This window comes from Micromonospora sp. NPDC005215, from assembly GCF_040607915.1.
In the GTDB taxonomy this organism is placed as follows: domain Bacteria; phylum Actinomycetota; class Actinomycetes; order Mycobacteriales; family Micromonosporaceae; genus Micromonospora.
In genome coordinates this window covers 1-56,204 of record NZ_JBEXHQ010000002.1, presented here as the reverse complement: position 1 = coordinate 56,204, position 56,204 = coordinate 1, and the positions used below count along the sequence as shown (strand labels likewise).

The window sequence follows — 56,204 nt, the reverse complement described above, 5'->3', positions numbered from 1 at the left end:
GAGCTGGCCAGCGTGCTGCCGCCGTACTCGGCCGCTGTGGTGCGCCGGTCGCTGGCCGCCTGGGCGAGCGCTGTCGACCGGGCCGGCCACGGGGACCCGGCCGAACCAGCGCCCGCCGAGCTGAGCCGGGCCCTGCGTGGCCAGGGTGACCTCTGGCGGGACGTGCTCACCGGCGGCCTGCACCCACGCGACCTGCTCGACGAGGAGGACTACGCGGTGATCGCCCGGAACCTGATCATCCGGGACCGGCGGTTGGTGGCGCAGGCGGCGCGGGGCATCTTCTGGCCTGTGCTCGTACCCCTGCTGCTTGTGCTCTTCGCGGTGGTCGGCGTGAGCGCCGCCGCGGCCGCCGGCTCACCGACCACCCGGGCCACCGTCGCCCTGGTGGGTCTCGGCGCCGGGCTGGCCGCGATCTGGCGGTCGGTCTCCGGGCCGGCACTGGCGGTCGCCGGCGAGGTCAACCGGCCCCTGCTGGACAGCGAACTCACCGCGCGAATGGCCCTACGGCTGAACCGGCCGCTGACCGCCGCCCGGCGCACGGCGGTCGTCGCACCCCGGACCCGCCGTCCGCGCCGCCCGGAGGAGCCGGGCGGCCGATCGAAATACGTTGCCCGTCTCTCCCGCCCCGACCTACCGTGATCGCGCAAGGTCAACCACCGCCGCGGGAGCAGAGCATGACGACGTCGCACGTCAGCACCGTGCCGTCGACGCTGCCCGGCGACGGCTGCCGAGCGGAAGGTCCCCGGGCGGGTCGGCCCGACTGACGCGTACCCCGTACGCGCTCAGCCGCCCCGTCCACCAGCCGGACCGGGCGGCTTTTCGCTGCCCGTCACCATCACGAAAGGAGCCCCGGTGGACGCCGTCCTCGTCATCAACGCCGACCTCGGCCCGCTGCACCGGGTCACCGTTCAACATGCCGTCCGGATGCTCTGCCGCCGGGTCGCCGAGATCCACGAGGCCGAGCCGGACCAGGTGATCGGCGTCTTCCCGATGCCCCGTGTGGTACGGCTGGTCCGCTACGTGGTCACCCGGTGGAGGTTCAGCGCCGGGCCGGCCTGGTCCCGCGCCGGGGTGCTGCGCCGCGACGACCGCTGCTGCGCGTACTGCGGTGGGCCGGCCTCCACCATCGACCACATCCTGCCCCGCTCGCGCGGCGGCCGGAACACCTGGCGGAACACCACCGCAGCCTGCTACGGCTGCAACCAGCGCAAGGGTGACCGGACGCCGGCGGAGGCGGGCATGCCGCTGCGCCGGGAACCGGTGAACCCGGGCTGGGGTGCGCTCGCCGGGCGGTGACGGACCGGCCGACGGGAACGGGGGGCCGCGTCCCGGGCGCGGCACCCGTCGGCCCCCGGTCAGGCGGCGCGTTCCTTCACCTTCGGGTTCGGGCGGCCGTTGGGGCAGTTCACGCGGATCTCGCTGCGGTACTCGGAGGAGACCAGCTCGACCCGGATCTGCTTCGCCGGGCCACGGTCGTACGCCTCCGCCCGGAACCCGGGACCAAGCGTCACTGCGAGCACCTCGGTCGACTTCCCCACGCAGCGGACGGTGACCGTCCCTCCGCGCGCCCGAACGGGTACGCCCGCGGAGAGGGTGGGCGTCGGCGCGGGCGCGGTCGGCGTCGGGCCGGGGGCGGTGGCGGTCGGGCTCGGGGCCACCGTCGGGCCCGGGCCGGTCGGGGGGCCGGTCCGGGCAGCGGGCGCGGTTCGCCGGGCCGGTGGGGCGTCGGACACTCCGATGTCGACCTCGTCGGCCGGCTCCTCGGTGCGCGGCATCCCCACCGCGGTGGTGCCCGGGCCCCTGTCGGTCGACGGGGCAGCCAGCCCCGGTCGACGATTGTGGAAGTCGCCGAGCGACCCGGCAATCGTGATCGCGGCAAGCACCACTCCGCCGACCACCAGGATGGCCCGACGCCGACGCCACGGACTGCGCCCGGTGACCGCGCTGCCTCCCGCCGGAGCGACGGTCCCGCTGTCGGTGGGTTCGGCGACGACAGCCACGTCGGACGTGGCTCCACTCATGGCGGCGAGCAGGATGCGGGCCGCCTCGACGGCCGGTGGCCGGTCGGCGGGGTCGCGGGCCAGGCACCAGCGGTAGAGCCGGTGAATCTCGGGCGGCACGTCGTCGATCTCCGGTAGCGGGTCCGGCTCGACGTGCGTCTGCCCGCGGAGCATTCCGGTCTGCGCCTCGGCCGGCCACGGCAGCCGGCCGGTGAGCACCCGGTGCAGCAGCAGGCCCAGGGCGTACACGTCGCAGGCCGGCAGCACCTCGCCGGCCTCCAGTCGCTCCGGGGCGAGATAGGCCGGCGTGCCCAGCAGTCGTCCCTCGAAGTCGATCTCCGGCGCGCCGGCGACAGCCGCGATACCGAAGTCGAGCACCTTGGCGCCGGTTGGCGTGAGCATCACGTTGCTCGGCTTGATGTCGCGGTGCACCAAACCCTGAGCGTGCGCGGCCGTGAGAGCAGCAGCCACCTCGGCGCAGACCCGTAAGCCAGCGCGCGGCGGCAACGGCCCGGCCGCCAACCGTTGTTCGAGGGTGACGCCGCCGAGCAACTCCATCACCACGAACGGGACCGGGGAACCGTCCACCGGCGACTCCCCGTAGTCGTACACGCCTGTGACGTGCGGGTGCGACAGCCGGGCAGCCGCCTTGGCCTCGGCCCGGATCCGCTGCCGGGCGTTGGTGTCCGAGGCGACAAGCACTTTTACCGCGACGTCCCGTTCGAGCACCTCGTCGTACGCCCGGTGCACTGCCGACATACCGCCACTGCCGAGGCGCTCCAGGAGCCGGTAGCGGCCCGCAAGCAACTGATCACGCTGCACGACGGACAGCCTGCCGTACGGACCCGGCAACCGGCCACCCGGGATCGAGCTGTCGCGATGGGTGTTACGACGACCTCGGCCGTCCTCTCCACCCGTACCGACTGAAACGGGGTCAGTCGACCGGCGGCTGCCAGGCGAAGCGGGGCGTACGCCGCTCGGTCATCGCCGCGACCCGCTCCCGGGCCTCGCCGGTGGTCGACACCCTCCGGTGCCACCAGGCGATCCGGGCCGGCCCGGCCCGGTCATCGATGATCTCCTTCGCGGCGGCGACACTCAGCGCCGACCGTTTGGCGATCGTCGCCGTCAGCTCGTCCACCCGCGCGGCGAGCCGGTCGGCCGGCAGCACCTCGTCGACCAGGCCGACCCGCAGGGCCCGCTCGGCGTCGATCAGCTCTGCGGTGAACAGCAGATGCTTGGCGGCGGACGGGCCGACCAGCCGCGCCAGCCGCCGGGTCGTCGGTGCCGGATAGACCAGACCGAGCCGGGCCGGCGGTACGCCGAACCGGGCGTCGTGCGCGGCGATCCGCAGGTCACAGGCGACCGCGAGCTGAGCACCGCCGCCGACACAGGCGCCCCGGATGGCAGCGACGGTCGGCTTGGCGAAGCGGGCGAGCCGCTCCTCGGCGGCCACCGCGATGCTGGCGTCACCCGCGTCCAGCAGCTCGGCCAGATCACCCAGGTCCGCACCGGCGCAGAAGGCGTCGCCCACGCCGGTGAGCACCAACGCCCGCACCTCGGGGTCGGGTTCCAGCCGGTCCAGCAGTTCGGGGAGCTGACGCCACATGGCGACGGTCATCGCGTTACGCCGGGCCGGGTTGTGGATCACCACGGTCGCAACCGGTCCGGTCACCTCGACTGTCAACTCCGCATTCGACACGTCCGCCCCTTCCGCGCCCCCGTGTGCGCCGCCGCCCACCTGGTCCCCGACGACCCGCGCCGGCCCGGCACCGCCGAGCTTGCCCAACGCACCCCGGCCTCGCGCCCGACGCCGGCACCACCCACCTGGCCGCGACGACCCACCAGGCGGTCCCGGCACCGCCGACCTGGCCGCGACGACCCGCGCCCGTCCGCGACCCTAACCGTGCCGGCCCGAGACCGAGCGGCCAGGCCCGCCGCACGCGAAGTGCTGGGGCAATCTTGGACACTTTCCGTTAGCGCGTAACGGAAAGTGTCCAAGATTGCCAGACGTGTCTCCGGTTCGTTGGTTGTTGTGCCGCGCCAGGGAACCCGCGGTTGGGGCTCTGCGTCCGACGGACATGAGACCCGCCCCGACGACGGCCGTCACTGTCGTGCTCCTGGCCGCCCTCCTGAGCGCCTGCACCAGTGTCGACCGAGCCGTCGCCCCGACCGGGTCCCCGGTCACCACCGCTCCCCGTCCCGCCGACCCGGCCACCGGCACCCCGCTGCCGACCACCACCAGCCCCGGAGCCGCCGGAGCGGCGCCCCGGGTGGTGCTCCGCACCTCCGGCGGCTTCGCCGGCCGTGGTGACGCCGTGACCGTCGAGCCGGACGGTCAGTGGACCGCTGTGGACCGGGCCGGCAGCCCGCGTAGCGGCCAGCTCAACCCCGCCGACCTCGGCCGCCTGACGGGACTGGCCGCCGACCCCCGGCTGGCCGCCGAGGCGGGGCGACCGACCATCTCGACCCTCTGCTCGGACGCGTTCAGCTACCAGCTCACAGTGGGCACCATCTCGACCGGCTACGTCGCCTGCTCGGCCGACGAGGCCCCGCCGCCGGCCACCCAGGCCCTGGTCAAGCTGCTGCTGCGGGCCACCGGCACTCAGACCAGGTAGTCCGGGGGCAGGCCAGTGCCCCGCAACTCCGGCGGCAGGTGGGCCACGTCGTTGACGGCGATCAGATTCGGCGGACCGGCCGGGCCGTACCGGATCACGGTCAGGCCCGCGTTGTGCAGGTTCAAGCCCAGCCAACGCCGCTCCGGCGCGTCGAGGGCATGCCGCACCAGCCAGGCGATCAGGAAGCTGTGCGTCACGACCAACTCGCGAACCGGCTCGTCACCGGTCGGCCCGTCGCTGACCGGGCCGGTGAACCGCCGTACCGCCGCCGCCGTCACCAGTGGCCCATCGACCCGTTCGGCCGCCGAGAACTGCTCCAGGAATTTCGCGTACGCCGGGGGCAGCCCAGCCGGATCCGTGTCGTGTGGAAGGTGGTCACCGGCCAACTCCGTCGCGTACACCGGCACCTCGGGCAGCGACGCGGCGACCAGCTCGGCGGTCTGCGCGGCCCGGCGCAGCGGCCCGTGCTGGACGGCGGCAAACCGCCGGCCGCGCAGGCGTTCGCCGAGCAGCGTGGCCTGTCGTCGGCCACGCTCCGACAGGCCGGTGTCCGGTTCCCCGGCATCCGACTCCCGCAGCTCGGTCAGGTCCTGCTCGGCGTGTCGGGTCAGGTACAGCAGCCGGGTCACCATGCCGCCCACCACACCACACCGGAACCGGCGGTACGACCCCGCGTCCCGTCCCTAGCTTCGCGGGAACATCTGGCCGATGCGGATCCGGTTGCCGAACGGGTCCCGGATGCCGAAGTCGATCCCGTACGGACGCTCGGTCGGCTCGTCGGTGATCTCGACGCCCTTCGCCACGAGTTCCTCGTGCGTCTTGTGGGCGTCGTCGGTGGTCATGAAGAGGTACCCACCCAGGGCGCCCTTGGTGAGCAACTCGCGGACCTGCTCAGCGGTGGCCGGGTCCAGCGCCGGCGCGCCCGGCTTCTCCAGCAGGATCTCCCGCTCCGGGTCGCCGGGCAGGTTGACCGTCAGCCACCGCATGAAACCGAGATCCTGGTCGGTGTTGACCTCCATGCCGAGCTTGTTCACGTAGAAATCGAGCGCCTCGTCCTGGTCGAGGACGTAGATCTGGGAGCGGCTGATCGCGTTCATCGTCATGCCGACAACGGTAGAGGTCGGCCGTGACCTGCTGCTTATCCAAAACTGCTGGGTCGGGTCCAGGCTTTGGTGAAACACGACGGCACGTTGACCGGCGCGACGCGGTGACGCCGGAAATCCGATGGCGACTCGCCGACGATCTGGCGGAACGTCCGGCTGAACGTGCCGAGGCTGCTGAAGCCGACGGCGTAGCAGATGTCGGTGACGTCCCGGCCGGTTTCCACGAGCAACGTCATCGCCCGCTCCACCCGGCGGCGTTGCAGGTAACGGTGCGGGGTCTCACCGAACGTGGCCCGGAAGGTACGGATGAAGTGCGCCTCGGAGACGTACGCGATCCGGGCCAGTGCGGGGATGTCCAACGGCTCGGCGTACGCCCGGTCCATCGCGTCCCGAGCACGCAGCATCGCCCGGTTCGACTCCTCCACCGCGCGACTCATCGGCCACCGTCCCGCTCCGCTCGCTGCCAGGCCCCAGGCTACCGCCAGGCGATCCGCCGTCCGGGCGGCCCGCGCGACCACGATGCCCAATGCGAAGTCGAGGGGTGAAAATGGAGCCCCCGGCCACGTTCGCAACCTCGGACGGTTTGTCCTCGGCTGCCGGCGGACCCTCTCGTCGGGCGCGGTTGCTGTCGCCGTTGCTGTCAACAGCCACCGTCGCCTCGTCGCCGGACACAGCTGACTGACGACAGTCAGCCCCGCCGGTCCTCACCTCGGGCCGGCGAGCGGTGCTGGGCTCAGCCCGACGGGCACCTCGTCCAGCCCGCTCGCCTCGTTTCGCATGCGTGTTGGCGAGGCATTGACCCAGCCCGCGGAACCTCGCCATCCCGTCGCCGTCGACCCGCCCTTGTGGGAGCGGGCCGCCGTCGGGGCTGCCACGTCAAGACGGCCTTGACGTACGGACGGACGCTGGCGGTCCCGGCGGCGGCACGCCGACGTCAAGATCACGCTCAGGTCTACGCTCACGCCAACCTCGACGCCATGCGTCAGGCGCTCGGCAAGCTCTCGCGAGTCCCGTTGCTGTCAACCGGTCAACTCACGGCGGTGCCCGTCGGGAAAAGCCTTGTGGAATTGGAGCCCCCGGCCGGGATCGAACCGGCGACATCTCGCTTACAAGGCGAGTGCTCTGGCCAGCTGAGCTACAGGGGCGCGTGCGTCGAGGTCAGCATAGCGAGTGACGTCCGGATATCCCGCTCGCGAGGCCTCCCGAGCATTGGAAACGTCAACAACCCGACGCGTGCGGGTTTGCTGCGGCGTCGATTGATGTCTGAGCGTGCCCGAGTGCCCGGAATGCGTAGGCCGTGGGCCGGGTTGGGCGCAGTCCCGCCTTGGCAGCAAGGGGAAACCCGTTTACGGTTCACTGACACGGACGACAGCCCGGTGCCCCCGCGCCCGAGCCGCCGTCCGCTGACCGGCACGGATACGTGCCGGTCGCTCCTTCACTCGGATCGTCCGGCACGTTCCTGCCGGTGAAAGGAAGCGCTTCACCATGGCTACGGTCACCTATTCCAAGGCTTCCCGGGTCTACCCGGGCCAAGAGCGTCCCGCCGTCAACGAGTTGAACCTCGAGATCGGCGACGGCGAGTTCCTCGTCCTGGTCGGTCCCTCCGGTTGCGGCAAGTCCACCAGCCTGCGGATGCTCGCCGGCCTGGAGGACGTGGACGCCGGCTCGATCTACATCGACCAGCGTGACGTCACCCACCTTCCCCCGAAGGCCCGCGACATCGCGATGGTCTTCCAGAACTACGCCCTCTACCCGCACATGACGGTGTACGAGAACATGGCGTTCGCCCTCAAGCTGCGTAAGACCTCCAAGTCGGAGATCGACCGGCGGGTCAAGGAGGCAGCCGCGCTGCTCCAGCTGGAGGAATACCTCAGCCGCAAGCCGAAGGCGCTCTCCGGTGGTCAGCGTCAGCGTGTCGCGATGGGCCGGGCGATCGTCCGCGAGCCGCAGGTCTTCCTCATGGACGAGCCGCTGTCGAACCTCGACGCCAAGCTGCGGGTGCAGACCCGTACCCAGATCGCGTCCCTGCAGGCCAAGCTGGGCGTCACCACGGTCTACGTCACGCACGACCAGGTCGAGGCCATGACCATGGGTCACCGGGTCGCGGTGCTGCTCGACGGTGTCCTCCAGCAGGTGGACACCCCCCGCGCGCTCTACGACACCCCGTCGAACGTGTTCGTCGCCGGTTTCATGGGCTCCCCGGCCATGAACATCAAGACCGTTCCGCTGAACGAGCAGGGCGCCGAGTTCGCCGAGCTGCACATCCCGCTGACCCGGGAGCAGGTCGCGGCGGCCCGCGCCGAGGGTGGCAACGGCAAGGTGACAGTGGGCTTCCGTCCGGAGGACTGCGACCTGGTCAGCCCGACCGAGGGCGGCATGCCGGTCGTCGTCGAGCTCGTCGAGGACCTCGGCTCGGACGCCAACGTCTACGGCCACGCCGCCCTGGGTGGCAGCTCGGAGCGCTTCGTCGTCCGCACCGACCGGCGCACCATGCCGAACATGGGTGACACCGTGTTCGTCAAGCCGCGTACCGGTCGCAACCACGTCTTCCACGCCGCCACCGGCAGCCGGATCTGACGTAACGCCCACCCGGCAGGGGCGGTCCGCTTCGGCGGGCCGCCCCTGTCGTCGTACCGGTGGCGGCTTTTCACCCTGCGGAGCCAGCGCGGATGTGGCTCTCTGGGGTGACTCGGCAGGGCGGGCCGCGCCCATAGCGTCGCGGCACGCCCAACCCGAGGAGACGCCGTGTCCGCCACCGCTCACCCGATCAACCGTTCCCGGCCGTACTGGCTGGTCCGCCTGGCCGGCCGCAGCCTCGCCTACTGCGCGACGCTGGTGCCGGTCGCCCTGCTCACACTGGTGACCACCCCGTGGGGTGGGGCCGACGCCGCCGTGGCGCGGTGGCGGACGCTGCGTACCGGACTGCTCGGAGCGCCCCCGACGCCCGCGCCCGGCCGGCGACCCGGCCCGGTCGCGGTGCTCGGCCACGCGCTGTTCAGTCTGCTCCTCGGCGTGGTGGCCCTGCTGCCGCTCGGCGTCGAACTGCTGATGGTGCTGCGCGGCGTGCTGTACGGCATCGTCGACCCTGGCCCGTACGACAACTCCTGGGGCGGTCCGAGCCGGGCCGGCGCGTGGCTGGCGCACTTCCTCGTCGGCCTACCGATGGCCGCCGCCGGGCTGGCCGCGCTGATCGGTATCGCCGCCGTGCACCAGCGGCTGACCCGACGTCTCGACGGGGAGCGGAGCCCCCTCTGGTTGATCCCGACCACAGTGCTGATGGCGCTGGCCGGTGCGCTGTTCTTCGTCGCCTGGACCCACCAGATCTGACGACGAGGCCCCCTCCCGCAGCGGGCGGGAGGGGGCCTCGTCTCACGTCGTTACAGCTCGACCGAGCGGCGGCGGGCGACCTCGGCCAGGGTGACCGCGGCGGCCACACTGGCGTTGAGCGACTCCACCTCGGAGATCATCGGGATGCTGACGGTCAGGTCGCAGGTCTCCCCGACCAGCCGGGACAGCCCACGCCCCTCGGAACCGACAACGACCACCAGCGGGCCGACAGCGGCCTCCAGGTCGTACAGGTCGGTGTCGCCGTCGGCGTCCAGGCCGACCACCATGAAGCCGGCGTCCCGGCACGCCTTCAGCGACCGGGTCAGGTTGGTAACCTGCGCCACGGGCACCCGCGCGGCCGCGCCGGCGCTGGTCCGCCAGGCGGTCGCGGTGATCCCGGCAGCCCGCCGCTCGGGTACGAAGACACCCTGCGCGCCGAACGCGGCAGCCGACCGGATCACGGCACCCAGGTTGCGCGGGTCGGTGACACCGTCCAGCGCGACCAGGAGCGGAGCCTGCTGCTCCAGGGCGGCGGCGACCAGGTCCTCGAACGGCTGGTACGCGAAGGGCGGCACCTGCAACCCGACGCCCTGGTGCAGCACCCCGCCGGTCATCCGGTCCAGTTCGGCCCGGCTGATCTCCAGGTTGGCGATGCCCCGGTCGGCGGCGGTCCGGATGATCTCGTTGATCCGGTCGTCCATGTCGATGCCCTGGGCGACGTAGAGCGCCGTCGCCGGCACGTTGGCGCGCAGCGCCTCCAGCACCGGGTTGCGCCCGACCAGCAGCTCCGGCGTGTCCTTGCTCGGGTTGGACTTGCGCCCCGGCGCGACCCGAGGACCGGACCGCCCGGTGGGCTTGCCGCCCCGGCCGCCGCCGCCGGAAGCACCCCGACCCACCGGTACGCCCCGACCGCCGCCCCTGCCCCAGGTCGTGTCCTTGCTGCCCGGCTGACCGATCTTCGGGGCGCGCCCCTCCTCGGATGCCGCGCGGCGCTCCTTGTCCTGCTTCCAGGCGGTGCGCTGGGGCAGCTTCTCGGTGCCCGAGTAGCCCTTGTGCCACGGCCGCTCGTCGGCGGGCAGGGTGCGCCCCCGCCCGGTCAGCGAGTCCTTGTTCTTGCCGCCGGTGCCCTTGGGGGCGCCTGCCTTCGACGTCAGTCGCCGGCCACGGCGCTGCGAGTTGCCGGCCATCAGTCCTGCTCTCCAATAGTCCAACGGGGGCCCTGGGGGGTGTCCTCGACCACCACACCGGCCAGCTTGAGCTGGTCACGTACCGCGTCGGCGGCAGCCCAGTCCTTGCGGCCCCGGGCCTGCGCGCGCTGCTCCAGGGCCAACGCGATCAGGGAGTCCACCACGGCACGTAGATCATCCGTGCGGCCACCGCCGGTCCAGGCCGGGTTGAGGGGGTCGATCCCGAGGATATCCAGCATCGCCCGTACCGCGGCCAGGGTGGTGCGGACGGTCACATCGTCGCCGACGCTCAGCGCGGTGTTGCCGTCCCGAATGTGCTGTTGTAACACGGCCAGCGCGGCGGACGTGTTGAGATCGTCGTCCATCGCCGCGACGAAGCCGCTGGGCAGCTCACCGGGCTGCTCGGCGCCGACCCGCTCGGCCGCCCGCTGCACGAAACCCTCGATCCGACGGTACGTGGTCGCCGCGTCGCGGAGCGAGTCCTCCGAGTAGTCGATCACCGAGCGGTAGTGCGCGGCGGCGTAGTAGTAGCGCAGCTCGACCGGCCGGACCCCGAGCGAGTCCACGTACGCCAGGTTGAGCGCGTTGCCGGCGGACTTGCCCATCTTGGCCCCGCCGATGCTGAGCAGCCCGTGGTGCACCCAGTAGCGGGCGAACGGCAGACCGGCGGCCTTGGACTGGGCGATCTCGTTCTCGTGGTGCGGGAACGTCAGGTCCAGCCCGCCGCCGTGGATGTCGAACTCCGGGCCGAGATACCGCCAGCACATCGCCGAGCACTCGATGTGCCAACCCGGGCGGCCCAGCCCCCACGGCGACGGCCAGTAGGCGTCCGCCGGCTCGTCCGGTTTGGCACCCTTCCAGAGCGCGAAGTCGCGCGGGTCCCGCTTGCCCCGGTCCGGGGCGTCTCCGGCGGACTGCATCGCGTCCGGAGACTGACCCGACAGCGACCCGTACGCCGGCCACGACGCCACATCGAAGTAGACGTCGCCGGAGCCGTCAGTCGCCGGGTAGGCGTGCCCGTCGGCGATCAACTTCGTGATCAGCTCGTGCATCTCCGGGATGTGCCCGGTGGCGCGGGGCTCGTAGGTGGGCGGCAGCACGTTCAACGCCCGGTACGACTCGGCGAGGAGCAACTCGTTCGCGTACGCGATCGACCAGAACGGCCGGCCCTGCTCGCCCGCCTTGACCAGGAGCTTGTCGTCGATGTCGGTCAGGTTGCGGATGAAGGTGACTTCGTAGCCGGCCGCCAGCAGCCAACGGCGCAGCACGTCATAGTTGACGCCGGAGCGAAGGTGACCGATGTGCGGCGGGGCCTGGAGAGTGAGACCACACAGGTAGACCCCCACCTTGCCGGCTTCCCGCGGGACGAAGTCCCGCACCGATCGGGTGGCAGTGTCATACAGGCGTAGCGTCACCGTACAAGGGTAGCTGTCCGTGCCTGTCTGGATCTGCCGGTGCCGGGTCGTACGCTGCCAGGCGTGGACGCGACAGCACGCTCCGGTGAGACTCCAGCCCACCCCGGCGCCCCCACCGACGCTGTCCCTGGACAGGCCGGGGCGGCCGGGCAGGCCGGGGCCGCCGTGCCCGTCGACGCGCTTGTGGGGCGGGCCGGCGTTGTCGGGCAGGTCGACGCGGTTGCCGGGCAGGCCGATCCCGTCGCGGGACGGGCTGGGGAGACGTCACAGACGCTCGATCGGGGTCTGCGGCTGCTGCACCTGGTTGCCGATGCCTCGGGTGGCCTGACCGTCACCGAGGCCGCCAACCGACTCGGCATCGGCCGGGCCGCCGTCTACCGGCTGGTGGGTCCACTGACCGGGCACGGCATGCTGCGCCGCGACGGCGACGGCCGGCTGCGCCTCGGCGCCGGATTGCTGCACCTGGCCCGCCGCGCCCAGCCGTTGCTCGCCGAGGGTGCCCTGCCCGCGCTACGCCGCCTCGCCGAGCAGGCCGGCGCGACAGCACATCTGACCGTCGTCGAGGGTGGCGAGGGCGTGGCCCTGGCCGTGGTCGAGCCGAGCTGGACGTCGTTCCACGTCGCGTACCGGGCCGGGGCACGGCACCCACTGGACCGGGGGGCGGCGGGCCGGGCCATCCTGGCCGGTCGAGCCGGGGAGGCGACGCCGGTGAGCAGCAGCGGGGAGTTGCAGGCCGGGGCGTACGGGGTGGCCGCGCCAGTGCTCGGCGTGCCCGGCTTGGAGGCCAGCGTCGGCGTGGTAGCGCTCGCCCCGCTGGACGTCGACTCGATCGGCCCCCAGGTGCGGGCCGCCGCCACAGCCATCACCATCGCCCTCAGCTGACCCCGGCCCACCCCTGCGGGCAGCGGCAGCGACTTCACCAACTCGCAGGCGTGATCGAGCCGACCAATGCGGGCCGCGCCATACCACGATCGGCAGGCGGATTCGTGGTCGTCCACAGGGATGGCGGCGCGCGCAGGACGGGTTGTCCACAGGGGTTTCGGCGGCCACCGGGTGGTCGGCAGGCTGCTCGGCATGCCACCACGTCCGTACCGTCCCGATGCCCTGACATGGCAGGTCTTCCGCGGCTCCGACGCTGTCCGGGATGGCCTACTCACCGTGCATCAACTGCGCAGCACCGCCTGGGTGCGGCTGCGCCACGACATCTACGCCGACGCGCGGCTGGATCGGGACCACGCCCTCGCCTGTCGCGCCGCCCTCCTCCGACTACCGTCCGAGGTGGTGGTCGGAGGCCCGTCGGCCGCCTACCTGCACGGTGTCGAACACGCGGCCGGCTTCACCGACGACGTCCACGTCCTCGTGCCCCGACCCCTGCGGATCGGCCCCCAACGCGGTCTCCGCGTCCACGTCAACACCATCACCCCGCTCCTGACCGCCGAGACGCCCGAGCCAGCCCGGCGTCCACCAGCCCTACGGCGTCCACCAGACACAAGCCGACCAGGTCGTCCGGCCGGACGCCCACGTGACGTAGCAGCACGACCACCGGCCGTCGGATCGTCACCGCGCCCCACACGACGATCTCCCCGGCCGGCTGCGGATTTTGTCAGAGCTGGCGGCATGGCAGCCGCCAGATCGGGCGACGGGCGAGTAACGGCCAGCGGGCCCAGGCCCAACCGGGGTCGGAGCAGTTCGATTCCGCGATCCGACCCGGGGCGCGCAGCCTGGGAAACCGCCGTCTGGCTCGACCCGGTCCGAGCAGTTGCCATCGTCGACTCGTTACTCGGGCAAGGGCTGACCGATCGCGACATGCTCGCCGCGATGGCTGCCGGCAATGCCGATCGGCCCGGTGGCCGACGAGCCCAGTGGGTGTTCGACCTGGCCGACGCCGGGGCTGAGTCTTCGCCGGAGTCGCACCTACGCGTGCGGTTGGTCCTGGGTGGGCTGCCACGCCCCGCCGTTCAATATCCGGTACGCCTACCCAACGGCGTTGTCCTGCACCCCGACCTGGCCTGGCCGGAGTTTCGGGTGGCGGTCGAGTACGACGGGCAGTGGCACTCCGACGCAGAGCAGCTGCACCGCGATCGCCACCGGCGGAACTTGCTGGTCGGAGCGGGTTGGCTGGTCCTGCACGTGACGAGTCGACGCCTGCACGGCGAGTTCCCGGCGGTGCTCCGCGAGGTGCGTAACGCACTGGTCAGCCGCGGATGGCGGAAATGATCGCCCGCTTGATCAGGATCAACTCGCGTTCCTGGAAACCGCGCCTTCCCGCCTCGCTGACACCCCGACTTCAAGGAGCCCGAGTCGAACAAGCCGCAACCCAAGCCGCCGGAAGCCGTTGCGAGCGGCAGTGCCCGGAACGACCGCGGGGCCCGGCCGACGGAATCGTCGACCGGGCCCCCGGGACCGGCTCAGTGCGGAATGCCTTACGGGCGGGCGTCCGGCTTGAGCGGAGTCTTCACCGCCGCGTAGGCGTCGACGATCCCGTAGCCGTAGAAGCCGTTGAAGTTGACTCCACCGGCGCAGTAGGCGTCGTACGTCTCGTCCCGGCCCTCGTTGCGGTACTGCTGCAACCGCGGCTCCGGGCAGGCGTGCTCGGCTGCCGTGCGGTAGAGGTGCTGCTCGACCAGGTCCGGCGACATCCCGAAGCCGGTCCGACCCTGCGTCTTGCCGTACCGGCTGACGATCAGCGCGGCGACGCCGGCGGCGTGCGGAGACGCCATCGAGGTGCCCTGGAGGTAGGTGTAGTAGCCGCACTCACCGTTGGCCTTGCACTGCTTGAACACCGACTCCTCGAAGCCGGCGACGATGTTGCCGTCGGCGTCCACCGAGCCCTCCTCTTGGAGCACGTGCTTCGGGTACGAGGAGAGGATCATGTTGGCGTCGGTGCGGAACGTGTCGGTGCCGAAGCCGTCCCGGAACCAACCGCCGGGTGCGGCGATCGAGATCTGCTCGGTGCCGTAGTTGGAGAAGTCCGACTTCTTGCCGGACGGGCCGACCGACGACACACCGATCACGTTCGGGCCCTCGGTGGGCAGGTTCCAGCAGCTCTCGTTGTCGACCGGCCGCGGGTACGGGTCGGCGCCGTAGTCCGGGCTCGTGACGTCAGTGCGCGGCGAGCCCAGGTCGTCGTTCTCGTTGCCGAGCGCGGCGACCAGGGTGACGCCCTTGTTGTGGGCGAAGGTCAGCGCCCGCTTCATCGCCTTGATGATGGCGCGCTGCTCGGCCTGGTCCTCGGGCGAGTCGGCGGGGTTGGCGGTGCAGTTGTAGAGCCACGGGTCGACGTAGAACGACATGTTGACCACGTCGATCCCGGATCGGCCGGCGTGGACCAGGGCGTTGACCACCGGCTCGAGGAAGAAGTAGCCGGAGTCCTGGCCACCCTTGAGTTCGACAAGCGAGACGTTCGGGGCGACACCGGAGAGGCCGAAGCCGTTGGCCGCGGCGCCGATGGTGCCGGCCACGTGGGTTCCGTGCCCGCCGTCGTCGGTGCCGACCGGGTCGAGGCAGCTCGGCACCTCACAGGGGCCGTCCACGTCGGTCAGGTCCGGCGCGAAGTTGCGCGACAGCGACCAGTTGAAGTTCGGCGCGATGTCCGGGTTGCTGGCGTCGACGCCGGTGTCGAGCACGCCGACGGTCACGCGACGGTCGCCCGGCTCGATCTTGCGAGCCTTGTCGGCCCGGAGCATCTCCAGACCCCAGAGCTTGTCGTCGAGCGGGTCGAGCTTGGCACCCTTGCGAGCGGCGGCGCCAGCGGCGGCACGACCGGCAGCGGCCGTCAGGTACTCCTGCTCGACCCGGTCCAGTTTCGGCTTGCGGCCGATGGCCTTCTGTTCGGCGGCGCCGATCAGAGTCGGAGCAGCGGTCGCCCTGGCCGCGAAGTCGGCCCGGTCACTGGTGACCTGGTACATGCCGACCTCATCGGACCGGGACACCACAGTGCCGCCGGCTGCCCGGATCGCGGCGACCGCCGTGTCGGCGGCGACGCCGTCCTCGGCCACGACGGTGAAGGTGCGGGAGTTGCTTGGCGCGGCACTGGCAGGTACACCCAGCCCCGCTGCCGTAAGTGCCAGCACTGCCGCGGTCGCGACGGCACCGGCGGTGAAGCGCGTGCTCACCACATCGGATCCTCTCGTTGAGGGACGTGGCAGCCATCACACAACACCCGACACGTTTACGCCAGCTGAACGACCGTTATGGCGGTGAATCTCTCCTTCATCCGCCCGATGTGGCGCGGAGCCCACCGCTTCATGCCAGCGCGGCGACGTACGTACCGCCCAGGTCGACGCCTACCACCAGCGCATCGGCGAGCAGCGATCACCGCTCGGACGACACCGCCGGAACGCCGGACGACACCGATGGCAGGTTCGACAACACCGATGGCAGGTCCGACAAGGTGGACACCTCGGCATCGGGCACGAACCCGAGCGGGCGAGGCAGGCCGGCTCGGTTCAACCACACCGACCGCAGGCCAACCCGGCGGGGTGCCACCACGTCGTGCTCCCACGAGTCACCGACGTACACGATCTCGCCGGCCGGCACTCCCGCCGCCGCGACCACCGCAGCAAAAAACTCCGGGGCCGGTTTCTTGGGCAGGCCGTTCTCGTGCGCGTACACCTCGAAGGCGAACTCGCCGGCGAGCCCGCACCGTTCGGCGCGGCTGTTGCCGTTGGTGGCGAAGCCCAGCGTGTACCGGGCGCGCAGCGCGTCCAGGGCGGGCGCCGCGTCCGGGAACGGTTGGGTGAGGGCGAACCGGCGGGCGAAGAAGAGGGCCGCGATCTCGTCCAGGTGGTCGACCAGCCCGGCGCGGGTCAGCGACCGGGCCAACGCGGCGCGCCGGATCTCCACCACCGGGGCGGCCCTCAGTTCGTCGAAGACCGCGCCCCAGTCCGACTCCAGCTCGGCGAGCGTCACCTCCGCCGCGTCCGGAGTGCGTCGCCGCATCTCGTCGACAACGGCCACCAGCCCGCCGGTCACTGCCGGACGCAGGTCCAGCAGCGTTTCGTCGGCGTCGAACACCACAGCGGTCAGCACGACGCCCACTGTCTCATCGATTGTCGAGCGCCAGCACGGGCTCGGGCGGGACCGACGTGGCCGTCGACGACGATCCGCGCAGCTCGTCGAGTCGGACCAGCGCGACCCCGGCGACGATCAACGCGCCGCCGAGGAGCTGCCAACCCGTGGGCAACTCGTCCAGGAACAGCCAGGCGATCAGCACCGCGAAGAGCACCTCGGTCAGCCCGACGAACGACGACAGCCGAGGGCCGAGGATCCGGGTGCCCGCGATACCGGCCAGGTAGGCGATGACGGCGGCCACCAGCGAGAGCCCGGCGATGGGCAGCAGCCAACTGGTGGGCTGCCCGGCGAAGGTGACCTCGCCGAAGGTGGCGTGCAGCGGCAGCAGACCGGTCAGCCCGATGAGGAGCAGCACGATGGCACCGACGGCCATTCCGCCGCTGGCCAGGGCGACCGAGGGCAGCCGGGGGTCGACCCGCCCGGCGAGCACGAAGTACCCGGCCAGGCCGAATGCCGCGCCCAGACCCCAGAGCACACCTACCGGGTGGAAGTCGGCGGTGCCGGCGAGGTCGAGCACGAAGGCCAGCCCGGCCAGGGCGGCTACCGACCCGGCCACGGTGAGCCGCTGGGGTCGCTGCCCATGCCGCAGCCACATCCACCCCACGACGAGGATGATGCCCAGGTATTCGAGCAGCAGCGCGACACCGACCGGCAGGTAGCGCACGGCGTTGAAGAAGCAGACCTGGGCCAGCGCCACCCCGAGGAGCCCGAACAGCCCGATGGCCGTGGCATTGCTCCGCAGCACGGCCCATTTGCCCCGCAGCGACAGCAGGGCGGGGATCGCCAGCACCAGGGCGGCGATGCCGACCCGGGCGATCACTGCCGACTCGGCGGACCAGCCGGCCTCGATGAGTGATCGCGCGAAGGTGCCGGAGGTGGCGAAGGTGACTGCGGAGAGCAACGCCAACGCGACGCCGGCGGCAGGTCGTGAGTGCATGTCGCGCTCCTCGGGTCGGCACCGTGTCATGAGCAAACTATCCTTGTGCTGATGACGCTAGGCGGAAGCCATGACAGGAGTCAAGATGCTATTTGCTCATGACACCGAGTGTTCCCTGATCGCTGCCGCCGCACTTGTCAACACGGCAGGTCGGGACGGCGAACTGCTGCCCGACGTTGCCGCGCTGGACGCGTTCTTCGTCCGCTACTCCTACAGCGGGCGGCATGAGCACACCGACGCGGAGCTACACGCCGTCCAGCAGTTGCGGCCCCCGCTGCGCCGCATCTGGTACGCCGAGCCGCCCGAGGTCGTCGCCATCGTCAACGGCCTACTGCTTGAACACCGGGCACTGCCGCAGCTCATCGAGCACGACGACGAGCCGTACCACCTGCACGCCGTGCCCCGCGACGCGCCGCTGGCCACCCGGATGGCGGTGGAGGCGGCGATGGCGACCGCCGACCTGGTCCGGATGGGCGAGTTGAGCCGACTGCGGATCTGCGAGTACCCGGACTGCGACAACGTGGTCGTCGACCTGTCCCGCAACCGGTCGCGGCGGTTCTGCGAGGCCGGCTGCGGCAACCGCGCCGCGGTGACGGCCTACCGCGCCCGCCGAGCCGCCGGCCGCTCCTGAGCAGCGGCTGTCCACTCCTCGGCCCGCAACTCGTACTCCACCTCGCCCTGCTCGGTCCCCGGAATCGGGTCGTCCCACTGGAGGTGGAAGGTCCGCACACAGCGCAGACCCGCCTTGGCCAGCACCCGCCGCGAGCGCTCGTTGACCGCCATCGTCTCGGCCCAGACCCGACGCACCCCAACCGTGTCGAAGGCGTACCGGACCAACGCCCGCGAACCCTCGGTGGCCAGCCCCCGCCCCCACGTCGAGCGGCGCAGCCGGTAGCCCAACTCGGCCTCGGCGCCATCCACCGACGGGTCGAGCGCGAACCAACCCAGGAAGTCGCCGGTCTCCCGGTCGAGCGCCGCCCAGCGGCCCAGCCCGGGATGCCGCTCGTACTGGCCGAGGAGCCTCGGCAACTGCTCGTCCCGGACCGTGGCGCGCGGGGTGGCGACGCCACCGGTCAGGAACCGCATCACCTCGGGATCGCTGTCCAGCTCGACAAGCGCGTCCACGTCGGCCATGGTCAGCCGCCGCAACCGCAACCGCCCGGTCCACGGCAGGTCACTCATAACGGGATCATCCCCCCGCGCCCCCCGCGCCGCCCGCGCCCAAGATCTGCGCAACTTCACCGAAGTTGCTGCCTCAGGCCGCGACGAGGCAGCAACTTCGGTGAAGTTGCGGGCAGAAACCCCGCGTCCACCGTCGCGGGCAAGGCGATCGCGTCAGCGCGGGGGCGCGACCACGAAGAGCCGCCAGGAGTACGCGTCGACGACGAGCACGGGCCCGTCCGAGTCCTTGCTGTCGCGCACCCCGACCACGTCCCCGAGAGTCGTCGCCACCTCGACGAGTTCCCGTCCTGGTTGCTGCGGCTGCTCTTGCGCCACTCAGCGCCGATCAGCTCCATGATTCGGCCACCTCGTTCATCAGCTCGATGGAAGCCTGCGGAGGCAGGGCTTCCCCCAAGGTAGCCTCCCGGATCCGCTGTAACCGCAACAGATCCTGCGGCTGGTCCAGCTCCTGGCCCCGAACCTGGCTGTCCAGGTAGGCCACTTCCGTGCCGTCGGGTAAGGCAGCGAACGCGAACGGTCCGCCGAGCCCTGGGTACTCCTCGGCGGATCGCGGCACGACGTGCAGCCGGACTCGCGGGTGCCCTGTGGCGATGCTGGCCAGGTGCAGCGTCTGGTCGCGCACCACCGCCGGTGTCCAGGGCTCGGTCGACGAGTTTCAGGTACTTGGCGGTGGGCGGTTGCTGGCCCAGCTCGACGGCGCTGACCATCGACGCCGAGTAGTTGACCGCCTTGGCCAGCTCGTCCTGACTCCTCGGCTGGGCGACCCCACGCGCCGGCCCGCACTGAGCGGCACCCCGGGTCCGCTGAGCGGCACCCCGGGTCAGGGGTGGGTCATCCGAAGCAGATCCAGCGTCTCGTCGAGCTGGGTCTCGGTGAGCTTGCCGGAATCGACGTGGCCACGAGAGATCACCACCTCACGGATGGAGGTCTGCTTGGCCAGCGCCTCCTTGGCGATCGAGGCGGCCTCGTCGTACCCCAGGTAACGGTTGAGTGGGGTGACGATCGACGGTGAGCCTTCGGCGTACGCCAGGCAGACCTCGGCGTCCGCGACCAGGCCGACCACCAGCCGGTCGGCGAACAACCGGCTCGTCGCGGAGAGCAGCCGGATCGACTCCAGGAGGTTGCGGCCCATCACGGGGAGCATCACGTTCAGCTCGAAGTCGCCCTGGGAGCCAGCGAAGCCGACCGTCGCGTCGTTGCCGATCACCTGTGCGCACACCTGCCGCATCGCCTCGGCAACCACCGGATTGACCTTGCCGGGCATGATCGACGAGCCGGGCTGGAGGTCGGGGATACGCAGTTCGCGGAGGCCGGCGCGCGGACCGGAACCCATCCACCGGATGTCGTTGGCGATCTTGTAGAGGCCGACCGCCACGGTACGCAGCTGCCCCGACGTCTCCACCAGGGCGTCCCGGGCACCCTGCGCCTCGAAGTGGTTGCGCGCCTCGGACAGTGGCAACCCCGTCGACTCGCGTAGCTTGCCGATCACGGCAGCGGCGAAGCCGAGCGGAGTGTTGATCCCGGTGCCGACGGCGGTGCCACCCAGTGGCAACTCGGCCAGCCGGGGCAACGCGCCTTCCAGCCGGTCCATGCCGTAGCGAACCTGGGCGGCGTACCCACCGAACTCCTGGCCCACTGTGACTGGAGTGGCGTCCATCAGGTGGGTGCGTCCGGCCTTGACCACCGTCTCGAACTCCGCCGCCTTGGCCTCCAGCGCTGCCGCCAGGTGGCCCAGCGACGGCAGCAGGTCCTCCACGATGAACTGGGTGGCGGCCAGGTGGATCGAGGACGGGAAGACGTCGTTGCTGGACTGGGAGGCGTTGACGTGGTCGTTCGGGTGCACCGGTGAGCCGAGTTCCCGGCTTGCCAGGGTGGCGATCACCTCGTTGGCGTTCATGTTCGACGAGGTGCCCGAACCGGTCTGGAACACATCCACCGGGAACTGGTCGTCGTAGCCACCGTCGGCCACGTGCGCCGCGGCGGCGGCGATGGCCGCGGCCACGTTGGCCTCGATCACGCCCAACTCACCGTTGACCTCGGCCGCCGCGCCCTTGATCTGGGCGAGGGCCTTGATCTGGGCCGGTTCGATGCCCCGGCCGGAGATCGGGAAATTCTGCACCGCACGCTGGGTCTGTGCCCGCCACAGCGCCTCGGCGGGCACCTCCACCTCGCCCATCGAGTCGCGTTCGATCCGGTAACCGGTCGCCTCTGGAGTCGTCACACGTACCATCCTGCCGCGCCCGTGGCCGACTCGCAGATGATCCGTCAGCCCAACTCGGCGAGCAGGCGTGCCACCTCGTGCTGGTCCGGCGACTCGACCTGCCGAAACAGGAACAGCGCCCGGTTCAGGTGTGCACGCGCCGCCGCCGGGTCGGTCGGAAGCAGGCAGCGGGCGATGCCCTCCAGCGCCCGGCCCTGCTCGTATCGGGCCCCCAGCCCGGTGGCATCGGCGAGCACCCGACGATGCAGGTCGAGCGCGCTGGTCGAGTCCCCCTGGTCCAGGATGGCGCGGGCCAGCAGATTGCGCGTGCCGCACTGGGCGACGAGGTCCCCCACCTCGGTCATCGCGACGAGCGCCGTACGGTGCAGGTCGGCGGCCAGCTCCGGGCGCCCAGCCTCCCGTTCCATCATCCCGATCTCGTTCAACACCTCGCCCTCACCAAACCTGGTGCCGTTCTGCCGCTTGAAGCGAAGGGCCAGTCGCAACAACCGCCGAGCCGGGACCAGATCCCCCATCCGATGGCGGATCATGCCCAGGTGCCCGAGGGCGTTGCCGATCCGACGCGGGTCGCCGACCTCGCGAGCCATGCCCAGGTGCCGTCGAGCGGTGCGCAGCGCCTCGTCGTGCCGCCCCCACATGAGCAGGGTGACCGACAGGTTGTTGAGCACGTTCGCCAACGCCTTGCTGTCGCTCATCCGCCTCGCCAGCGCAACGGCCTCGTCGTAACGCTCGCGGGCCTGCGGGAAGTCGGAGTTCGCCGAGTACGCGGCGGCCAGATTGGCCAGCATGTTTCGGATCTCGCTGCGCAGCCCGAGGCGGCGGAAGATATCGAGCGACCTCTCCATCAGCTGGAACGACTCGGGAAACCTGCCCAGCCGGAAGTGGGCCGAGGCCAGATAGTTGAGCACCGTCGCCACCGCTCTGTCGTCGGCCAACTCCTCGGCGGCGCGCAGGCCGATGGTGTGTGTCTCGATCAGCTCATCCAGGCGACCACTCTCGAACTGGGCGTACCAGCAGGCCCTCGCCAACTGCCAGCAGTAACGGAGGAACCCCTCGGTCTCCGCCAACCGGACCAGGGCGGTCCACACCGCCAGGTTCTCGTCGAGCCAGGCGCTGCCCTGCTGGGCGACGAGCGTGACCAGGTCAGCGCGGATCGGCGGGGCAAACACGATCAGCGAGTGGGCTGAGGAGAGCTCCCTCGTACGCGCGATCGCCGTGGCGACGTGCAGGTGATGATCGAGCAGACGTTCGATGCCCTGCCGCCGCTCGACTGCCCGCTCCGGCTCGGACACCAGGGTCCGCGCGTACTCCCGGACCAGGTCGTGCAGCCGGTACCGACCCGGCTCGGCCTCCTCCACCAGGTTCGCGTCGACAAGGGCGTCCAGCAGGTCCTGGGCGTCGGGCAGGGGCAGCTCGGCCAGGGCGGCGGCGACCGAGTTGTCGAACCGTACCCCCGGGTGCAGGCCGAGCAGCCGAAACGCACGCTGCGCCGCCGGCGACACCTGGGCGTACGACAGGGCGAAGGCCCGACCGACGGACCGGTCGCCCGCTTCGAACTCGGCCAACGGATCGGGTCGGCTCGTCAGCCGCTCGGCCAGGTCGGCGATGCGCCAGCGGGGCCGGTGTGCCAGTCGGGCACCGGCCAGCCGGATGGCGAGTGGCAGGTGGCCGCAACGGCGGACGACCTCACTGGCCGCCTCCGGCTCGGCCGCCACCCGGTCGACGCCGACAACGTGGCCGAGCAGCTCGATCGCCTCGTCCGGGTCGAACACCGGCAGTGACGACGGTCGACCCTCGTCCACCCCGACCAACCGGCGGCGGCTGGTGATCAGGACCAGGCAGTGCGAGCCGTTGGGCAGCAGGGGTGTCACCTGGTCGGCGGTGGCCGCGTTGTCCAGCACCAGCAGGGCCCGTCGGCCGGCCAGCTCGGTGCGCCAGAGCGCCAGCCGGTCGTCCTGGTTCGTCGGCACCCGTTCGGCGGGCAGACCGAGGTGCCGCAGCAGCGTGGCCACCGCCGCGGCCGGTGTCAGCGGAGTGCGCTCACTGTGCCCGTGCAGGTCGATGTAGAGCTGGGCGTCCGGGTAGTCGTTGGCCAGGGCGGTGGCGACGTGCACCGCGAGCGTGGTCTTACCGCTGCCGGCCATTCCGTCGATGAGTTGGATTCGCGCGCCGGCCTCCACGTCCTTCACCAGACGCGCCAGCGTCTGCTGCCGACCGGTGAAGTCGCCGATCGCGCGTGGCAACGAGCGGACCGGGTGGATCGGCGACGACGCCCGACCGGCCAGGACAAGATCGCCGGCGAGTACGCGCTGATGCAGCTTCTGCAGCTCGGCGCCCGGCTCGATGCCCAACTCGTCGGCGTAGAACCGCCGACCCTCCCGATACACCGCGAGCGCGTCGGCCTGCCGACCGACCGCGCACAGGGCAAGCATCAGCTGACCGCGCAGTCGCTCGCGCAGCGGATGCTGATCGCTGCTCTCGGCGAGTTCGTCGATCAGCTCGGCACCTCGGCCGAGACGCAACTCGACGTCAACGCACTCCTCCAACACGGTCAGGCGCTGCTCATCAAGTGCCTGCGCGCGCCGGCGGATGCTCCGACTCGGGATACCACCGAGCGCCGACCCCCGCCAAAGCGCCAGAGCGCCGCGGTATGCCGCCCGCGCATCATCCAACCGACCGGCCTCGACCGCGGCACGAGCCGCCTCCACACCCCGGACGAAAACCTCAACGTCCAGGTCGTCCGGCCCGGTACGGACGCCATACCCCACCGGATCGGTGACGATGGCCTCCGGTGCCAACCCAAGCTCGGCGAACCGGCGACGCAACCGCGACACACAGGTCTGCAACTGAGCCCGCGCAGTGGCCGGAGGACGTTCCTCCCACACCGCGTCTACCAACTCTTCCACCGGCACGAGCCGGCCGGCCCGCAACAGCAACATCGCGAGCACGATCCGGTCTCGACCAGCGGTCACGGTGGCCTCGCCACCGCCGACCCGCAGAGGCCCCAGGATCCCGAACCGCATCTGCTCCCCCGCCCCACTGGCCCGACTTTCAGCAGCGTAGTCCGGCGGTGACAGATCGGCGCAGTCAGGCGATAGCGATGTGAGAGCGGATCGGCAGCGATCCATCGGACACTCATTGAGCGTTGTCGGTGACGGCATCCGACGGGGGCGGTGCGCCCGTTCCATACCCCCCAGCAGGGGCGGGCGTACCGATGTCGGTTCAGCACGGACGACAGGAGGGGCGTCGAGCGGATTCGCTCGGCGCCCCTCTCCATGCCGGTCGGGTCAGCGGCGGCCGACGGTGAGCACCGGCTTGGTGACCTCGGCGAAGAAGTCGTTGCCCTTGTCATCGACAACGATGAAGGCGGGGAAGTCCTCCACCTCGATCTTCCAGACCGCCTCCATGCCCAGCTCGGCGTATTCGAGCACCTCGACGTGCTTGATGCAGTCCTGGGCGAGGCGGGCCGCGGGGCCACCGATCGAGCCGAGGTAGAAGCCGCCGTGCCGCTGGCAGGAGCGGGTCACCTGACCGGACCGGTTGCCCTTGGCGAGCATCACCTGCGAGCCTCCCGCGGCCTGGAACTTCTCCACGTAGGCGTCCATCCGGCCGGCGGTGGTCGGGCCGAAGGAGCCGGAGGCGTAGCCCTCGGGGGTCTTCGCCGGGCCGGCGTAGTAGACCGCGTGGTCGCGCAGGTACTGCGGCATCGGCTCACCGGCATCCAGCCGCTCGGCGATCTTCGCGTGCGCGATGTCCCGGGCCACCACGAGCGGGCCGGACAGCGACAGCCGGGTCTTCACCGGGTACTTGGACAGGTCGGCGCGGATCTCGTCCATCGGCCGGTTCAGGTCGACCCGGACCGCCAGCTCGGCGTCGAGCGCATCGTCGGTGACGTCGGGAAGGAAGCGCGCCGGGTCGGTTTCCAGTCGCTCCAGCCACACACCCGACGGGGTGATCTTGGCGACCGCCTGCCGGTCGGCCGAACAGGAGACGGCGATCGCCACCGGGCAGGACGCGCCGTGCCGGGGCAGCCGGACCACCCGTACGTCGTGGCAGAAGTACCGGCCGCCGAACTGCGCCCCGATGCCGAAGTTGCGGGTCAGCTCCAGCACCTCGGCCTCCAACTCCAGGTCTCGGAAGCCGTGCGCGCTCATCGAGCCGGAGGTGGGCAGCGCGTCGAGATACTTCGCGCTGGCGTACTTCGCGGTCTTCAGGGCGTACTCGGCGGAGGTGCCGCCGATGACGATGGCCAGGTGGTACGGCGGGCAGGCGGCGGTGCCGATCAGCCGCAGCTTCTCCTCCAGGAACTGCATCATCCGCGTCGGATTGAGCAGCGCCTTGGTCTCCTGGTAGAGGTACGACTTGTTGGCCGAGCCACCACCCTTGGCCATGAACAGGAACTTGTACGCGTCGGGGTGACCGTCCGGGTCCTCGGCGTACAGGTCGACCTGGGCCGGCAGGTTGCTGCCGGTGTTCCGCTCGTCCCACATGGTCAGCGGGGCGAGTTGGGAGTACCGCAGGTTGAGCTTGGTGTACGCCTGGTAGACGCCCCGGGAGATGGCCTCGGCGTCCGCGCCGTCGGTGAGCACGTGCCGGCCGCGCTTGCCCATCACGATCGCGGTGCCGGTGTCCTGGCACATCGGCAACACCCCGCCGGCGGCGATGTTGGCGTTGCGCAGCAGGTCCAGTGCGACGAACCGATCGTTCGGCGAGGCGGCCGGGTCGTCGATGATCGCCCGGAGCTGGGCCAGGTGCGCGGGCCGGAGGAAGTGCGCGATGTCGTGCATCGCCTCGGCGGTCAGCGCGGTGAGGGCGGCCGGCTCCACGGTGAGGAACCGGCGGCCTCCCGGGCCGTGTACGACGTCGACGCCCTCGTCGGTGACCAGGCGAAAGTCCGTCTGGTCGGGGCCGGTCGGCAGCAGGGGGGCGTACGAGAATGCGGCGGCACTGCTCATGAGCGGCAAGCCTAGGGCAGACCGGTCGATCACTCCCACCCGCCGGGCGGGTCCTGGGACGCCGCTCTCATCCCGCCCGCTCAGCCAGCGGGTGACCAGGCCCTCAGCCGTCCTTGCCGCCGTCCGGGTCGGAGCAGAGTTCACCCTTCGGCCCGCAGTCGCCGTTGCTCGGCCCGCCGGGGCCGGTGCCTCCCGGCCCGGGGGTCCCGCCGTCGCCGGGCGGGCGGGCGGGTGAGCCCCCGCCGGCGCCGAAGCGGACATACCCGATCTCGCGCCCCTCGCCGATGATCATGCCCTGCGACCCGACCGCGAGGGCCTTCGCCGAGGTACGCAGCACAGCCAACTCCCGGCCGTTGCGCGGGTCCACCGCGGCCAACCGGGACGGCTTCTCGTCCGCGACCACCGCCGCGTACGGGGTCAGCGCGGCACCGGCCTTGCCGCTGGCGGGCCGCGTCCACAGCACCCGGTCGGTGCCGAGCTGACGGGCGACCACCGAACGTTTGTCGGCGGCACGGAACACCGCGTAGCGGTCGTCGACAGCGATCAGCTTGGTGCCCGATTCGCCGACCCAGAGCAGCCGGCCGTCGTACCCGTCGATGACCGCCTCGCGGCCGTCCGGGCCGACACCGATCAGCACGTTCCGCGCACCCTGCGGGTCTTCGCGCTGCACGCAGCCGGCGCTGTCGGCGGTCCGCAGGTTGACCCCGGCCCGCTGCCAGGCCTCCTGCCCGGTCGCCGGGTCCCGGGCCGAGATGGCGAAGTAGCAGGCGCCGTCCTGGGAACGGGCGGCGATCCGCAGCATCCGACCGCCCACCACGGACAGCCGCTCGTCGCGCCCGGGTTCGACGTTCTGCAACACGCGACCGGTGGCGGTGTCGACAACGTGAACCCGGCCGTCCACCGGGAAGCCGAGCAGCGGTGGCACTGGTTCCGCCCCGGCGACCCCGTCGTCGATCCGGGTGGCGGCGAGCCGGCGGGTGCCGCGCAGGCCCGGGTTGTCGGCGAGCAGGCCACTGTGCACCCCCGGCAGGAAGGCCGTCCAGAGTGGCGCGGTGCCACGGGGATCCCAGGCGCTCAGGGTGCAGTCGGTGGCGTCCGTGCAGCGGGCGTCGAGCAGCAGGTTGCGGTACGTCCAGACGGCCACCGCGTCGTCGTCGCGTCGCCGGGTCGCCCCGGTCGTCGGGTCGAGCAGCTCGTACCCCTTGACCAGGAGCTTGCCCACGGCGACGACCGGGTCCTTGTCGCCGCCCGCGACCGCCGACCAGTCCGCCTTGCGCTCCCAGAGCTGGCTGCCGGTGGCCAGGCTGCGGGCTTCCACCCGGGTGCGCTGCTCGACCACGACGGCGTCGCCGGCGATGGTCACGCTGCGCGGAGTGCCGCCGATCCGTTGCTGCCAGACCACGTCGGGCTCGGAGATGGGTTCGCTGCGGTCCACCCATTCCCACAGGCCGGGGAAGGGATTCCACACGCCGGTCGCGGCGAGCGCGACGACCACGGCGAGGCCGAGCAGCAGCCCGCCGCGCACGCTCCCCTTCGCCACCCGCACACCGTAGCCACGATCGCGGATCTTCCGTACGCCCGCGCCGCCGTGTCGCCGCGCTTTCTGCGCCCGGAGGTGTTACGAGGGTGTTCGTCCTTCTGCGCGCAGGGCGCTGCGGACGAGGGGAAGCGTGCGGTACGGGATCTGCTCGGCCAGCGCGATGATCGTCGAGGCCCGGGTGATGCCGGCGGAGGCGACGATCTGGTCGATGACCCGTTGCAGGTCGGTGTTGGAGCGGGCCACGATCCGGCAGAGCAGGTCGCTGGAGCCGGTGATGGTGTGCGCCTCCAGCACCTCGGGGATCGCGGCGAGGTGGGCGGTGACCGGGTCGTGGCCGTGCCGCTGGCTGATCTCCAGGGTGACGAAGCTGGTCACCCCGAACCCGATCGCGGCCGGTGCGATCTCCGGGCCGAATCCACCGATCACGCCCCGGTCGACCAACTTGTCCAGCCGGGCCTGCACGGTGCCACGGGCCACCCCGAGCCGGCGGGAGCACTCCAGCACCCCGATCCGCGGCTCCTCGGCGAGCAGTTCGATCAGGCGCACATCGAGCACGTCGAGCTGTACATTCTGCTCACCATTCATGACCTAGGACCATACCGAATGCGCAACCTGACCAGCAATTCTGGCCACAGTTGCCCACCCGGTGCCGGGACAGCGATCCTCCCTGAAAGAACCGACCACGGCTGCCCACAAGGCCGGCCGGTACGCGAGGGAGCCCACCATGACCCAGGCGATCGACCGACAGCAGTCGACCGAGGACGTCGACGTCGACCGGCTCGTCGGCGCTGTCGACCACGACATCAGCCACGACCCGTTCCCGGTGCGGGGCCTCGACCACGTGCACTTCCTGGTCGGCAACGCCAAGCAGGCCGCGCACTACTACTCCACCGCCTTCGGCATGACCTGCGTGGCGTACCGCGGCCCCGAGCAGGGTTACCGCGACCACGCCCAGTACGTGCTCACCAGCGGCTCGGCCCGGTTCGTGCTGACCGGCGCGGTGCGCCCGGACGCCGACGGCGCCGAGCACGTGGCGAAGCACAGCGACGGGATCAGCGACATCGCGCTGGAGGTGCCGGACGTCGACGCCGCGTACGCGCACGCCATCGCGCAGGGCGCCACCAGCGTCGTCGAGCCGCACGAGGTGACCGACGAGCACGGCACCGTGCGGATGGCCGCCATCGCCGCGTACGGCGACACCCGGCACACCCTTGTCGACCGGTCCCGCTACGACGGCCCGTTCCTGCCCGGCTTCACCGCTCGCGGCCCGATCGTGGACCGGCGGCCGATGATCGACGCCGGCATCCAGCCGAAGCGCTTCTTCCAGGCCGTCGACCACGTGGTCGGCAACGTGGAGCTGGGCCGGATGGACGAGTGGGTCGAGTTCTACAAGCGGGTGATGGGCTTCTCCAACATGGCGGAGTTCGTCGGCGACGACATCGCCACCGACTACTCGGCGCTGATGAGCAAGGTCGTCGCGAACGGCACCCGCAAGGTGAAGTTCCCGCTCAACGAGCCGGCGATCGCCCGCAAGAAGTCCCAGATCGACGAGTACCTGGAGTTCTACCAGGGCCCCGGGGCGCAGCACATCGCCGTCGCCACCAACGACATCCTGGCCAGCGTCGACGCGATGCGGGCCGCCGGGGTGGAGTTCCTGGACACCCCGGACTCGTACTACGAGGACCCCGAGCTGCGCGCCCGCATCGGCAAGGTGCGGGTGCCGATCGAGGAGCTGAAGGCCCGCAAGATCCTGGTCGACCGGGACGAGGACGGCTACCTGCTCCAGATCTTCACCAAGCCGGTGCAGGACCGCCCCACCGTCTTCTTCGAGCTGATCGAGCGGCACGGCTCGCTGGGCTTCGGCAAGGGCAACTTCAAGGCGCTCTTCCAGGCCATCGAGCGGGAGCAGGAAGCCCGCGGCAACCTGTAACACTTGCGAGCGTGACGCAGCCTCCGTCGTACCCGACACCGCCGGTCGGTGGGCCTCAGCCCGCCGCCGGCGGCGTCGCGCCGCCGCCCGGACCACACCCCCACGGGTACGCTGCGCCGCCGCAGTACGCCCCACCCGGGTACGCCCCGCCACCGCAGTACGCCCCACCCGGGTACGCCCCGCCACCGTGGCATGCCGGACCACCCGGCCCGCTGCCCCCGCCGCTGAGCCCGGGCGGTCAGCCGCTGGCGAGCTTCGCCGACCGGCTGCTGGCCTGGCTGATCGACTCGGCGCTGGCCAGCGCCGTGTCGCTTGTGCTGTTCCTGCCGTTCTTCCTCGTCCTCTGGTTGCGGATGGCCACCGAGATAACCCAGACCAACCCGGACGGCTCGCTGGTGGAACCCGACATGGCCACCTTGTTCGTCGAGTTCTTCCTGCCGATGCTGCTGCTCCAGTTCGGGTTCCTCGTCGTGACGCTCGGGCTCTACTGGCTCTACCACGTCGAATACCTCAAGCGCGGCGGTCAGACGGTCGGCAAGAAGGCGCTGAAGCTGCGCGTGGTGCCGATCGACCCGACCCGCACGCTGGACCGGCGGATGGCCGGCCGGCGCTGGCTCGTGCAGTACCTGGGGGGTTCGTTGGTCCCGGCCGGCGCCTACGTCGACGGGTTGTGGCAGCTCTGGGACAAGCCGTGGCAGCAGTGCCTCCACGACAAGTTCGCCGAAACGGTCGTCGTTAAGGTGTCCACGTGAGCGAGCGCAGCGAGCGAACCAGCAGGTCCAGTAGCGTGGCGCCTCGCGCCGTCGCGCAGCGAAGCGGAGCGACGGCGTGAGCGAGCGCAGCGAGCAAACCAGCAGGTCCAGCAGCGGAGTGGCGGCGTGAGCGTTCAACCCGGCTGGTACGTGGACCCGGCCGACACCGATACCCGGCGTTACTGGGACGGCGAGGGTTGGCTCGGCGCGCCCATCCCCGTCGACGCCACCCCGCCGGACGGCCCTCCACCGGTCGAGCCGCCGCCCGCGCCGGTCACCCCGGCCGCGCCCGCTGCGGCGGGCACCCCGGTCCCGGCGACCGTCGCGCCCGGCGGGCCGCCGCAGCAGGGCCCACCACCGGGGTACGGTCCGCAGGCGGGCCACGGTCCAGGCTGGGGACCGACTGCCAGCCCGCCTGGTTGGGGTCCGCAGGGCAATCCGCCGGGCTGGGCGCCCCCGGGTGGCCAACCTGGCTGGGCGCCCCCGCCCGGCCACCCCGGTTGGTCGATGCGACCGCCCGAGCCACGACCGCACGGCTTCGTGCTGGCCGGCTACGGCCGCCGGTTGGCTGCTCGGCTGATCGACTTCGGTCTCGTCTTCGCACTGAACATCGTGGCCAACGGCTGGTTCGTCTGGCGTTGGGCGCAGGAGTGGGCCCCGTACTGGCAGGAGATCTTCCGGCGGGCGGCGCGGGGCGAGACCTCCGCCGAGGGCCTGCCGTTGCCCAGCGAGCAGGCCAATTCGCTCCTGTTGGTGATCCTGCTGATCGCCACCGCGCTCTGGCTGGCGTACGAGGTGCCGGCCATGGCCGCCAATGGGCAGACCGTCGGCAAGCGGCTGATGCGGATCCGGGCGGTGCCGCTCGCCGCCGACCAGCCGCTGGGCATGGGTCGGTCGTTGAGCCGGTGGAGCACGCTCGGCCTGCCGACTCTGCTCTGGTACTGCGCCGGGATCGGTCTGGTGCTGCAACTTGTCGACGCCCTCTCCCCGCTCTTCGACCACCCGCTGCGCCAGGCGCTGCACGACAAGCGCGCGCAGACAGTCGTCGTCGAAGTTCCGCACCCCACCGGTTCCGCCCCCTCGAACGACAGCAACCAGCCCCCGGGAGACACCAGATGACCGACTCCGGACGTCACCAGCCGGCGCTGCGGCTGACCCGCGCCGACCTGGACGCGCTACCGAACTACGTGCCGGGGCGCAGTCCCGCCGACCTGGCTCGGGAGTTGGGCCTGCCGGAGGCCATCAAGCTGGCCAGCAACGAGGTGCCGTACGGGCCGCTGCCGGGCGTGGTGGAGGCGGTCACCGAGGCGATCACCACCTCGCACCGCTACCCGGACATGGGCGTGGTCGCGCTGCGTGACGCGCTGGCCGAGCGGTACGGGGTGAACGCCGACCGGATCGCCACCGGCTGCGGGTCGGTGGCGCTCGCCGAGCACCTGGTCCGGGCCACCTGCCTGCCCGGCGACGAGGTGCTCTACTCGTGGCGGTCCTTCGAGGCGTACCCGATCATCGTGGCGACCAGCGGCGCGACAAGCGTGCGGGTGCCGAACGACGCCGGGCACGGGCACGACCTGGCGGCGATGGCCGCGGCGGTGACGGACCGGACCCGGGTGATCTTCGTCTGCAACCCGAACAACCCCACCGGTACGGCGGTGCGCCGGGCCGAGCTGGACCGGTTCCTCGACGCGGTGCCGGACGACGTGCTGGTGGTGATCGACGAGGCGTACCGGGAGTTCGTCACCGACCCGGAGGTGCCGGACGGTCTCGACTACCTGGACCGGCCGAACGTGGCGGTGTTGCGCACCCTGTCGAAGGCGTGGGGTCTGGCCGGGCTGCGGATGGGTTGGCTGGTTGCCCAGCCGGTGGTGGCCACGGCCATCCGCAAGGTGACGACCCCGTTCTCCAGCAGCACGGCGGCCCAGGCCGGAGCGCTCGCCGCGCTGACCCAGGCGACGGAGATGGAGCGCCGCTGCGCCCTTGTCGTCGCCGAGCGGGACCGGGTCAGTGAGGGGCTGCGCAAGTTCGTGCCCGAGGTGCCGACGAGCCAGGCCAACTTCGTCTGGCTGCCGCTGGGCGAGCGGGCGGTGGCGTTCGGCAAGGCGTGCGAGGCGCGCGGGGTGATCGTGCGACCGTTCGCCGGAGACGGGGTCCGGGTCACCATCGGCACCCCCGCCGAGAACGACGCGTTCCTGACCGCTGCGGAGTCGGCGCTGACCTGACCCAGATCGGGCTATAAGATCCGTTCGTCCACTTTTGTCCCCTTAACTGCCCTATCTTCCGAAGTAGCCGGTTGCATCGAGAGATCACGCCGGCTCACTTCGAGAAACGGGGTAACAAACAGTGCGTACTGCCAAGATCTGCCTCACCGGGGCGGCCGCCGCCGCGATGGTGGGCTTCCTCGCCGCACCGGCCAGCGCCGCGCCGACCGACACCACCACCGTCACCTTCGAGGTGGAGGCGGGCACCCTCGACATCGACGCGCCGGCCACCGCCGACCTGGGCAGCGGCGCGCCCGGCAGCACCATCACCGGCCAGCTCGGCTCGGTCACGGTCAACGACTCCCGCGGTGCGGCGGACGCCTCCTGGGTGGCCTCGGTGACCGCCACGGTCTTCCAGACCGGCGGCGGTACTCCCGCCGAGACGGTCCTCCCGTCCGAGATCGACTACTGGTCCGGTCCGGCGACCGCGACCACCGGCACCGGCACCTTCACGCCGGGCCAGGTCAACGCCGCCGCGGCGGCGCCCCTGGACAGCGCCACCCCGCTCACGGCGTTCACCCACTCGGGCGGCACGGGTGGCAACACCGCGACCTGGAACCCCACCCTGATCGTCAACGTCCCGCTGGACAGCATCGCGGGCGTCTACACCGGGACGGTGACGCATTCGGTGGCCTAGCCGCCACGGCCGGTCGACCCTCGCGGTCGCACTGGCGCTGCTCTGCCTCGCCGGTCCAGGTCTGTCGACCCGGGCCGGCGCGGCCGAGCCGGACGCCGACGACCGCCTCGGGATCCGGCTGCTGGAGGCGCCGAGCAATCGCCGCGGCGACCCCCGGGCGTTGCGCTACATCGTTGATCATTTACCGCCGGGCACCACCATCAAGCGGCAACTGCTGATCAGCAACCGCACCGATGAGGCCCGGCGCATCGACGTGTACCCGGCCTCGGCGACTGTGGATGGATCGGAGTTCAGGTTCGGCGAGGGACGCGCGGCCAACGAACTGACCTCCTGGATCACCCTCGACAACTCCGTCGTGGAGGTGCAACCGTGGGGCGAGGCCCGGGTCCGGGCGACCATCACGGTGCCGCCGGCCGCCTCGCGCGGCGAGCGGTACGGGGTGATCTGGGCGTCCGCCACCTCCGCGCCCCGCTCCGACGGGGAGGTCATCCAGATCCACCGGGTCGGCGTCCGGATGTACCTCGACATCGGACCCGGCGGCGAACCAGTCTCCGACTTCTCCATCGGTGAGCTTCGCCCGGCCCGCAGCCCGGCGGGCGAACCCTCGCTGACCGCCCAGGTCACCAATACCGGCGGCCGCGCCATCGACCTGACCGGCTCGGTCACCCTCACCGACGGACCGGCGGGCAGCCGTGCCGGCCCATTCCAGGTCGGGCAGGGCGTCACGCTACCGCCGGGTGGCTCCGGGCAGGTCGTCGCCCGGCTACCCGCCGAGTTGCCGAACGGGCCCTGGAAGATCGAGGTGAACCTGGAGAGCGGGCTGGTGAAACGCAGCATCAGCGCGCAGATCACATTCCCCGACGCGGGTCAGGTCGGCAAACGGGGCAGCGTCATCTCCCGGATGACGTCCGGCTGGACCGTGGCGGCGGCCGTCGCAGGCCTACTGCTCCTCGCCGGCCTCGCGGTGCTGGCCCGCCGATCCCGTCGGTCCCCTCAGCCCTCCACCGACAAGCCACGGGAGCGAGTCCCGGCCGGACGCTGACACCGCACCGGCGGCTGCGCGAGGCACCGGCCGCCGAGCGCCGCTCCCCGGACAGGCTGCCGCCACGGCCCTGACGGCAGGTGCACGTCAGACCCGCCTGCGGCGGGCGGCGAACCCACCGACAACCAGCAGGGTCACGCCCAGTCCGGTGAGCAGCAACGTCGACCCGCCGGAACCGGTGACCGGCAGCCGACCACCGTGGCTGGGCGTGGGCTGGGGTGGCGCCGGTGTGGGTTGCGGGGGTGTGGGCGTGGGTGGCGGGGGTTGTGTCGGCGTGGGTGTCGGCGACGCCGGCAGGATCTCGAAGGTGACGTTCCCCGACGGCGCGGCCCGGACGGCACCGAACCCGCGCGCCGACGCGGAATCGGCGTTGAGCACCGGCGAAACTGCCAGTGCGAGGCTCGCCGCGGCGGCCAGTGCGCCACCCACGAGGTAGTTGGCTGCCGTCCTGCCCATGCGCCGACCCCTTCCCGAGGAAACCTGAATCGTGAGGAACATACCTTTTTCCGACAAAGGGTATGGACGGTTCAGTTCTCCGGGTGCCGGAGACACCACGATCAGGTGGCGGCCAGGATCACCGCTTCCGCCGTCAGGTAGTAACGCCTGTCGTCGCCAGCAGGGTCGACCGGCCTGCGGAGTCGTTCCACAGCGACGTAGCCGCCCCCGGCCCCCACCGCCCCGGGCACCCAGCCCGTCCCGTCCCGTCCGACGTTGAGCGAGAAGCGGGACAGCTGCGTACCGGTCACCGGGTCCAGCGTCACCAGGTCGTTGGCTTCGGTCAGCAGGTGCACCCGGCCAGGCTGCGCGGCCAGGACCCGTGCCGCACCGAGGTCGGCGGACCGCCACAGCTCGACGCCCGTACGCGCCGACCGACCCACCGCCACCCCGTCGCGCACCACGACGGCCTGCTCACCCACCACCGTGGCCCCGGCCGGATCGAGCGCGGGGGCAGCGACCGGCTCGCCGGCGCCCACCAGCCACCCCCGGCCGGCCGCGTCGCCCGGTCCCGCCGTGCGCAGGGCCGGGCAGTCCGACCGGCCGGTACGACAACCGAGCGGAGTAACCACCAACTCGTCCGACCCGCCCGGCGGTCGCCACCGTTCGCGCACCGCGCCGGTCGCCGCGTCCCGGAACTCGACAGTCGCGGGTCCGGCACACCGGTCCAGACCGATCAGCTGGCCGGCGGCGGTGGTGCCGACGTCGCTGCGGCAACCGCCGGGCAGGTCGACCCGCCACAGCTGCTGACCGCCGCTCACCTCGACCCCGCGCGCCTCGGCGTCTCCGCTGACCACCACCACCGTGCGGCCGTCCGGGAGGTCGGCGAGGTGCAGCCCGCGCGGGTCCCAGACGGTGGCCGCACCGGTACGGCGTACCACCGCCTCGCTCTCGGCGGGCTCCGGGCCGTCGGCCCTCCAGAGCACCCGACCGGTCGGCGCGTCGAGCGCGACCAGTTGCCCGTCGGACCAACGGCTGACCACCGTGCTGCCGCTGGCCACCACCCCGGTCAACGCCGCGGGCCAGCGGCGGTACGACCAGTACGGGGTGGTCCGGTGCCGACCGTCGACCGGCCGGTCGGCGTAGACCTGGCGGTGTGCGGCGTACACCCGCAGTCTCCCGTCCACGATCAACGGGGCGACCGGTAGTCGACCGACCACACCCGCTGCCGGTTGGGCCGCTGGCGGATACTCGGCTCGGGCCACAGTGCTCACCTCGGCCGGCGCGAGCACCCGGTGGACGATGACCGCGACAGCCGCTGTCGCGAGCAGCGCCGCGACCGTCATCGCGAGCCGTCGTCGGCCCCTCGGGATCCCCATGCCGCACCTCCGCCCGGCACCCTACCCAGCGGAACCGGCCGGACCCAGCGCAGGTCACGACGACCACGTGCGGAGGCGGAGGTGACCAGCCGGCGCTCAGGCGGCTTCGACGGAGCCGGCACCGGCCGCGACGGCCAGGTCGGCGAGGTCGCGCCCGAGCGCCACCTCGACCGCCCGCGCGGCGAGGCCGCCGAGCAGCAGCGCCACCACCCGACCGTACGGAGCGGTCGGCACGGCCTCGTGGGTGACGGTGACCGCCGTGCAACCTCGACGGCGACGCCGGACCGGCCGCAAACTCCAGGTGATCCGGTAGTCCACGCCAGCACCGGAGGAGCAGAGCACCAACCGGTGCGGGGCGAGTGCCTCCACCACCAGGAACTCTTCGGTCAACGTGCCGCCGCCGGGCTGGGCACGCTCCTCACGCCAGGCGGTGCCCGGCCCGAACGGACCCGGGGTGAGCACCTCGATCGGGCCGGCGGCGGTCAGCCGGGCCGCGCGGCCGGGCAGGTCGGTCAGCAGACACCAGACATCGACAGCGTGCGCCTCGATGAACCTGGTAACCGCCACCGTCGACATGCCAGCCTCCCGTGTCCCCGACGGTACGCGGAGTAAGGGCCGGCCGGGGCCCCCGGGACGGATTTTCCACCTCCCGGAGGCCACGCTGTCCGATTGGACCGTCGCTCGGCACCAGACGTCGTCGTCCGGTGCCGATGCTCCGGTCAGTGTTCGAAGCGACCGGCCCGGATCGCGCCGATGAAGGCTGTCCACCCCGGCGGGCTGACCGCGAGTGTGGCGCCGGCCTGGTCCTTGGAGTCGCGGATCGCGACCAGACCATGGACATCGACCAGGTTGTCCGCCACTTCCACGCAGAGCCCCTGGTCGTTGGAACGGCTGCTGGTACGCCAGACCGCGCCCGCAAGATCGTGCATCGTCGTTACCTCCGTGTGCGATGGATGCCCCACCGCTGGCAGCCGGGTTGAGCCCGGCTCGGATCGCGCGGCGAGGCAACGGGATCCGGACGATCAACGGGTCAACCACTGCCGGTTATCGCACCGGCTGTGCGATAACCGGTCCCGTGCACGAGACGAATGGAATGCGACCGCTCAGTTGGCCGGACGAATGGTGCCGCTGACCTCGCCCAGGGCGATGGTGGTGCCGTCCGGGCCGGGCGCGGTGGCGGTGATGGTCACCGTGTCGCCGTCGGCGAGGAAGGCGCGGCTCTCGTCTCCCACCGTGGCCGGCTCCGCCCCACCCCAGGTCAGCTCCAGGAACGAGCCGACCTGCGCACGGTCGGGACCGGAGACGGTGCCGGAGGCGTACAGGTCGCCGGTGCGCAGAGCCGCGCCGTTGACGGTGAGGTGGGCCAACTGCTGTGCCGGCGTCCAGTACATGGTGGCGAACGGCGGCTCGCTGACCAGCGCGCCGTTCCACTCCACCGCCAGCCGGAGGTCCAGACCCAGGTGCGGCACGTCGCGCAGGTAGTCGACCACCGGCGGGTCCTGGTCGGGGGCCGGCACGAAGGCGTCGCCGAGCGCGTCCAGCGGCGTCACCCAGGCCGAGATCGAGGTGGCGAACGACTTGCCGAGGAACGGGCCGAGCGGCTGGTACTCCCAGGCCTGGATGTCCCGGGCCGACCAGTCGTTGACAAGCACCACCCCGAAGACGTGGTCGGCGAAGTCGTCGACCGAGACCCGATCGCCCAACCGGCTGGGTACGCCCACCACGAAGCCGACCTCGGCCTCGATGTCGAGGCGTACCGATGGGCCGGTGACCGGGCCCTCGGCGGAGGCCCGCTGGCCGGTCGGCCGGATCACCGGCGTGCCGGAGACGACCACCGTGCCGGCCCGTCCGTGGTAGCCGATCGGCAGGTGCTTCCAGTTCGGCAGCAGCGGCGGCTGACCGGGGCGGAAGATCTGCCCCACGTTCGACGCGTGGTGCTCGGAGGAGTAGAAGTCCACGTAGTCGGCCACCTCGATCGGGAGCAGCAGCTCCACGTCGTCGAGGGGCACAAGCATCGGCTCCACGTCGGCCCGGTGCGTCGGGTCGGTCAACAGCTCGGTGATCCGCTGCCGCACCGCGATCCACTGCGGACGGCCCAGCGCCATGAACTCGTTGAGGGTGGGTCGGCACAACGCACCGGCGGCCAGCACCAGCTCCGCGGCCTCCGCCGCGGCCAGGTCGAACACCCACGACCCGATCCGTACGCCGATCCGCGGCCGGCCCCCGTCGCGCCGGAAGACCCCGTACGGCAGGTTCGTCACCCCGTACGGCGAGCCGTCAACGCCGGTCACCCAGGTCATGCGTCGTAGCCCCCGTTCACCAGCCCCAGCCGGATCAGATCGGTAAGTGGTTCCAGGATGCTGCACGAGCCGAAGCCGACCCAGAGTGGGCGGGGTTCGTGCAGCCGTGCGGTCGCGCGCTCCACCAGGGGGCGCGGGTCGAGCGCGGTCAGCAGCTCGGCGACCCGGCCCACGCTCTCGCCGTCGGCGGCGGCCAGCGTCGCGGCCAGCACGTTGGCGTACCCGTGGTGGGTGAAGCCGGTCTCCGGGTCGAGGTGCCGGACCGCCTGGTGCAGCCCCGCGGTGAGCTTGAACGGCAGGTCCCGGTCCCGGCAGGCGCAGATCACGGCGGCCAGCTCGGCCGGGGTGGGGAACAGTTCGGCGGCAAGTCCGCCGGTGCGGAACTTGGCGGCGATCGGGACGCCGACGGCGCGGGCGGCGGCGATCGCGTCCAGCGCGCCCACCAGCCCGAAGGTCAACGGAAGCTCGGCGTACACGGCCTCGACGCCCGGCATGGTGTCGGTCAGTCGCAGCAGCTCGGCGATGCCGGGCAGCGGGTCCTCGCCGCGCTTGGCGACCGCCACCTCGACCTGACGCGCGGTGACGCCGTCCGGGGCGAGAAACGACAGCGCGAACGGCAGGTTCCCGATCCCGGTGTCACCGATCAGCCCGATCACCAGGCCCTCACCCGGGTCGACCAGACCACTCAGCTCTCCCGCCGAGACGGTCGAGGCGGGGATCAGCAGGGGGCCGACCAGGTCGGTGTACCAGGCGGTGCGGTGCCGGCGGTGGGCGGTCAGCGCGTCGGGCAGCGTGGCACTGCCCGGGGGGAAGACGGCGGCGTCGTCCACCAGGCCGTCGAGGAGTGCGGGCAGCTGCGTTGACACGGAACAATAATGTACGGGACGCTACGAGGAACGGACAACAGCGTCCGATAGTCGGACGCCATCGGCCGGTGAACGGGACATATCGGGAGGCGAGATGCCGTATTACCGCAGCGTCGGCGAGGTGCCGCGCAAGCGTCACACCCAGTTCCGCCAGCCCGACGGCAGCCTCTACGCCGAGGAGCTGATGGGCCAGGAGGGCTTCTCCTCCGACTCGTCCCTGCTCTACCACCGGCACGCGCCCACCGCGATCCTGGCCGCCGACGAGTTCACCCCACCCGTGTTCACCCGGGCACCGAACCTGCCGCTCAAGCCCCGCCACCTGCGCACCCACAAGCTGGACACCGGCGGTGCCGACCCCGTCCTCGGCCGGCAGTACCTGCTCGCCAACGACGACGTCCGGATCGGGTACGTGCTCGCCGACCGGCCCTCACCGCTGTTCCGCGACGCCACCGGCGACCACTGCCTCTACGTCGAGTCGGGCGCCCTGCGGGTCGAATCCCCGTTCGGGGTGCTGGACGCGGTCGCCGGCGACTACGTCGTCATCCCCACCTCGACCATCCACCGGCTGGTGCCCACCGGCGACCAGCCGGTCCGGCTGCTCACCGTCGAGGCCTCCGGCCACATCGGCCCACCCAAGCGCTACCTCTCCGTCCGCGGCCAGTTCCTGGAACACTCGCCGTACTGCGAACGCGACGTCCGCGGCCCCGACGCCCCGCTGCTCGTCGACGGCGAAGAGGCCGAGGTGCTGGTCCGCCACCGGCGTGGCTGGACCCGCTACGTCTACGCCAACCACCCGTTCGATGTGGTCGGCTGGGACGGCCACCTCTACCCGTGGGCGTTCTCCATCCACGACTTCGAGCCGATCACCGGCCGCATCCACCAGCCCCCGCCGGTGCACCAGACCTTCCAGGGCCCCAACTTCGTCATCTGCTCGTTCGTGCCCCGCAAGGTCGACTACCACCCGGACTCGATCCCGGTGCCGTACAACCACCACAACGTCGACTCCGACGAGATGCTCTTCTACACCGGCGGCAACTACGAGGCCCGCCGCGGCTCCGGCATCGAGCAGGGCTCGATCTCGCTGCACCCGTCCGGTTTCACCCACGGCCCCCAGCCGGGTGCCGCCGAGCGTTCCATCGGGGCCGACTACTTCGACGAGTTGGCCGTCATGGTCGACACCTTCCGCCCCCTGGATCTCTGCGACGCCGCCAGCGGCTGCGAGGACGAGGGGTACGCCTGGACCTGGGCGCGTCGGGGTTAGCCGCCGGAGCTTGGGTCAGCGGAACGCGGTTCTGGTGAAGACGGCGAACTCGGCTACGGCGGTGACGGCGATGGCCAGCACCAGCGGCCACGGCGAGCCGACCACCGCGTACACCAGCAGCAGCAGCGGCGCGGCGGCCACGGCGTAGATCGCCAGCGCGATCGCCCGGTCCGAGTGCAGCAGGGCCGGCAGGACGGTCCGGGTCAGCCCCGGCAACCGGGCCGCGAGTTGCCAGACGACGATCCCCCCGGTGAGCGCGCCGAGCACCGCCAGGACGCGGGAGAACCCGTCGCTCGCCGAGGCCGCGAAGGCCACCAGCACCGCCGACACCAGCGACCAACCCGCGCCGTAGAGCACCAGGCGGTGCAGGCCCTGCGCGAGCGTCCGCGGCGAGTCGACGCGGCTCGGGGTGATCGTCACGGTCTCGGCGATGTGCGCCAACGCGTCCGACCAGCGGCGCTGCTCCAACCGCAGGACACCCACATCGTGCCCAGCCTCGGCGACGCGCGGGTCGAGCCGCAACGCCTCCCGGTAGGCCCGCTCGGCCAGGTCGAACAGGTTCAGCCGGGCGGCGACCAGGCTGAGCACCAGGTGCGCCTGCGGCTCCTCCGGTGCCAGTTCGACGCCACGCCAGGCCGCGTTCAGCGCCGGCTGTCCGTTGCGGGCGTCCGCCAGGAGCGCCGCGGCGCTCCACTGGGCGTACGCGTCGGCCGGGCCGAGGGCGAGGATCCGGTCGGCGGTGGCTGCCGACTCGGCATACCGCTCCAGGTCGGCCAGCGCCATGCCCCTGGCGACAAGCGGCGGGAGGGTCTCCGGTGCGGCCGCCACTGCCGTGTCCGCGGCGGTGAGCGCCTCGCTCGGGCGGCCGGCGGCCAGGTGCACCCGAGCCAGCGTGGTGAGGGCGTCCACGTCATCCGGTTGCAGGGCCAACCCGTAGGTCAGCTCCCCGGCCGCCTCGTCGTGGCGGCCGAGTTCGGCGAGAAGTTGGGCCCGCTGGAGGTAGCCGTCGGCGGCGGATCGGTCGGGGGCCGGGTCGCTGGACATCGCGGCGAGCTTAGGCGGCCGGCGCGTCGTACACCAGGGCCACCGCGACGCCGGCCAGCCCTTCCTCGCGGCCGGTGAAGCCAAGCCCGTCGGTGGTCGCGGCGGAGACGGTGACCGGGGCGCCGACGGCAGCGGACAGCACCTCCTGGGCCTCCGCCCGACGACGGCCGATCTTGGGTCGGTTGCCGATGACCTGCACCGACACATTGCCGATCTCCAGGCCGCTGGCGCGCACCCGGCGGGCCGTCTCGGTCAGCAGCGCCACCCCGGACGCGCCGGCCCACTCCGGCTGGCCCACCCCGAAGGCGGAGCCGAGATCACCGATGCCGGCGGCGGAGAGCAGCGCGTTACAGGCGGCGTGCGCGGCCACATCGGCGTCCGAGTGCCCGGCGAGGCCGTCCTGGTCGGGCCAGAGCAGGCCCGCGACCCAGCAGGGCCGGCCCGGCTCGAACGCGTGCACGTCGGTGCCGATGGCCACCCGGGGAACGATCATGATCAGAGGGTACGCGTCAACCGGAGGCGGCAAGCAGGTGCTCGGCCAGCGCCAGGTCGAACGGCCGGGTGATTTTCAGGGCGTACTCCGAGCCCGGCACGCAGCTCACCGCGACGCCCTGCTTCTCGACCAGCCCGGCGTCGTCGGTGAGAGGGTCGCCGGCCGCGGCGTGCGCGGCGCTGAGCACGGCCCGCCGGAAACCCTGCGGGGTCTGCACCGCACGCAGGGCGGAACGGTCGACGGTGCCGAGCACCACCTCGCCGGCACCGACCTCCTTGATCGTGTCGACGACCGGCAGCACCGGGATCACCGCGTCCCGCCCGCCGCGAACTGCCGCCGCGACAGCTTCGACGAGCTCGGGTGGGGTGAGCGCGCGGGCGGCGTCATGCACCAGGACGATCGTCGGGCCGGCGGGCACCGCGGCCAACGCGGCGGCCACTGACGCCTGCCGTTCCGCACCGCCGGCCACCACGATCACCGGTGCGACCGGGGCCAGCAGCTCGCGGACGGCCCGCACGTCGGCGACCGGCGCGGCCACCACGATCGTGTGCACCGACGGCGCGGCGGCCAGTCGACGCACGGCGTGCACCAACAACGGCTCGCCAGCGAGCAGGCGCAACGCCTTGGGCCGGCCGGGGCCGAGCCGTACACCGGCACCCGCCGCAGGCACGAGGACCGCGACGTCACCGCGCGGGTTGAGCTGCGCGGTCACGTCGCGGTCCTCGGTGGTTTCTTCAAAACTTGGTGGGACGACGATGCTCTGCGGACTAGGCCTCGGTGAGGACCTTGTCGAGCAGCATCTCCGCCTCATCCTTGGTGCTCTTCTCCGCCAGCGCGACCTCGCCGACGAGAATGTCGCGGGCCTTGGCCAGCATCCGCTTCTCGCCCGCAGAGAGGCCCCGCTCCCGCTCCCGGCGCCACAGGTCGCGAACGACCTCGGCGACCTTCAGCGGGTTGCCGGAAGCCAGCTTTTCCAGGTTGGCCTTGTAACGCCGCGACCAGTTGGTCGGCTCCTCGGTGTGCGGAGCCCGGAGAACGTCGAAGACCAAGCCGAGGCCCTCTTCGCCGACCACCTCACGCACGCCCACGATCTCGGCGTTCTCGGCCGGCACCCGGACCGTCAGGTCACCCTGCGCGACCCTCAGGACGAGGTATTTCTTAGGCTCGCCCTTGATGATCCGAGTCTCGATTGCCTCGATGAGTGCGGCCCCGTGGTGGGGGTAAACAACGGTCTCGCCGACACTGAAAACCATAGGTTCGAAACCCCTTTCGCTGTGTCTAGGGTAACACGGTCAGGCGGCGATGTCTCACCGATGTCCTGACCGTTGGCGCAGCTCAGGGGCCCTGTGAGAGGTCTTGCTTCAGCTTGACAGGCGGTCAAACCAATGGTTCGAACACGCTCCGTAACGTGCGGATGACTGCCCGGCACGGGTGAACAGAACGTCGAGATCAAGGGCTATGCGCTCCTCCCATGGTATCCCGGCCGGCGGGAATGCGCCCAGGTGTAGCGGGAGGTGCCCCTGGTGCGGGACCCTGGAGACCGAGCCGCACACCGCTCTCGAGCCCCTTCCAGGAGGTCCGATGGGCAAGCCGGATGCCGAGGGTCACGGGCCAGCCGACGGTCTGCCCGGCCTACCACCCGAGTGGGGCCGCATCGTGGTCCCGGACGACGCCTCGGCGCTCGCCGATGAGGCCGCCCAGCTTCGTCGCGAGCTGCGTCGGGCCGCCGGTGGCCGCTCCGGCCACCTGGCCCTGCCACTGCTGGTGCTGATGGTCGCGCTGATCACCACGATGGGCGGCCTGCTCGCCGTCGCCTGGCCCCGCGCCAACCGGGGCACCGACCGCCCGACCCCGGCCCCGTACGCGCCTCCCGCGACCGTCGCCGGCCGAGCACTGCCCGCCCTGGACCTGGTCGACGCCGCCCAGGCGCCGGTGCCGCTGCGCGGCCTGCTGCCCGCCATGATCATCCTGGTGGACGGCTGTCCCTGTCCGGAGCGGATCGACGAGGCCGTGGCGGCGGCGCCCCCCGGAGTTGCCGTGATCACCGTCGCCGGAGGGCGGGCGGTCGCGACCCCGCCACCGGCCGACAAGGGTCTCCGGGCACTGGCCGACCCCGCCGGCGGGCTGCGTTCGTTCCTGGGCCAACCGGCCCGCCCCGGCACGCTGACCGCACTGCTTGTCGACCGCGCCGGCACAGTGACCCGGATGCTGCCCGACCTGGGGACGGTCGACTCCTACCGGAGCGACCTGCGCGCCCTCGCCGGCTGACCGCCGCGCAGGGGGCCGGCGCTAACGGGGCAGGGCGACGAGTTGCGCCTCGACGTCGATCTCGCGCAACCCGACCGTCGACAGCGACACCCGGAACGGATTGCCGTGCGAGAGCACCTGGGCGCTGGTGGTCGTGCCGTCGCAGTCGATCTCGGACGGCCCGACCAGTTCGGCGTCGAAGAGTGTCACCAACAGCGTGCCCGGCCTGGTGCAGCGGTACTGCAACAACTGACGGGAGTCGCCGCCCCCCGCCTGCCGAACGACCCGTTGCCCCGGCACGAGCGCCATCCGCTCCCGCCAGATTGTGTCGCGGAACGAGGGCAGCTCACCCTGGAAGAAGAGCCAGCTCGGATCACCCTCGATGTCGGTGATCTCGCCGGTCGCCGGGTCGATCATGGCCCGCGGAGCGTCCAGCGCCCGGACGACCTCCCCCGTCTCGGCATCAACCCGCACGCGCACCTCACCACTTCGGACCACGGCGCGGTCCAAGGCGGTGCTGACGCTGGACACCACGGCAGGTGTTGCCGCCGCACCAGCCGGCCGGGCCACCGGGGAGGGCGCGGCAACGTGCCACCACCAGCCACCGGCGACCAGGACGGCCACCGTCGCGCCGAACAGCACCGCCGAGCGCAGCCGCTCGTCCGCCGTCGCATCCATCCATCGAGCGTACCGGCCGAGCCGGCAGAGGTTCACTCCTGTCGATCGAGCAGGGCAGCGTAGAGGGTGAGGCCGGGGCCGAAGGCCAGCATGACGATGCGTCGAACCGCCGGCGTCGAGCGGCCCAACCGGTCCAGGATCAGCAACACGGTCGGCGACGAACAGTTGCCATGCTCGTCGAGCGTCGCCCGGGACGCCGCCAACCCCTGCGGGGGCAGGGCCAACTCCCGCTCCACCACGTTGAGGATCCGCGGCCCGCCCGGGTGCACCGCCCAACCGTCCACCTCGGAACTCGTGACGCCGTGCCGGGCCAACAGCTCGTCGACCAACCCGCGCACGTGCCTCGACAGCACCTGCGGCACCTTCGGCGACAACCCCATCCGGAAGCCGGCATCGGTGACGTCCCAGGTCATGTGGTCGGCGGTCGAGGTGTCGGTGACCGAGGTGACCTCGCGTAACGCGTACCCCGGGCCGCCCGGCATGACCACGGCGGCGACCGCGGCGTCCGAGAAGAGCGCGTGCGAGACGATCTGCTGGGTGTCCACCCGGGCGCTGGACGGCTGGATGTGCAGGCTGGTCAGCTCCGCGCAGAGCAGCAGCGCCGGCCGCCCCCGCGCGGTGACGAAGTCACTCGCCGCGCCGAGCCCCGGCAGCGCCGCGTAACAGCCCATGTGGCCGATGAACATCCGCTGGGTGTCCGCCGCCATACCGAGGTCCCGGGCGAGCAGGATGTCCAGCCCCGGGGTGGCGTAGCCGGTGCAGGAGCAGACGATGAACAGCCCGATGTCGCCGGCGCCCAACCCGGCGGCGGTCAACGCACGGCCCACCGCCTCCTTGCCCAACGGCAGCGCCTCCACCTGGTAGCGGCGCATCCGGCGCTCGGTCGGCCAGTCCGAGACGTCCTCCAGCAGAGGATTGACAGCGGCCTGCCGCCGGGTCACCCCGGAGTTCGCGAAGATCCGTTGGGCCAACGACCGGGTGGTGCCGGAGAAGTGCCGGGAGAAGAACCCCTCCCACAACTCGTCCTGCGAAGCGGACGGCGGCTGCGCAGTCCCGAGCCCCGCGATAACTGGTACGGACACGATCCCCACCTCTCGTCAGATGCTGTCCTCCCCCTGGCCGTCCCACCAGCCACCTCGGCTGGCCCATCTTCCCTGCGAGCCCCGTACGGCCGGCTCACCAACGCGGTGCCGATCCGTCACGATCCGGGTCGCCGCCCAGCGCGGCGATGCCGAGCCAGTCGGCGCAGACGTCCGACGTGGCCGGGTGCAGTGAGCCGCAGCGGGCATCCCGGTAGAGCCGCTCCAACGGGTGACCACGACGGGTCGCCGAGGTGCCCGCCGCCTCCAGCACCGACGCCGCCACCTCGGCGGCCGTGGTGCCGGCCAGCAGCTTCGCCCGCCACACCCAGCGGTTGGTCTCCGCGTCGCCCGGCGCCTCGTCCACCCGACGGGCCGCCTCGGCGACCACCAACTGCGCGGCGGCCGTCGCCGCGTCCGCACGACCCAACCGGGCCCGCACCGCCGGCAGACCGGCCAACCTGCGCTCGTTGAGATGCTCGGCCGCCGCGTCGATCGCCGCCCGGGCCACCCCCACGTAGACGGCCGCGTAGCTGGCCACCAGCCAGTGCGGCATCAACTGGGCGACCACCAACGCCAGACCCTCGACCCCGCCGAGCAGCCGGTCCGTGGGCACCGTGACGTCCAGGTGCAGATCGTGTGAGGAGGTGGCGCGCATGCCGAGCGCATCCCAGGTCGGCTCCACGGTCAGGCCGTCGCCGGCCGGCACCAGGAACTGCGAGACCACCGACTGGTCGGCCACGCTGCGCGCCGCCACCAGATAGCCGTCGGCGTGCCCGGCACCGGAACAGAAGGTCTTGCTGCCCTTGAGATGCCAGCCCTCGTCGGTGGCCTCGTAGACCGTACTCAGTTGGGACAGCCGGGCGCCGGCCCCACGCTCGCTCATCGCGACCGCGTACCAGGAGCCCTCCGCGGCGGCGGTGAGCAGGCGGTCCCGGGCGGCCAGGGCCTCGTCCGGGACGCCCAACGCCTCGGCCAGCTCCTCGGTCACCGCCCCCAGCGCGCCGGTCACCGAGGCGTGCATGTTGAACACCAGGGCGGTCGCCCCGTTGCCCCGGGCAAGCTCAGTGGCCACTGCGGTGTACTCGGCGAAGGTCGCCCCCATGCCTCCCAACGCGCGGGGCACCAGCAACCCGAACAGGCCAGCCTCCCGCAGATCACGGAAGTCGTCCACCGGAAAGGAACCGTCCCGGTCGTGCTCCGCGGCGCGCGCGGCGAACCGCGGCGCCAACCGGCGGGCCGCCTCAAGCGCGTGCACCGTCATGTCGCCTCCCTCTTACCAGTGCCGTACCCCGCCACGGCCCGGACTATCCGTTTCGGACCCCCCACCCCTGGTAGAGCACGGCGGTGGACCGGGTCGGCACGATGCGCGGACTGCGGCCGGCCGGCGTCGTGCCCGGCCGGCCCGCACGGGCTCGCCGCAGCAACCAGGCGACCAGGCCGCCCACCTGCGGACGGATGCCGCGCACCCGCAGGTCGACGCCGTGCCGAGCGCACTCGGCGACCAACGTCCGAGCATCCACGAACAACAGTGGATCGTGGATGCCGCGCGGCACCGTCGGCAGCCGCTCGGCGATCCGTACCGCGACGAGCCGGGCCAGCGCCGTGTCGTTCAGGGTGTCCAGCACCAACAGGCCACCCGGACGCAGCAGCCGGCACGCCTCGGCAACCACCCGCGGCCAGGCCGGCACATGCTCCAGCAACTCGCCCGCGGAGACCACGTCGGCGCAACCGTCCGTGAGCGGGACCGCTGTCGCATCACCCTGGACAGCGCGTACCCCGTGCTCGGCTGCCTGCAGCAACGCCGAGCGGGTCAGATCCACACCGACGTGGCGGTAGCCCTTGCCGGTCAGGTGCGGCGCGAGCAGGCCGGCACCGCACCCCAGATCCACAAGCAGCTCGTCGGGGCGGGTCGCCGGTGGCACCAGCGCCGCGCGGGCCGCGGCCAGCCAGTGCAGCATCGCGAACGCGCCATCCGGCCGCCACCACTCACCGGCCAGGTCGTCGTACTGGCGCGGGTCGTTTCGCGGCAGCACCCGGGGGCCGGTGGACGCCGCGGACGCAGCCACGTCTCGCATGGCACCGAGAGTGGCACGACTGCTCGGTAACGACCAGACTTCCCTTATGTCGCCGAGGGTGTTAGGGCTGGTCAGGGCGAGCCATCCGGAACCGGCCGCGGCGGTGACCACGGTCGCCGGTCTGCTGGCGTGGGGAGCGGGGCACCGGCCGTCCGGAATCGTCTCGGTGGTGCTCGCCGTGCTGGCCAGCCAGCTCGCCGTGGGCTGGACCAACGACGCACTGGACGCCGAGCGGGACGCCACGGTGGGGCGTACCGACAAACCGGTCGCCGCCGGCGCGGTCGGCCGGCGCACCACGGCCTGGGCCGCGGTGGCGGCCGCGGTGGCCTGTCCACTGCTGGCGCTGACCACGAACCCGACGGCGGCGTTCTGGTTGACGGTCGCCCTGGTCTCGGCGCTGCTCTACGACTGGCCGCTCAAGGCCACCGCCTTCTCGGTGGTGCCGTATGCCGTCTCCTTCGGCGCGCTGCCCGCCTTCGTGGTGCTCGCGCTGCCCGGCCAGCCGACCCCACCCGCCTGGCTGTTGGTGGCGGCGGCCTGCCTGGGGGCCGGCGCGCACTTCGCCAACGTGCTGCCCGACCTGGCCGACGACGCCCGGACCGGGGTGCGCGGCCTGCCACATCGGCTGGGGTCCGCCGGGAGCCGGGCGGCGGCGGCCGGTCTGCTGCTCGCGGCGACCGCGACCCTGGTCCTCGGACCACCCGGGCCGCCGTCGGCCATCGGGCTGGCCGCGGTCGGCACGGCCGCCGTGGTGCCGGCCCTGGGCTGGTACGCCGGACGCTCGGCGGTCCGGGCCGGCCGGCGGCCGGTGGCGGCCTTCCGGGCCGTCATGCTGGTGGCCCTGATCGACGTGGTCCTGCTGGTGGCGAGCGGTCGGGTGGTGTGAGCGGCACCCGGCCAGGTGGCATTGCCGGGTCCGCGTGCGGCCCTCGATCAGCCCCAACTACCCTGGAGCGCGGTCTGCGCGGGTATGGCCACCGTGCCCGGCGTGCGGCCCGGGTGGGGATTGTGACGAGGAGGACCGACGTGACGCGCTCGATCAGGGGATCCCGGCGGGCGGCCCTGTTGCTGTCCGGGATTGCGGCAACCGGCCTGCTGGCGTCCGGATGCGGCACCGGTCAGATCGCCGAGACCGCCTTGAAGGAGCCGTCGGTCCAGGGCGTCAACCTCACGACCAACAACGGTTCCTTCTCCGTGCGCGGTCTGCTTGTGGACTTTCCGGGCACCGAGGGTTACAAGGCCGGGCAGGACGCTCCGCTGAACGCCGTGATCTACAACGACTCCAAGCAGACGGTCACCGTCACCGTCACCACCGAGAGCGCTCGCGAGGTGCGGATCAGCGGAGGCTCGGCGAGCGCGTTGCCGTCCGCCTCGGAGTCCGCCTCCGCCAGCGCGTCCGCCCCGGCCAGCGCGTCGCCGTCCGGCTCGCAGCGCCCGTCGACCCCCGCCTCGCGCTCGGCCAGCCCGTCGGCGACCCCGTCCGAGACCGGGTCGTCCTCGGCCACGCCGTCCGCCCCGGAGTCGGCGCGGGCGTCGGGCTCGGCCAGCCCGGCCGCCCCCGGTCAGCTGGCCCGGATCGAGCTGGCGCCGCTGAGCTACCTCCAGCTCAACTCCGAGGCCACCTCGCAGCTCCGGCTGATCGGCCTGACCGAGGCGCTGCGCTCCGGTCAGAACGTCGCGGTGACCTTCGACTTTGGCAACGGCAACACGGTGACCGGCCAGGCGCCGATCGCGGTGCCGCTCACCCCGGCGGCGCCTCCCTCGCCGATCATCGAACGCGAGGGCGGCTACGAGGGCGACGAGGGCGGCACCACCCACGAGTGACACGACCTCCGCATCGACAGACGCCCCGGCGTGGTGACCACCACGCCGGGGTGTTTTCGTCGTACGAGAGGGCTAGCGTCCTGATGTGACCACCTCCCGATCGACCCCTTCGCGTGGCGGCACGGCCGGTGCCGCCCGTGGCCGGTCCGCCGCCCGCGAGCCGCGTCCCGCCTACGAGTGCGACGCCTGCGGGCACCAGCCGCCCAAGTGGGTGGGGCGCTGCCCGGAGTGCGGCGAGTGGGGCGCGGTGGTCGAGAGCACTGTGACCGGCCCGACCGTGTCCGGTCGGGTGGTCAGCTCCCGGATACCGGCCGAGCCGGCCCGCCCGATCGCCACCATCAGCGCCGCCCCGGCCCGCGCACGCCCCACCGGCGTGAGTGAGCTCGACCGGGTGCTCGGCGGCGGCCTGGTGCCGGGTGCCGTGGTGCTGCTCGCCGGCGAGCCCGGGGTGGGCAAGTCGACCCTGCTGCTGGACGTGGCCCAGCAGTGGGCGGTCGGCTCCGGCAGCCCTTCGCTGGTGGTCAGTGGGGAAGAGTCGGTCAGTCAGGTGCGGTTGCGTGCCGAACGGATGGGCACCCTGCACGACCAGCTCTACCTCGCGGCGGAGAGCGACCTGGCGTCGGTGCTCGGTCACCTCGACGCGGTCAAACCGGGCCTGCTGGTGCTCGACTCGGTGCAGACCATCTCGACCACCGGCACCGAGGGGGTGCCCGGCGGGGTGACCCAGGTGCGCGCGGTCACCGCCGCGCTGGTCTCGGTCGCCAAGGAGCGGGGCATCGCCACCGTGCTGGTCGGGCACGTCACAAAGGACGGCCAGGTGGCCGGGCCTCGGGTGCTGGAGCACCTGGTCGACGTGGTGTTGCACTTCGAGGGTGACAAGCACTCCTCGCTGCGCCTGGTGCGCGGTGTGAAGAACCGGTTCGGCGCGGCCGACGAGGTCGGCTGCTTCGAGATGCACGAGGGCGGCATCAGCAGCCTGGCCGATCCTTCCGGGCTGTTCCTGACCCGATACGCGGAGCCGGTCCCGGGCACCTGCGTCACGGTGGCCATGGAGGGGCGGCGGGCCCTGGTCACCGAGGTGCAGGCGCTGATCGGCGCGACGGTGGCCGGTTCTCCCCGGCGCACCGTCTCCGGTCTCGACTCGGCGCGACTGGCGATGGTGCTGGCGGTGCTGCAACGGCGCACCGAGCGGCTGACCCTGCACGACCGGGAGGTCTTCGCCGCCACGGTCGGCGGCATCCGGGTGGTGGAGCCGGCCGCAGACCTGGCGGTCGCGTTGGCGGTCGCCTCCGGCGGGCTCAACCTGGCCATCGCGCCGCACCTGGTGGCGATCGGCGAGGTGGGTCTGACCGGCGAGGTGCGCCGGGTCGGGGCGGTGCCGCGCCGGCTGGCCGAGGCGGCCCGTCTGGGGTTCAAGGTGGCCCTGGTGCCGCCCGGTTGTGGTCCGGCCAGCACCGGCGCCGGTCCCGAGCAGATACGGGTGACCGAGGTCACGGACGTCCGTTCCGCGCTGCACCATGCGGCCCGCGCGTCCGGCGAGTGACCCACCGTGCCGACGGGGACGGCAAAACCGGACAGCAGGTCGCAACCGGGAAACGGGTTGGAAGGGCCGCATCGTGACACATCACAGTAACCACGACAGCACCCACCGCACGGCAGTCCGTAGACTGTGTCCGTGCCGATCGACCGCGATACCACCAAGCCAGCCGGCGCGCCGCCCCAGGCCCGCACCGGCGCCGTGGGCTCGCCCGCCCGCCCGATCAGCGTGAGCGTGACGGCGGGAGCCGCCGGGAGCGCCGGGGATCCGCTGCGGGCCAACCTCGCCCTGATGGCCCCTGGCACCGCCCTGCGCGACGGTTTGGAGCGCATCCTGCGCGGCCGCACCGGCGCGCTCATCGTGCTGGGCTACGACAAGGTCGTCGAGGGCCTGTGCACCGGCGGCTTCGCGCTGGACGTGGAGTTCTCCGCGACCCGGGTTCGGGAGTTGTGCAAGATGGACGGCGCCGTCGTGCTCTCCAGCGACGGCACCAAGATCGTCCGGGCCGCCGTGCACCTGATGCCCGACCCGTCCATCCCGACCGAAGAGTCCGGCACCCGGCACCGCACCGCCGAACGGGTGGCCCGACAGACCGGCTACCCGGTCATCTCGGTCAGCCAGTCCATGCGGATCATCAGCCTCTACGTCAACGGCCAACGGCACGTGCTCGACGACTCGGCGGCGATCCTCTCCCGCGCCAACCAGGCGCTCGCCACCCTGGAGCGCTACAAGCTCCGGCTCGACGAGGTCTCCGGCACGCTCTCCGCACTGGAGATCGAGGATCTGGTCACCGTACGGGACGCGGTGGCCGTTGTGCAGCGCCTGGAGATGGTTCGCCGGATCGCCGACGAGATCGCCGGTTACGTGGTCGAGCTGGGCACCGACGGCCGCCTGCTGGCCCTGCAACTCGACGAGCTGATGGCCGGCGTGGACGCCGACCGGACGCTGGTCATCCGGGACTATCTCCCGGTCGGCCGCAAGTCGCGCACCCTGGACGAGGCACTTGTCGAGCTGGACCTGCTCGGTGCCACCGAATTGATCGATCTGGTGGCGGTGGCCAAGGCGATCGGCTACCCGGCCGCGTCCGACGCGCTGGACGCGGCGGTCAGCCCTCGCGGCTTCCGACTGCTGGCCAAGGTGCCACGGCTGCCGGTGGCGGTGGTCGACCGCCTGGTGGTGCACTTCGGCAGCCTGCAACGGCTGCTCGGCGCGACAGTGGAGGATCTGCAGGCCGTCGAAGGGGTCGGTGACGCCCGGGCGCGCGGCGTCCGTGAAGGGCTGTCCCGGCTCGCCGAGGCGTCGATCCTGGAACGGTACGTCTGATCCGGCTCAGCCGGTGACGGTGAGCTTCACCGGCGCGCTGAGCTTCGTGCCGACCCGGGCGAACACCTCGTACGCGCCGAGCGGTGGAAACGGCCCGGCGGCCAGCCCGCTGCCGTCGCACCGGCTGGTGTCCCGCCCGTTCCACGCCACCTCGTAGGAGCGCTCGAAGTTCGGCGTGAAGGACTGCACGTCCGAGCCCTGGACCTTGCCGCAGGTGTCCGAGGACCAGATCTTCTCGGCACCGGACTTGATGAAGATCTCCTGCAGGTCGGCGCCGACGTTGCGGCTGCACGTCCGGTCCGACGTGTTTTTGATCTTAAGTTGCAGGTCGACCACCGCCCCACGCTGGACCGCGGCCGGACTCGCCATCGAGACCACGCGGATCTCCGCGTCGGTGCAGGTGCCGTCGTCCACCGAACCGCCCACCGCGCCCGGCGGAGGCTCATTGCTGGTGATCGCGGGGCTCGGGTTCGTCCCACCCGTCGCGCCCGCGTCGGCGGACGCGGACGGCGGTGGGGTCCCGGTCTGTGGCGTCAGCACCGGACCGGTCGCCCCGGTGGGTGTGGCCGTCGGCGACCCCGCCGCCTTCCGGTCGTCGTCGGAGCGACCCGAGCCGGTGCAGGAGTAGAGCAGGACAATCAGGAAGAGAAACCCCGCTCCGAGTACGACGACGCGACGCCGCCAGTACACGGCGGGTGGCAGGGGGCCGACCGTCAGACGCATGATGCCCCCCACCGTAGCCGCGCTGCCCCCGCCAGTGCGGCGCGACGCGCCGGAGCCCCGCCGGGACGCGGACCCGAACCTCCACTCAGGACGGACACCCCGCTCGTCCGACACCCGCTCAGAGGTAGACCTTGCGCTGATAGACGGCGTGCGCACCGGCCACCCGATCCAGAAAGAGCAGCCCCGAGCAGTGGTCGATCTCGTGCTGCAACGCCCGCGCCTCGAAACCGTCGGTCACCAACCGGACCGGCCCGCCAGTGCCCGGCAGGTCACCCTCCACCACCAGCCGGCTGGCCCGCTTCACGTCACCGGTCAGGTCCGGCACCGACATGCAACCCTCCCGGCCCGGTTTCCACCGGGTCGCCTCCACCACGCGGGCATTGCACAACACGAAGGTCCCGTGCACCGTCACCGCCTTCGGGTGCCCGGTCACGTCGACGGCGAAGACCTGAGCACCCACCCCGACCTGCGGCGCGGCCAACCCCACACAGCCCGGCGAAACCCGCATCGTCGCGACCAGATCGGCCGCGAGCTGGACCGTCTCGTCCGCCGTCGGATCGACCTCTCCGGCGGCCCGACTCAACACCTGATGCGGGGCGGACAGCACCGCACGCACCGCCCCCGACACGACCAACGCCTCCGGTGTCCAGCCGCCCAGGCCGGCGTACGTCTCTGCGGCCGGCACGCTCTCCGCGCCGCTCACAACAGATCCGGGTCGGCCGGCCGGAGCGTGACCTCCACGCCCAGCTCGGCAGCCGTCCGATGCAGCCGGTCCACCAGTGCGTCAGCCACGCCGGCCGGCAACTCGACCTCGGCCAGCACCACGTAGAGCGAACCCGCCAACCGGGTGCTCAGGTCTGTGACATTTCCGCCCGCGTCGACAAGCACCCGGGTCATCGCCGCGACGATGCCCATCCGGTCCGAACCGTGCACCGCCAGCACGTACGGCTCACCCGCCGCGGGCACCTCGCTGTCGGGCGTGACCGCGCGTACCGTCGCCAGCAGTTGACCCTCGGCGGCCAGCGGCGCCAGCGCGGCCTCAACCTCGGCGGCGGCCGCCGGCCCGGTGCAGATCAGGGTCATCGCGAAATGACCCCGCAGCCGCGTCATCGTGCTGTCGGTGAGGTTCGCGCCCAGTCGAGCCAGCACCTCGGCGACGTCGGCCACGATGCCCGGCCGGTCCCGACCGATGACGGTGATCGCGAGCTCGTTCATCCGCGCATTCTCTCCGACCCGGGGGGCACCGCCGTGACACCCCGCCCGAGCCGCCCACCCAGCGGGACCGTGGCGCGTGACATCATCGACGACGCCATGACTCAACCCGATTTCGCCACAGTGGTCAGCCGATGGTTCCAGCAACACGCCCGTGACCTCCCCTGGCGTGCGCCGGGCACCAGCCCGTGGGCCATCCTGGTCAGCGAGGTCATGCTCCAACAGACACCAGTGGTCCGGGTGGTGCCGGCCTGGCAGGCGTGGCTTGCTCGCTGGCCGGAGCCAGCAGCATTGGCGGCGGACACCCCCGCCGAGGCGATCCGGATGTGGGGACGCCTCGGTTACCCCCGTCGGGCGGTCCGGCTGCGGGAATGCGCGGTCGCGATCGTCGACCGGCACGGCGGCCGGGTGCCAGACCGCCTGGAGCAGCTGCTGGCCCTGCCGGGAGTCGGCACCTACACGGCGCGGGCGGTGGCCGCTTTCGCATACGGGCAACGACACCCGGTGGTCGACACCAACGTGCGGCGGGTCGTCTGCCGGGCGGTAGCCGGCGAGCCGGACGCCGGGCCGGCCACCCGGCCAGCCGACCTGGTCGCCACCGAAGAGCTACTCCCGACGGAACCGGCCGCGGCGGCGCTGGCCAGCGCCGCATTCATGGAACTGGGCGCGGTCATCTGCACCGCCCGGTCGCCGCGCTGCACGGCCTGCCCGGTCGAGTCGACCTGCGCGTGGCGGGCCTCCGGCCAGGAGGCCCCAACGGGACCAACCCGCCGACCCCAGCGGTACGCGGGCACCGACCGACAGGTACGCGGCCTGCTGCTCGGGGTGCTCCGGGAGGCCACCGGTCCGGTGCCGCACGAACGGCTGGACCAGGTCTGGACCGATGACGTGCAGCGCGCCCGTGCCCTGGCCGGGCTGGTGCAGGACGGGCTTGTCGAACCGGCCGGCACCGACTCCTTCCGCCTCGCCGGCGACGGCCCGTCCCGCCCCACCGCCGACCTCACCATCTGACCCGCCGGGCCCTCGCCCCACCAGGTCCTCGCCCCGCCGGCCCTCGCCCACCGGGTCCCGTCCAGCCCGGCCGACCAACCGCGCGCATCAGTCGCACGGTCCACGCGCATCCCAAGATCGTGCTCGATCCTGGATGTAGTGGTGCCCACGTGTGCCGGATGCCCCTACGTCTTGGGTATCGCGCGATCTTGCGGCTGGACGCCCCGCCGGGACACCAAAGCCCATCCCGACCTCAACACTCCGCCCCGCACTCCCCCCGCTTTGCCTCGGCCCGCACTCCACCCCCGCCCCTCGATTCCGCCCGCAACATCAGGGATAGTGCTGCCTCCGGCTGGGCTGAGCCAGCACTATCCCTGATGTTGCGTGGATCTTGCCGGGCGCCGCACGGGCGGGCACGGGCATGGGCGGGTGTGGGCGCGGCACGACGGGCGCGGCACGACGGGCACGGCACGACGGGCACGGCACGACGGGCACGGCACGACGGGCACGGCACGACGGGCACGGCACGACGGGCACGGCACGACGGGCACGGCACGACGG

Annotated in this window: 55 protein-coding genes, 1 tRNA gene and 2 pseudogenes (1 of these 58 running past the window's edge); 21 read left to right on the top strand and 37 right to left on the bottom strand. The window is 71.9% G+C overall.

The window, feature by feature from the left end:
• A protein-coding gene (locus ABZU25_RS02360) for a hypothetical protein (protein ID WP_355027516.1) crosses the window boundary here: on the top strand, positions 1-639 show its 3' portion. Its footprint begins 573 nt before the window's first position; 639 of the gene's 1,212 nt are visible here — the last part of the coding sequence; the start codon falls outside the window, past its left edge; it ends in the stop codon at positions 637-639.
• A gap of 213 nt (positions 640-852) precedes the next feature.
• Positions 853-1,296 (top strand): HNH endonuclease, encoded by a 444-nt coding sequence (locus ABZU25_RS02355; protein ID WP_355027515.1) that lies wholly within the window; start codon positions 853-855, stop codon positions 1,294-1,296.
• Between the two features lie 59 nt (positions 1,297-1,355).
• On the opposite strand, the gene ABZU25_RS02350 is transcribed toward ABZU25_RS02355, so the two are convergent.
• Positions 1,356-2,822: a serine/threonine-protein kinase gene (locus tag ABZU25_RS02350; RefSeq protein WP_355027514.1), complete on the bottom strand. Its 1,467-nt coding sequence runs from the start codon at positions 2,820-2,822 to the stop codon at positions 1,356-1,358.
• Positions 2,823-2,934: 112 nt separating this feature from the next.
• Positions 2,935-3,699: an enoyl-CoA hydratase/isomerase family protein gene (locus tag ABZU25_RS02345; RefSeq protein WP_355027513.1), complete on the bottom strand. Its 765-nt coding sequence runs from the start codon at positions 3,697-3,699 to the stop codon at positions 2,935-2,937.
• Between the two features lie 379 nt (positions 3,700-4,078).
• Here ABZU25_RS02345 and ABZU25_RS02340 point away from each other — a divergent pair, with 379 nt between their 5' ends.
• Positions 4,079-4,615 (top strand): hypothetical protein, encoded by a 537-nt coding sequence (locus ABZU25_RS02340; RefSeq protein WP_355027512.1) that lies wholly within the window; start codon positions 4,079-4,081, stop codon positions 4,613-4,615.
• Here the strand turns inward: ABZU25_RS02340 and ABZU25_RS02335 are convergent.
• The 4 genes from ABZU25_RS02335 to ABZU25_RS02320 form a co-directional block, all read right to left on the bottom strand.
• Positions 4,603-5,247, bottom strand: coding sequence for a histidine phosphatase family protein (locus ABZU25_RS02335; RefSeq protein WP_355027511.1), 645 nt, complete (start codon positions 5,245-5,247; stop codon positions 4,603-4,605). The two genes, ABZU25_RS02340 and ABZU25_RS02335, sit on opposite strands and share 13 nt — an antisense overlap.
• A gap of 51 nt (positions 5,248-5,298) precedes the next feature.
• On the bottom strand, positions 5,299-5,718 hold the full coding sequence (locus ABZU25_RS02330) for a VOC family protein (protein ID WP_355027510.1): 420 nt from the start codon (positions 5,716-5,718) through the stop codon (positions 5,299-5,301).
• Between the two features lie 35 nt (positions 5,719-5,753).
• Complete coding sequence (locus tag ABZU25_RS02325; RefSeq protein WP_355027509.1) at positions 5,754-6,155, bottom strand: AraC family transcriptional regulator; 402 nt, start codon at positions 6,153-6,155, stop codon at positions 5,754-5,756.
• A gap of 631 nt (positions 6,156-6,786) precedes the next feature.
• Positions 6,787-6,863, bottom strand: a tRNA-Thr gene (locus tag ABZU25_RS02320).
• Positions 6,864-7,203: 340 nt separating this feature from the next.
• Between ABZU25_RS02320 and ugpC the strand changes: the two genes are divergently transcribed.
• Together ugpC and ABZU25_RS02310 are read left to right on the top strand one after the other, a co-directional pair.
• On the top strand, positions 7,204-8,295 hold the full coding sequence (gene ugpC / locus ABZU25_RS02315) for a sn-glycerol-3-phosphate ABC transporter ATP-binding protein UgpC (protein WP_355027508.1): 1,092 nt from the start codon (positions 7,204-7,206) through the stop codon (positions 8,293-8,295).
• A gap of 168 nt (positions 8,296-8,463) precedes the next feature.
• Positions 8,464-9,045, top strand: a complete 582-nt coding sequence (locus tag ABZU25_RS02310; RefSeq protein ID WP_355027507.1) for a hypothetical protein — start codon at positions 8,464-8,466, stop codon at positions 9,043-9,045.
• Between the two features lie 50 nt (positions 9,046-9,095).
• Here ABZU25_RS02310 and rlmB read toward each other — a convergent pair whose 3' ends face one another.
• Together rlmB and cysS are read right to left on the bottom strand one after the other, a co-directional pair.
• A complete protein-coding gene (gene rlmB, locus ABZU25_RS02305; RefSeq protein WP_355027506.1) occupies positions 9,096-10,232 on the bottom strand; it encodes a 23S rRNA (guanosine(2251)-2'-O)-methyltransferase RlmB in 1,137 nt (378 codons plus the stop codon).
• Positions 10,232-11,647, bottom strand: a complete 1,416-nt coding sequence (gene cysS, locus ABZU25_RS02300) for a cysteine--tRNA ligase (protein ID WP_355027505.1) — start codon at positions 11,645-11,647, stop codon at positions 10,232-10,234. Before cysS ends, rlmB begins: the two co-directional genes overlap by 1 nt.
• Before the next feature lie 183 nt (positions 11,648-11,830).
• On the opposite strand from cysS, the gene ABZU25_RS02295 reads away from it, so the two are divergent.
• Complete coding sequence (locus ABZU25_RS02295) at positions 11,831-12,529, top strand: helix-turn-helix domain-containing protein (RefSeq protein ID WP_355027740.1); 699 nt, start codon at positions 11,831-11,833, stop codon at positions 12,527-12,529.
• A 384-nt stretch (positions 12,530-12,913) separates the two neighbouring features.
• Here ABZU25_RS02295 and ABZU25_RS02290 read toward each other — a convergent pair whose 3' ends face one another.
• Positions 12,914-13,054 carry a hypothetical protein gene (locus tag ABZU25_RS02290; protein WP_355027504.1) on the bottom strand — a complete coding sequence of 47 codons (141 nt, stop codon included), beginning with the start codon at positions 13,052-13,054 and terminating at the stop codon, positions 12,914-12,916.
• Between the two features lie 411 nt (positions 13,055-13,465).
• Here ABZU25_RS02290 and ABZU25_RS02285 point away from each other — a divergent pair, with 411 nt between their 5' ends.
• A complete protein-coding gene (locus ABZU25_RS02285) occupies positions 13,466-13,864 on the top strand; it encodes a DUF559 domain-containing protein (protein ID WP_355027503.1) in 399 nt (132 codons plus the stop codon).
• A 206-nt stretch (positions 13,865-14,070) separates the two neighbouring features.
• Here ABZU25_RS02285 and ABZU25_RS02280 read toward each other — a convergent pair whose 3' ends face one another.
• The 3 genes from ABZU25_RS02280 to ABZU25_RS02270 form a co-directional block, all read right to left on the bottom strand.
• The gene (locus ABZU25_RS02280) at positions 14,071-15,762 is read right to left on the bottom strand and encodes a S8 family serine peptidase (protein ID WP_355027502.1); all 1,692 of its coding nucleotides are present in this window, start codon (positions 15,760-15,762) and stop codon (positions 14,071-14,073) included.
• Between the two features lie 199 nt (positions 15,763-15,961).
• Positions 15,962-16,678, bottom strand: coding sequence for an HAD family hydrolase (locus ABZU25_RS02275; protein ID WP_355027501.1), 717 nt, complete (start codon positions 16,676-16,678; stop codon positions 15,962-15,964).
• A 13-nt stretch (positions 16,679-16,691) separates the two neighbouring features.
• A complete protein-coding gene (locus tag ABZU25_RS02270; RefSeq protein WP_355027500.1) occupies positions 16,692-17,657 on the bottom strand; it encodes a DMT family transporter in 966 nt (321 codons plus the stop codon).
• Positions 17,658-17,742: 85 nt separating this feature from the next.
• On the opposite strand from ABZU25_RS02270, the gene ABZU25_RS02265 reads away from it, so the two are divergent.
• Positions 17,743-18,288: a CGNR zinc finger domain-containing protein gene (locus ABZU25_RS02265; protein WP_355027499.1), complete on the top strand. Its 546-nt coding sequence runs from the start codon at positions 17,743-17,745 to the stop codon at positions 18,286-18,288.
• Here the strand turns inward: ABZU25_RS02265 and ABZU25_RS02260 are convergent.
• From ABZU25_RS02260 to ABZU25_RS02225, 8 genes and pseudogenes are all read right to left on the bottom strand, one after another.
• Positions 18,255-18,839: a GNAT family N-acetyltransferase gene (locus ABZU25_RS02260; RefSeq protein WP_355027498.1), complete on the bottom strand. Its 585-nt coding sequence runs from the start codon at positions 18,837-18,839 to the stop codon at positions 18,255-18,257. The two genes, ABZU25_RS02265 and ABZU25_RS02260, sit on opposite strands and share 34 nt — an antisense overlap.
• A gap of 153 nt (positions 18,840-18,992) precedes the next feature.
• Positions 18,993-19,174, bottom strand: a pseudogene (locus ABZU25_RS02255) (DUF397 domain-containing protein).
• Positions 19,165-19,663 (bottom strand): annotated as a pseudogene (locus ABZU25_RS02250) (Scr1 family TA system antitoxin-like transcriptional regulator). Before ABZU25_RS02250 ends, ABZU25_RS02255 begins: the two co-directional pseudogenes overlap by 10 nt.
• Positions 19,660-21,069 carry a class II fumarate hydratase gene (locus tag ABZU25_RS02245; RefSeq protein WP_355027497.1) on the bottom strand — a complete coding sequence of 470 codons (1,410 nt, stop codon included), beginning with the start codon at positions 21,067-21,069 and terminating at the stop codon, positions 19,660-19,662. The pseudogene ABZU25_RS02250 and the gene ABZU25_RS02245 overlap by 4 nt, the downstream one beginning before the upstream one ends.
• A gap of 35 nt (positions 21,070-21,104) precedes the next feature.
• Positions 21,105-24,083: a BTAD domain-containing putative transcriptional regulator gene (locus tag ABZU25_RS02240; protein ID WP_355027496.1), complete on the bottom strand. Its 2,979-nt coding sequence runs from the start codon at positions 24,081-24,083 to the stop codon at positions 21,105-21,107.
• 264 nt (positions 24,084-24,347) lie between these two features.
• Positions 24,348-26,015, bottom strand: a complete 1,668-nt coding sequence (locus ABZU25_RS02235) for a fumarate hydratase (protein WP_355027495.1) — start codon at positions 26,013-26,015, stop codon at positions 24,348-24,350.
• 103 nt (positions 26,016-26,118) lie between these two features.
• Entirely contained in the window at positions 26,119-27,528 is a 1,410-nt protein-coding gene (locus ABZU25_RS02230; RefSeq protein ID WP_355027739.1) for a PQQ-binding-like beta-propeller repeat protein, read from the bottom strand.
• Positions 27,529-27,633: 105 nt separating this feature from the next.
• Positions 27,634-28,140, bottom strand: coding sequence for an Lrp/AsnC family transcriptional regulator (locus tag ABZU25_RS02225; protein ID WP_355027494.1), 507 nt, complete (start codon positions 28,138-28,140; stop codon positions 27,634-27,636).
• 139 nt (positions 28,141-28,279) lie between these two features.
• Here ABZU25_RS02225 and hppD point away from each other — a divergent pair, with 139 nt between their 5' ends.
• From hppD to ABZU25_RS02195, 6 genes are all read left to right on the top strand, one after another.
• A complete protein-coding gene (gene hppD / locus ABZU25_RS02220) occupies positions 28,280-29,485 on the top strand; it encodes a 4-hydroxyphenylpyruvate dioxygenase (protein WP_355027493.1) in 1,206 nt (401 codons plus the stop codon).
• A gap of 11 nt (positions 29,486-29,496) precedes the next feature.
• Positions 29,497-30,237 carry an RDD family protein gene (locus tag ABZU25_RS02215; protein ID WP_355027492.1) on the top strand — a complete coding sequence of 247 codons (741 nt, stop codon included), beginning with the start codon at positions 29,497-29,499 and terminating at the stop codon, positions 30,235-30,237.
• 126 nt (positions 30,238-30,363) lie between these two features.
• A complete protein-coding gene (locus tag ABZU25_RS02210; RefSeq protein WP_355027491.1) occupies positions 30,364-31,356 on the top strand; it encodes an RDD family protein in 993 nt (330 codons plus the stop codon).
• Positions 31,353-32,456, top strand: coding sequence for a histidinol-phosphate transaminase (gene hisC, locus ABZU25_RS02205; RefSeq protein WP_355027490.1), 1,104 nt, complete (start codon positions 31,353-31,355; stop codon positions 32,454-32,456). Before ABZU25_RS02210 ends, hisC begins: the two co-directional genes overlap by 4 nt.
• 121 nt (positions 32,457-32,577) lie before the next feature.
• Positions 32,578-33,132: a hypothetical protein gene (locus ABZU25_RS02200; protein WP_355027489.1), complete on the top strand. Its 555-nt coding sequence runs from the start codon at positions 32,578-32,580 to the stop codon at positions 33,130-33,132.
• Between the two features lie 160 nt (positions 33,133-33,292).
• Positions 33,293-34,174, top strand: coding sequence for a hypothetical protein (locus tag ABZU25_RS02195; protein WP_355027488.1), 882 nt, complete (start codon positions 33,293-33,295; stop codon positions 34,172-34,174).
• A gap of 87 nt (positions 34,175-34,261) precedes the next feature.
• On the opposite strand, the gene ABZU25_RS02190 is transcribed toward ABZU25_RS02195, so the two are convergent.
• The 6 genes from ABZU25_RS02190 to ABZU25_RS02165 form a co-directional block, all read right to left on the bottom strand.
• Entirely contained in the window at positions 34,262-34,630 is a 369-nt protein-coding gene (locus tag ABZU25_RS02190) for an LPXTG cell wall anchor domain-containing protein (RefSeq protein ID WP_355027487.1), read from the bottom strand.
• A gap of 101 nt (positions 34,631-34,731) precedes the next feature.
• Entirely contained in the window at positions 34,732-35,988 is a 1,257-nt protein-coding gene (locus tag ABZU25_RS02185) for a PQQ-binding-like beta-propeller repeat protein (protein WP_355027486.1), read from the bottom strand.
• Positions 35,989-36,084: 96 nt separating this feature from the next.
• Complete coding sequence (locus ABZU25_RS02180) at positions 36,085-36,564, bottom strand: SRPBCC family protein (protein ID WP_355027485.1); 480 nt, start codon at positions 36,562-36,564, stop codon at positions 36,085-36,087.
• Between the two features lie 143 nt (positions 36,565-36,707).
• A complete protein-coding gene (locus ABZU25_RS02175) occupies positions 36,708-36,917 on the bottom strand; it encodes a DUF397 domain-containing protein (protein ID WP_355027484.1) in 210 nt (69 codons plus the stop codon).
• 174 nt (positions 36,918-37,091) lie between these two features.
• Positions 37,092-38,288, bottom strand: coding sequence for a fumarylacetoacetase (gene fahA, locus ABZU25_RS02170; RefSeq protein WP_355027483.1), 1,197 nt, complete (start codon positions 38,286-38,288; stop codon positions 37,092-37,094).
• Positions 38,285-39,154, bottom strand: a complete 870-nt coding sequence (locus tag ABZU25_RS02165; RefSeq protein ID WP_355027482.1) for a hypothetical protein — start codon at positions 39,152-39,154, stop codon at positions 38,285-38,287. The genes fahA and ABZU25_RS02165 overlap by 4 nt, the downstream gene beginning before the upstream one ends.
• Positions 39,155-39,248: 94 nt before the next feature.
• On the opposite strand from ABZU25_RS02165, the gene ABZU25_RS02160 reads away from it, so the two are divergent.
• Positions 39,249-40,415, top strand: coding sequence for a homogentisate 1,2-dioxygenase domain-containing protein (locus ABZU25_RS02160; protein WP_355027481.1), 1,167 nt, complete (start codon positions 39,249-39,251; stop codon positions 40,413-40,415).
• Between the two features lie 15 nt (positions 40,416-40,430).
• Here ABZU25_RS02160 and ABZU25_RS02155 read toward each other — a convergent pair whose 3' ends face one another.
• From ABZU25_RS02155 to ABZU25_RS02140, 4 genes are read right to left on the bottom strand one after another with little or no spacing between them, the layout of a single operon-like run.
• Positions 40,431-41,459: a tetratricopeptide repeat protein gene (locus ABZU25_RS02155; protein WP_355027480.1), complete on the bottom strand. Its 1,029-nt coding sequence runs from the start codon at positions 41,457-41,459 to the stop codon at positions 40,431-40,433.
• Between the two features lie 10 nt (positions 41,460-41,469).
• Positions 41,470-41,955, bottom strand: a complete 486-nt coding sequence (gene ispF, locus ABZU25_RS02150; RefSeq protein ID WP_355027738.1) for a 2-C-methyl-D-erythritol 2,4-cyclodiphosphate synthase — start codon at positions 41,953-41,955, stop codon at positions 41,470-41,472.
• A gap of 13 nt (positions 41,956-41,968) precedes the next feature.
• Complete coding sequence (gene ispD / locus ABZU25_RS02145; protein ID WP_355027479.1) at positions 41,969-42,664, bottom strand: 2-C-methyl-D-erythritol 4-phosphate cytidylyltransferase; 696 nt, start codon at positions 42,662-42,664, stop codon at positions 41,969-41,971.
• A 55-nt stretch (positions 42,665-42,719) separates the two neighbouring features.
• Positions 42,720-43,205, bottom strand: coding sequence for a CarD family transcriptional regulator (locus tag ABZU25_RS02140; protein WP_272613946.1), 486 nt, complete (start codon positions 43,203-43,205; stop codon positions 42,720-42,722).
• 328 nt (positions 43,206-43,533) lie between these two features.
• Between ABZU25_RS02140 and ABZU25_RS02135 the strand changes: the two genes are divergently transcribed.
• Positions 43,534-44,220: a hypothetical protein gene (locus tag ABZU25_RS02135; protein WP_355027478.1), complete on the top strand. Its 687-nt coding sequence runs from the start codon at positions 43,534-43,536 to the stop codon at positions 44,218-44,220.
• A gap of 21 nt (positions 44,221-44,241) precedes the next feature.
• On the opposite strand, the gene ABZU25_RS02130 is transcribed toward ABZU25_RS02135, so the two are convergent.
• From ABZU25_RS02130 to ABZU25_RS02115, 4 genes are all read right to left on the bottom strand, one after another.
• Positions 44,242-44,877 (bottom strand): hypothetical protein, encoded by a 636-nt coding sequence (locus ABZU25_RS02130; protein WP_355027477.1) that lies wholly within the window; start codon positions 44,875-44,877, stop codon positions 44,242-44,244.
• A gap of 32 nt (positions 44,878-44,909) precedes the next feature.
• A complete protein-coding gene (locus ABZU25_RS02125; RefSeq protein ID WP_355027476.1) occupies positions 44,910-45,959 on the bottom strand; it encodes a type III polyketide synthase in 1,050 nt (349 codons plus the stop codon).
• 94 nt (positions 45,960-46,053) lie between these two features.
• Positions 46,054-47,220, bottom strand: a complete 1,167-nt coding sequence (locus ABZU25_RS02120; protein ID WP_355027475.1) for an acyl-CoA dehydrogenase family protein — start codon at positions 47,218-47,220, stop codon at positions 46,054-46,056.
• A 43-nt stretch (positions 47,221-47,263) separates the two neighbouring features.
• Positions 47,264-48,034, bottom strand: coding sequence for a methyltransferase domain-containing protein (locus ABZU25_RS02115; RefSeq protein WP_355027474.1), 771 nt, complete (start codon positions 48,032-48,034; stop codon positions 47,264-47,266).
• Positions 48,035-48,080: 46 nt separating this feature from the next.
• Here ABZU25_RS02115 and ABZU25_RS02110 point away from each other — a divergent pair, with 46 nt between their 5' ends.
• From ABZU25_RS02110 to disA, 4 genes are all read left to right on the top strand, one after another.
• A complete protein-coding gene (locus ABZU25_RS02110) occupies positions 48,081-48,920 on the top strand; it encodes a UbiA family prenyltransferase (protein ID WP_355027737.1) in 840 nt (279 codons plus the stop codon).
• A 140-nt stretch (positions 48,921-49,060) separates the two neighbouring features.
• Positions 49,061-49,858: a hypothetical protein gene (locus ABZU25_RS02105; RefSeq protein ID WP_355027473.1), complete on the top strand. Its 798-nt coding sequence runs from the start codon at positions 49,061-49,063 to the stop codon at positions 49,856-49,858.
• Positions 49,859-49,943: 85 nt separating this feature from the next.
• Complete coding sequence (gene radA / locus ABZU25_RS02100; protein WP_355027472.1) at positions 49,944-51,401, top strand: DNA repair protein RadA; 1,458 nt, start codon at positions 49,944-49,946, stop codon at positions 51,399-51,401.
• A 132-nt stretch (positions 51,402-51,533) separates the two neighbouring features.
• Positions 51,534-52,718 carry a DNA integrity scanning diadenylate cyclase DisA gene (gene disA, locus ABZU25_RS02095; protein ID WP_355027471.1) on the top strand — a complete coding sequence of 395 codons (1,185 nt, stop codon included), beginning with the start codon at positions 51,534-51,536 and terminating at the stop codon, positions 52,716-52,718.
• Between the two features lie 6 nt (positions 52,719-52,724).
• On the opposite strand, the gene ABZU25_RS02090 is transcribed toward disA, so the two are convergent.
• The 3 genes from ABZU25_RS02090 to ABZU25_RS02080 form a co-directional block, all read right to left on the bottom strand.
• Positions 52,725-53,441 (bottom strand): hypothetical protein, encoded by a 717-nt coding sequence (locus tag ABZU25_RS02090; RefSeq protein ID WP_355027470.1) that lies wholly within the window; start codon positions 53,439-53,441, stop codon positions 52,725-52,727.
• Between the two features lie 118 nt (positions 53,442-53,559).
• Positions 53,560-54,126, bottom strand: a complete 567-nt coding sequence (locus ABZU25_RS02085; RefSeq protein ID WP_355027736.1) for a peptide deformylase — start codon at positions 54,124-54,126, stop codon at positions 53,560-53,562.
• A gap of 14 nt (positions 54,127-54,140) precedes the next feature.
• Complete coding sequence (locus ABZU25_RS02080; RefSeq protein WP_355027469.1) at positions 54,141-54,656, bottom strand: ACT domain-containing protein; 516 nt, start codon at positions 54,654-54,656, stop codon at positions 54,141-54,143.
• Between the two features lie 96 nt (positions 54,657-54,752).
• On the opposite strand from ABZU25_RS02080, the gene ABZU25_RS02075 reads away from it, so the two are divergent.
• A complete protein-coding gene (locus ABZU25_RS02075) occupies positions 54,753-55,664 on the top strand; it encodes an A/G-specific adenine glycosylase (protein ID WP_355027468.1) in 912 nt (303 codons plus the stop codon).
• The last annotated feature ends 540 nt before the right edge of the window (positions 55,665-56,204 follow it).

Bases quoted from the DNA above. Each gene is read 5' to 3' on its own strand.
- ABZU25_RS02340 (WP_355027512.1), top strand. From the start codon at position 4,079: ATGAGACCCGCCCCGACGACGGCCGTCACTGTCGTGCTCCTGGCCGCC.
- ABZU25_RS02335 (WP_355027511.1), bottom strand. From the start codon at position 5,247: ATGGTGACCCGGCTGCTGTACCTGACCCGACACGCCGAGCAGGACCTG.
- ABZU25_RS02330 (WP_355027510.1), bottom strand. From the start codon at position 5,718: ATGACGATGAACGCGATCAGCCGCTCCCAGATCTACGTCCTCGACCAG.
- ABZU25_RS02325 (WP_355027509.1), bottom strand. From the start codon at position 6,155: ATGAGTCGCGCGGTGGAGGAGTCGAACCGGGCGATGCTGCGTGCTCGG.
- ugpC (WP_355027508.1), top strand. From the start codon at position 7,204: ATGGCTACGGTCACCTATTCCAAGGCTTCCCGGGTCTACCCGGGCCAA.
- rlmB (WP_355027506.1), bottom strand. From the start codon at position 10,232: ATGGCCGGCAACTCGCAGCGCCGTGGCCGGCGACTGACGTCGAAGGCA.
- ABZU25_RS02285 (WP_355027503.1), top strand. From the start codon at position 13,466: ATGGCTGCCGGCAATGCCGATCGGCCCGGTGGCCGACGAGCCCAGTGG.
- ABZU25_RS02270 (WP_355027500.1), bottom strand. From the start codon at position 17,657: ATGCACTCACGACCTGCCGCCGGCGTCGCGTTGGCGTTGCTCTCCGCA.
- ABZU25_RS02265 (WP_355027499.1), top strand. From the start codon at position 17,743: ATGCTATTTGCTCATGACACCGAGTGTTCCCTGATCGCTGCCGCCGCA.
- ABZU25_RS02260 (WP_355027498.1), bottom strand. From the start codon at position 18,839: ATGAGTGACCTGCCGTGGACCGGGCGGTTGCGGTTGCGGCGGCTGACC.
- ABZU25_RS02245 (WP_355027497.1), bottom strand. From the start codon at position 21,069: ATGGTACGTGTGACGACTCCAGAGGCGACCGGTTACCGGATCGAACGC.
- ABZU25_RS02240 (WP_355027496.1), bottom strand. From the start codon at position 24,083: ATGCGGTTCGGGATCCTGGGGCCTCTGCGGGTCGGCGGTGGCGAGGCC.
- ABZU25_RS02235 (WP_355027495.1), bottom strand. From the start codon at position 26,015: ATGAGCAGTGCCGCCGCATTCTCGTACGCCCCCCTGCTGCCGACCGGC.
- ABZU25_RS02225 (WP_355027494.1), bottom strand. From the start codon at position 28,140: ATGAATGGTGAGCAGAATGTACAGCTCGACGTGCTCGATGTGCGCCTG.
- hppD (WP_355027493.1), top strand. From the start codon at position 28,280: ATGACCCAGGCGATCGACCGACAGCAGTCGACCGAGGACGTCGACGTC.
- hisC (WP_355027490.1), top strand. From the start codon at position 31,353: ATGACCGACTCCGGACGTCACCAGCCGGCGCTGCGGCTGACCCGCGCC.
- ABZU25_RS02190 (WP_355027487.1), bottom strand. From the start codon at position 34,630: ATGGGCAGGACGGCAGCCAACTACCTCGTGGGTGGCGCACTGGCCGCC.
- ABZU25_RS02185 (WP_355027486.1), bottom strand. From the start codon at position 35,988: ATGGGGATCCCGAGGGGCCGACGACGGCTCGCGATGACGGTCGCGGCG.
- ABZU25_RS02180 (WP_355027485.1), bottom strand. From the start codon at position 36,564: ATGTCGACGGTGGCGGTTACCAGGTTCATCGAGGCGCACGCTGTCGAT.
- ABZU25_RS02175 (WP_355027484.1), bottom strand. From the start codon at position 36,917: ATGCACGATCTTGCGGGCGCGGTCTGGCGTACCAGCAGCCGTTCCAAC.
- fahA (WP_355027483.1), bottom strand. From the start codon at position 38,288: ATGACCTGGGTGACCGGCGTTGACGGCTCGCCGTACGGGGTGACGAAC.
- ABZU25_RS02160 (WP_355027481.1), top strand. From the start codon at position 39,249: ATGCCGTATTACCGCAGCGTCGGCGAGGTGCCGCGCAAGCGTCACACC.
- ABZU25_RS02155 (WP_355027480.1), bottom strand. From the start codon at position 41,459: ATGTCCAGCGACCCGGCCCCCGACCGATCCGCCGCCGACGGCTACCTC.
- ABZU25_RS02140 (WP_272613946.1), bottom strand. From the start codon at position 43,205: ATGGTTTTCAGTGTCGGCGAGACCGTTGTTTACCCCCACCACGGGGCC.
- ABZU25_RS02135 (WP_355027478.1), top strand. From the start codon at position 43,534: ATGGGCAAGCCGGATGCCGAGGGTCACGGGCCAGCCGACGGTCTGCCC.
- ABZU25_RS02130 (WP_355027477.1), bottom strand. From the start codon at position 44,877: ATGGATGCGACGGCGGACGAGCGGCTGCGCTCGGCGGTGCTGTTCGGC.
- ABZU25_RS02120 (WP_355027475.1), bottom strand. From the start codon at position 47,220: ATGACGGTGCACGCGCTTGAGGCGGCCCGCCGGTTGGCGCCGCGGTTC.
- ABZU25_RS02115 (WP_355027474.1), bottom strand. From the start codon at position 48,034: ATGCGAGACGTGGCTGCGTCCGCGGCGTCCACCGGCCCCCGGGTGCTG.
- ABZU25_RS02110 (WP_355027737.1), top strand. From the start codon at position 48,081: ATGTCGCCGAGGGTGTTAGGGCTGGTCAGGGCGAGCCATCCGGAACCG.
- ABZU25_RS02090 (WP_355027470.1), bottom strand. From the start codon at position 53,441: ATGCGTCTGACGGTCGGCCCCCTGCCACCCGCCGTGTACTGGCGGCGT.
- ABZU25_RS02080 (WP_355027469.1), bottom strand. From the start codon at position 54,656: ATGAACGAGCTCGCGATCACCGTCATCGGTCGGGACCGGCCGGGCATC.
- ABZU25_RS02075 (WP_355027468.1), top strand. From the start codon at position 54,753: ATGACTCAACCCGATTTCGCCACAGTGGTCAGCCGATGGTTCCAGCAA.